41 protein-coding genes are annotated in these 57,671 nt (G+C 75.0%); 15 read left to right on the top strand and 26 right to left on the bottom strand.

Features of this window, described 5'->3' with window-relative positions; translation table 11 throughout:
* Positions 1-63: 63 nt before the first annotated feature.
* Both IH54_RS0116925 and IH54_RS0116920 read right to left on the bottom strand, forming a co-directional pair.
* Positions 64-438, bottom strand: a complete 375-nt coding sequence (locus tag IH54_RS0116925; protein ID WP_031517570.1) for an RNA polymerase-binding protein RbpA — start codon at positions 436-438, stop codon at positions 64-66.
* Between the two features lie 256 nt (positions 439-694).
* Positions 695-1,321 (bottom strand): YczE/YyaS/YitT family protein, encoded by a 627-nt coding sequence (locus IH54_RS0116920; RefSeq protein ID WP_052397549.1) that lies wholly within the window; start codon positions 1,319-1,321, stop codon positions 695-697.
* A 183-nt stretch (positions 1,322-1,504) separates the two neighbouring features.
* On the opposite strand from IH54_RS0116920, the gene IH54_RS0116915 reads away from it, so the two are divergent.
* A complete protein-coding gene (locus tag IH54_RS0116915; RefSeq protein WP_031517565.1) occupies positions 1,505-2,995 on the top strand; it encodes a PLP-dependent aminotransferase family protein in 1,491 nt (496 codons plus the stop codon).
* 270 nt (positions 2,996-3,265) lie between these two features.
* Here the strand turns inward: IH54_RS0116915 and IH54_RS0116910 are convergent, their stop codons facing one another.
* Entirely contained in the window at positions 3,266-4,858 is a 1,593-nt protein-coding gene (locus IH54_RS0116910) for a hypothetical protein (RefSeq protein ID WP_052397541.1), read from the bottom strand.
* 112 nt (positions 4,859-4,970) lie between these two features.
* Positions 4,971-5,165, bottom strand: coding sequence for a hypothetical protein (locus tag IH54_RS0116905; RefSeq protein WP_031517563.1), 195 nt, complete (start codon positions 5,163-5,165; stop codon positions 4,971-4,973).
* Positions 5,166-5,400: 235 nt separating this feature from the next.
* Here IH54_RS0116905 and IH54_RS0116900 point away from each other — a divergent pair, with 235 nt between their 5' ends.
* From IH54_RS0116900 to IH54_RS0116890, 3 genes are all read left to right on the top strand, one after another.
* The gene (locus tag IH54_RS0116900) at positions 5,401-6,042 is read left to right on the top strand and encodes a uridine kinase (RefSeq protein WP_031517562.1); all 642 of its coding nucleotides are present in this window, start codon (positions 5,401-5,403) and stop codon (positions 6,040-6,042) included.
* 62 nt (positions 6,043-6,104) lie between these two features.
* Complete coding sequence (locus tag IH54_RS0116895) at positions 6,105-7,121, top strand: GNAT family N-acetyltransferase (protein ID WP_031517561.1); 1,017 nt, start codon at positions 6,105-6,107, stop codon at positions 7,119-7,121.
* A 581-nt stretch (positions 7,122-7,702) separates the two neighbouring features.
* A complete protein-coding gene (locus tag IH54_RS0116890; protein ID WP_031517560.1) occupies positions 7,703-8,536 on the top strand; it encodes a M23 family metallopeptidase in 834 nt (277 codons plus the stop codon).
* 87 nt (positions 8,537-8,623) lie between these two features.
* On the opposite strand, the gene IH54_RS47715 is transcribed toward IH54_RS0116890, so the two are convergent.
* The 4 genes from IH54_RS47715 to IH54_RS0116870 form a co-directional block, all read right to left on the bottom strand.
* The gene (locus tag IH54_RS47715) at positions 8,624-11,581 is read right to left on the bottom strand and encodes an AAA family ATPase (RefSeq protein ID WP_043181241.1); all 2,958 of its coding nucleotides are present in this window, start codon (positions 11,579-11,581) and stop codon (positions 8,624-8,626) included.
* A gap of 440 nt (positions 11,582-12,021) precedes the next feature.
* On the bottom strand, positions 12,022-13,182 hold the full coding sequence (gene rho, locus IH54_RS0116880) for a transcription termination factor Rho (RefSeq protein WP_031517556.1): 1,161 nt from the start codon (positions 13,180-13,182) through the stop codon (positions 12,022-12,024).
* Positions 13,183-13,540: 358 nt separating this feature from the next.
* Positions 13,541-14,776 carry a D-alanyl-D-alanine carboxypeptidase family protein gene (locus IH54_RS39865; protein WP_078862276.1) on the bottom strand — a complete coding sequence of 412 codons (1,236 nt, stop codon included), beginning with the start codon at positions 14,774-14,776 and terminating at the stop codon, positions 13,541-13,543.
* 193 nt (positions 14,777-14,969) lie between these two features.
* Positions 14,970-15,980, bottom strand: a complete 1,011-nt coding sequence (locus IH54_RS0116870) for an LLM class flavin-dependent oxidoreductase (protein WP_031517553.1) — start codon at positions 15,978-15,980, stop codon at positions 14,970-14,972.
* Positions 15,981-16,193: 213 nt separating this feature from the next.
* On the opposite strand from IH54_RS0116870, the gene IH54_RS0116865 reads away from it, so the two are divergent.
* Positions 16,194-17,513 (top strand): transglycosylase family protein, encoded by a 1,320-nt coding sequence (locus tag IH54_RS0116865; protein ID WP_031517552.1) that lies wholly within the window; start codon positions 16,194-16,196, stop codon positions 17,511-17,513.
* A gap of 80 nt (positions 17,514-17,593) precedes the next feature.
* Here the strand turns inward: IH54_RS0116865 and IH54_RS0116860 are convergent, their stop codons facing one another.
* The gene (locus IH54_RS0116860; protein ID WP_031517551.1) at positions 17,594-18,598 is read right to left on the bottom strand and encodes an aldo/keto reductase family protein; all 1,005 of its coding nucleotides are present in this window, start codon (positions 18,596-18,598) and stop codon (positions 17,594-17,596) included.
* A gap of 103 nt (positions 18,599-18,701) precedes the next feature.
* Positions 18,702-19,361 carry a hypothetical protein gene (locus IH54_RS0116855; protein ID WP_031517550.1) on the bottom strand — a complete coding sequence of 220 codons (660 nt, stop codon included), beginning with the start codon at positions 19,359-19,361 and terminating at the stop codon, positions 18,702-18,704.
* A gap of 254 nt (positions 19,362-19,615) precedes the next feature.
* Here IH54_RS0116855 and IH54_RS41695 point away from each other — a divergent pair, with 254 nt between their 5' ends.
* From IH54_RS41695 to IH54_RS0116825, 6 genes are all read left to right on the top strand, one after another.
* Positions 19,616-20,341 (top strand): DUF4232 domain-containing protein, encoded by a 726-nt coding sequence (locus IH54_RS41695; RefSeq protein WP_031517548.1) that lies wholly within the window; start codon positions 19,616-19,618, stop codon positions 20,339-20,341.
* A 118-nt stretch (positions 20,342-20,459) separates the two neighbouring features.
* Positions 20,460-23,183 (top strand): CocE/NonD family hydrolase, encoded by a 2,724-nt coding sequence (locus IH54_RS0116845; RefSeq protein ID WP_031517547.1) that lies wholly within the window; start codon positions 20,460-20,462, stop codon positions 23,181-23,183.
* Positions 23,180-24,085, top strand: a complete 906-nt coding sequence (locus tag IH54_RS0116840; RefSeq protein ID WP_078862275.1) for an ABC transporter permease — start codon at positions 23,180-23,182, stop codon at positions 24,083-24,085. The genes IH54_RS0116845 and IH54_RS0116840 overlap by 4 nt, the downstream gene beginning before the upstream one ends.
* Positions 24,086-24,280: 195 nt before the next feature.
* A complete protein-coding gene (locus IH54_RS0116835; RefSeq protein ID WP_031517545.1) occupies positions 24,281-25,660 on the top strand; it encodes a S53 family peptidase in 1,380 nt (459 codons plus the stop codon).
* Positions 25,661-25,892: 232 nt separating this feature from the next.
* Positions 25,893-27,446 carry a chitinase gene (locus IH54_RS0116830; RefSeq protein ID WP_031517544.1) on the top strand — a complete coding sequence of 518 codons (1,554 nt, stop codon included), beginning with the start codon at positions 25,893-25,895 and terminating at the stop codon, positions 27,444-27,446.
* Positions 27,447-27,606: 160 nt separating this feature from the next.
* Positions 27,607-28,443 carry an undecaprenyl-diphosphate phosphatase gene (locus IH54_RS0116825; protein WP_031517543.1) on the top strand — a complete coding sequence of 279 codons (837 nt, stop codon included), beginning with the start codon at positions 27,607-27,609 and terminating at the stop codon, positions 28,441-28,443.
* A gap of 224 nt (positions 28,444-28,667) precedes the next feature.
* Here the strand turns inward: IH54_RS0116825 and IH54_RS0116820 are convergent, their stop codons facing one another.
* From IH54_RS0116820 to IH54_RS0116805, 4 genes are all read right to left on the bottom strand, one after another.
* Positions 28,668-29,771, bottom strand: a complete 1,104-nt coding sequence (locus IH54_RS0116820; RefSeq protein ID WP_031517542.1) for a Gfo/Idh/MocA family protein — start codon at positions 29,769-29,771, stop codon at positions 28,668-28,670.
* A complete protein-coding gene (locus tag IH54_RS0116815; protein ID WP_031517541.1) occupies positions 29,768-30,514 on the bottom strand; it encodes a sugar phosphate isomerase/epimerase family protein in 747 nt (248 codons plus the stop codon). The genes IH54_RS0116820 and IH54_RS0116815 overlap by 4 nt, the downstream gene beginning before the upstream one ends.
* Positions 30,515-30,620: 106 nt before the next feature.
* On the bottom strand, positions 30,621-31,541 hold the full coding sequence (locus tag IH54_RS0116810) for a sugar phosphate isomerase/epimerase family protein (RefSeq protein ID WP_031517540.1): 921 nt from the start codon (positions 31,539-31,541) through the stop codon (positions 30,621-30,623).
* 1 nt (position 31,542) lies between these two features.
* Positions 31,543-32,643, bottom strand: coding sequence for a Gfo/Idh/MocA family protein (locus IH54_RS0116805; protein WP_031517539.1), 1,101 nt, complete (start codon positions 32,641-32,643; stop codon positions 31,543-31,545).
* Between the two features lie 152 nt (positions 32,644-32,795).
* On the opposite strand from IH54_RS0116805, the gene IH54_RS0116800 reads away from it, so the two are divergent.
* Positions 32,796-33,977, top strand: a complete 1,182-nt coding sequence (locus IH54_RS0116800) for an ROK family transcriptional regulator (RefSeq protein WP_052397540.1) — start codon at positions 32,796-32,798, stop codon at positions 33,975-33,977.
* A 661-nt stretch (positions 33,978-34,638) separates the two neighbouring features.
* Here the strand turns inward: IH54_RS0116800 and IH54_RS0116795 are convergent.
* The 10 genes from IH54_RS0116795 to IH54_RS0116750 all read right to left on the bottom strand — a co-directional run bounded on the left by IH54_RS0116795 (position 34,639) and on the right by IH54_RS0116750 (position 47,601).
* Positions 34,639-36,015: a bifunctional transcriptional activator/DNA repair enzyme AdaA gene (locus IH54_RS0116795; protein WP_031517535.1), complete on the bottom strand. Its 1,377-nt coding sequence runs from the start codon at positions 36,013-36,015 to the stop codon at positions 34,639-34,641.
* 61 nt (positions 36,016-36,076) lie between these two features.
* Complete coding sequence (locus tag IH54_RS0116790; RefSeq protein ID WP_031517533.1) at positions 36,077-36,481, bottom strand: hypothetical protein; 405 nt, start codon at positions 36,479-36,481, stop codon at positions 36,077-36,079.
* 905 nt (positions 36,482-37,386) lie between these two features.
* Positions 37,387-38,187 (bottom strand): endo alpha-1,4 polygalactosaminidase, encoded by an 801-nt coding sequence (locus IH54_RS0116785; RefSeq protein WP_031517531.1) that lies wholly within the window; start codon positions 38,185-38,187, stop codon positions 37,387-37,389.
* On the bottom strand, positions 38,184-38,852 hold the full coding sequence (locus IH54_RS0116780; protein ID WP_031517529.1) for a spherulation-specific family 4 protein: 669 nt from the start codon (positions 38,850-38,852) through the stop codon (positions 38,184-38,186). Before IH54_RS0116780 ends, IH54_RS0116785 begins: the two co-directional genes overlap by 4 nt.
* The gene (locus tag IH54_RS0116775; protein ID WP_031517527.1) at positions 38,849-39,769 is read right to left on the bottom strand and encodes an NAD-dependent epimerase/dehydratase family protein; all 921 of its coding nucleotides are present in this window, start codon (positions 39,767-39,769) and stop codon (positions 38,849-38,851) included. Before IH54_RS0116775 ends, IH54_RS0116780 begins: the two co-directional genes overlap by 4 nt.
* A gap of 5 nt (positions 39,770-39,774) precedes the next feature.
* The gene (locus IH54_RS0116770; protein ID WP_031517525.1) at positions 39,775-40,488 is read right to left on the bottom strand and encodes a sugar phosphate nucleotidyltransferase; all 714 of its coding nucleotides are present in this window, start codon (positions 40,486-40,488) and stop codon (positions 39,775-39,777) included.
* Between the two features lie 48 nt (positions 40,489-40,536).
* Positions 40,537-41,538 carry an SDR family NAD(P)-dependent oxidoreductase gene (locus IH54_RS0116765; RefSeq protein WP_031517524.1) on the bottom strand — a complete coding sequence of 334 codons (1,002 nt, stop codon included), beginning with the start codon at positions 41,536-41,538 and terminating at the stop codon, positions 40,537-40,539.
* A 125-nt stretch (positions 41,539-41,663) separates the two neighbouring features.
* Positions 41,664-43,610 carry a hypothetical protein gene (locus IH54_RS47710; RefSeq protein WP_159011895.1) on the bottom strand — a complete coding sequence of 649 codons (1,947 nt, stop codon included), beginning with the start codon at positions 43,608-43,610 and terminating at the stop codon, positions 41,664-41,666.
* A complete protein-coding gene (pelF, locus tag IH54_RS0116755) occupies positions 43,607-45,142 on the bottom strand; it encodes a GT4 family glycosyltransferase PelF (RefSeq protein WP_078862274.1) in 1,536 nt (511 codons plus the stop codon). The genes IH54_RS47710 and pelF overlap by 4 nt, the downstream gene beginning before the upstream one ends.
* Positions 45,143-45,414: 272 nt before the next feature.
* Entirely contained in the window at positions 45,415-47,601 is a 2,187-nt protein-coding gene (locus IH54_RS0116750) for a hypothetical protein (protein ID WP_031517521.1), read from the bottom strand.
* Positions 47,602-48,386: 785 nt separating this feature from the next.
* On the opposite strand from IH54_RS0116750, the gene IH54_RS0116745 reads away from it, so the two are divergent.
* Both IH54_RS0116745 and IH54_RS0116740 read left to right on the top strand, forming a co-directional pair.
* Complete coding sequence (locus IH54_RS0116745; protein ID WP_031517520.1) at positions 48,387-48,644, top strand: hypothetical protein; 258 nt, start codon at positions 48,387-48,389, stop codon at positions 48,642-48,644.
* Complete coding sequence (locus IH54_RS0116740) at positions 48,641-50,821, top strand: SpoIIE family protein phosphatase (RefSeq protein WP_052397538.1); 2,181 nt, start codon at positions 48,641-48,643, stop codon at positions 50,819-50,821. The genes IH54_RS0116745 and IH54_RS0116740 overlap by 4 nt, the downstream gene beginning before the upstream one ends.
* Positions 50,822-50,854: 33 nt before the next feature.
* Here IH54_RS0116740 and IH54_RS0116735 read toward each other — a convergent pair whose 3' ends face one another.
* Positions 50,855-52,369: a hypothetical protein gene (locus IH54_RS0116735; protein WP_031517517.1), complete on the bottom strand. Its 1,515-nt coding sequence runs from the start codon at positions 52,367-52,369 to the stop codon at positions 50,855-50,857.
* Positions 52,370-52,712: 343 nt separating this feature from the next.
* Between IH54_RS0116735 and IH54_RS0116730 the strand changes: the two genes are divergently transcribed.
* Positions 52,713-54,104 carry an NADP-dependent succinic semialdehyde dehydrogenase gene (locus IH54_RS0116730; RefSeq protein ID WP_031517516.1) on the top strand — a complete coding sequence of 464 codons (1,392 nt, stop codon included), beginning with the start codon at positions 52,713-52,715 and terminating at the stop codon, positions 54,102-54,104.
* Positions 54,105-54,250: 146 nt separating this feature from the next.
* Here IH54_RS0116730 and IH54_RS0116725 read toward each other — a convergent pair whose 3' ends face one another.
* Complete coding sequence (locus IH54_RS0116725) at positions 54,251-57,589, bottom strand: glycoside hydrolase family 3 C-terminal domain-containing protein (protein WP_078862272.1); 3,339 nt, start codon at positions 57,587-57,589, stop codon at positions 54,251-54,253.
* Positions 57,590-57,671 lie beyond the last annotated feature (82 nt).

Raw genomic sequence — 57,671 nt, 5'->3', positions numbered from 1 at the left:
CGCGTCCCGCGCCGGGCGGGGAGTCCGGGGCACCCCGGGGGTCCCCCGGGGCATCGGGTCGGGTCAGGCGGTCTTGCGGTTGTCTCGCGGGTGCACCGCGATGTTCATGGCGCCGGAGCGCAGCACGGCCAGCCGCTCGGCCAGCACTTCCTCCAGCTCTTCGAGCGTGCGCCGCTCCATGAGCATGTCCCAGTGCGTGCGCGCGGGCTTGGTGGTCTTTTCTTCCGGGCCTTCGCCGTCCACCAGAAGCGCGGTCTGGCCGCAGGCGCGGCACTCCCACTCCGGCGGAATCTCGGCCTCGACCGAGAACGGCATCTCGAATCGATGGCCGTTCCGGCATGCGTACTCAACGGTCTGGCGCGGGGCCAGATCGATGCCGCGGTCGGTCTCGTAGCTGGTGGCCCCGAGTCGCGTGCCGCGGAGAGCTCGCTCACTCATGAATCGTGCCTCCCGGGCTTGGTCGCCCACAGGACAGGTGTCGCTGTCGTCGTCATCCGGTCAACGTCCGGTCGGCGGTGAAGATTCCCGAAGTGGGAGATGCGTCGCCCGTCGTGTCGCCCCTGTTTGTACCCGCCGATGCCCGTTTTGTCACATCCGGGACAAGATGTCACCCGGCATTGTCATATCTTTTGCGTGCAGTAACGGTCAAGCCGGAGGGCCAACCGCGTACACTACCCGTCCGCGCGCCCCTGGGCTAAATCGTGTCCGCCATCACGCGTTCCCGCGCGGCGGACCCGGCCGCTGCGGCGGAGGGTTCCGTACCCGGCTCCAGGCCGCCGAAAACGCGCAGGAAGAACTGCGCCAGCGGTCCTATCGCCAGCGCGTAGAGCACCGTGCCCACGCCCACGCCGCCGCCCAGGACGAAGCCGACCGCCAGCACCGTCAGCTCGATCGCGGTCCTGATCAGCCGCAGCGAGCGGCCCGTCCTGCGGTGCAGCCCGGTCATCAGGCCGTCGCGCGGGCCGGGCCCGAAGCGGGCGGCGATGTACAGGCCCGTCGCGGCCCCGTTGCCCACCACGGCGGCCGCCAGCAGCGGTATCCGCCCGCCCAGTGCCTCGACATGCGGCACCAGCGCGAGCGTCACGTCGATCGCGCCGCCGACCAGGAAGACGTTGGACACCGTGCCGAGGCCGGGCCGCTGCCGGATCGGCCACCACAGCAGCAGCACCACCGCGCCGACGACGATCGAGACGTTCCCGATGGCGATCCCGGTGTGCCGGGACAGGCCCTGGTGGAAGACATCCCAGGGGTCCAGTCCCAGATCCGCGCGGATCATCAGCCCGTCGGTCGCGCCGTACAGCAGCAGCCCGGCGTACAGCATGACGAGGCGGGCCACGGGCAGCGGGCCGCGGCCCGCCACGAGCCGCCCGAGCCGGGACGGAGGAAACAGGCGTACAGGTGACAAAGGAGCCCCCGGATGGTGGTCATACGGATACGCATGACACTCTGTGGCTCGTAAGCAGAGCTTCTCCAGGGCCAATTCGCGGAAGGTGGACTGAATTCCATGTCGCAGTGGACCGCGTCGGTGAGTGCCGCGCATCTGGCCAGGCTGCTGTCGCCCGGACCGCAGGCGGCTGCGGGCGGCCGCAGGCTGCCCGCCTACCGCGGGCTCGCCGACGGGGTGCGGCTGCTCGTCCTGGAGGGCCGCGTCCAGGTCGCCGCCCGGCTCCCGGCCGAACGCGAGCTGGCCCTGGCGCTGGGGGTGAGCCGGACCACGGTCGCGGCCGCGTACGAGGCGCTGCGCGCCGAGGGCTTCGCGCGCTCGCGGCGCGGCGCCGGCAGCTGGACCGCGATCCCCGACGGGCACGTGCTGCCCACCCGCGGCCTCGAACCCCTCCCGCCGGACGCCGCGGGCTCCGTCATCGACCTCGGCTGCGCGGCGCTCCCGGCCCCCGAGCCGTGGCTCACCCAGGCCATGGAGGGCGCCCTCGCCGAACTGCCCGCCTACGCCGCCACCCACGGCGACTTCCCCGCCGGGCTGCCCGTGCTGCGCGAGGCCATCGCCGACCGCTACACCGCGCGCGGGGTGCCGACCATGCCCGAGCAGATCATGGTCACCACCGGGGCGATGGGCGCGATCGGCGCCACCGCCCGCCGCGTCGCCGGGCACGGCGAGCGCGTCGCCGTCGAGTCGCCGAGCTACGCCAACGTCCTGGAACTCTTCCGCGAGACCGGCGCCCGGCTCGTCCCCGTCGCCCTGCGCGAAGGGCTCGGCGGCTGGGACATGGGCGCGTGGCGCCGCGTGCTGCGGGACGCCGCCCCCCGGATGGCGTACGTCATGCCCGACTTCCACAACCCCACCGGCACGCTCGTCGGCGACGACGAGCGGCGCGAGCTGGTCGAGGCCGCCCGCGCCGCCGGGACGGTCGTGGTGGCCGACGAGACGATGGCCGAGCTGACCCTCGACGGCGACGAACCCGGCGTGCGCCCGATGGCCGCCTTCGACCGCGGCGGCACCGTCATGACCGTCGGCTCCGCGAGCAAGGCGGTGTGGGCGGGTCTGCGCATCGGCTGGGTCCGCTCCACGCCCGACGTCGTCCGCCAGCTGGTCTCCGCGCGCGCCTACCTCGACCTCGGCTCGCCGGTCGTCGACCAGCTCGCCGTCGCCTGGCTGCTGCGCGGCGGCGGCTGGGACCAGGCGCTCGCCACCCGCCGGGTGCGCGCCCGCGAATGCCGCGACGACCTCGCCGCGGCGCTGCGCGAGCACACGCCGGACTGGGACTTCACCGTCCCGCGCGGCGGCATGACGATGTGGGTCCGCACGGGTGACGTGTCCGGTTCCCGGGTCGCGGTCGCCGGCGAACGCCTCGGCGTACGGGTCCCGTCGGGGCCGCGTTTCGGGGTGGACGGGGCGTTCGAGTCCTACGTCCGCATCCCCTTCACGGTGAGCGGCCCCACGGCGCAGGAGGCTGCCGCCAGGCTCGCCGCCGCTGCCACGGTCGTCCGCTCGGGGGGCGCCCCCGACGCGGACCCCACGGGGCTGTTCGTGGCCTGAGCCCGGCTGCCGCGCGGGGCGAGCGTTCTTGGGGCGCGGGGACTGCGCGACCAGCCCACCACCGGCCGGTGGTCCGAAAACAACAGCAACCGCCCCTCCGTGCCGGTGACGACCCGCGCCCCGGTGGGGCCGGCCGCGCTTCCCGCCCGGAGCTTCGCCTGGGAGGCACCCCCACGCGCCCCTGAAAACGCTCGCCCGGCGTCGCAGCCGCAGCCGGAAACGCGTGCCCGGCGGCGCCGGCCGCACGCCCCCCGGCAGGGGCGTACCGGCCTACGTCAGGTCCGCGACCGTGCGGATGACGTCCTTGCGGAGGGACGGGGCCGCGGCCTCCGGGGCCGGGGCCGGGGTGGGGGCGGGGGCGCCGCCCGGGAGGAGGGCGAGGACGGCCTCGCGATGAGCGGCGCGGCACTCCGCGTCGTACGGGTCGGGCGCCGCCGGGACCTGGAGGCGGAGGACGGGCCCGGTGCCGAGCCGCGCGTACCCCCGTCCGGGCGGGACGTCCGCCGCCGGCGTGCTCCCCGGCGCCGCACCCAGCACCGCCTCGACGTGCTCGGGTGCCAGCCGCCCGAGGACGACCCGGGCGCGGGTGTGGGCCACGACGACGGGCGCGAGCCCCTCCGTCGCGTCGAGCTGGTCGGCGACGGCCACCGCGACGTTCGCGGCGCGCCCGTGCCGCAGGGGCACGTCGAGCAGCAGCTGCGGGTCGGGGCGGCCCTCGGCGAGGGCGAGCTGGGTGAGGGCGGTGGGCCGGTCGACGAGGATCCACAGCGGGCGGCGCGCGTCGTCGTCGACCGGGCGGCCCTCCTGTCGGGCGCGGTTGACGGCGACCAGCCGCCGCTCGGTCTCGTGCGCGGCCCATTCGAGCGTGGCGGCGGCGCCGAGCACGCCGTCCTCGACGGCGAGCACGCCGGGCCGCCCGGTCAGGAACGCGTACTCGCCGGCGCCGCTGCCGTCCACGACGACGACGTCTCCGCCGGCCAGCGCCTGGAGGGCGATGCAACGCAGCAGGCCGGTGGTGCCGGTGCCGGGCTGGCCGAGGGCGAGCAGATGCGGCTCGGTGGAGCGGGCGCCGGTGCGCCACAGCACGGGGGGCGCGTCGCGCGGTTCCGCGCCGTCGCCGCCGGTGACCGGCAGCGTGCGGGCCACCGCGTCCGGGTCGGTGAAGCCGAGCACCGTCTCGCCGGGGGCGGTGACGAAGCGCTGCACGGCGATGTCGGTGGCCAGCGGCGGCAGAGCGGTGAGGACGAGGCGGTTGTCCTCCTCGTTCCAGTCGAAGCGGTATTCGCGGCCCCGCCCGGCCTTGGCGTGCAGCAGCTGCTCGACGCGGGCCCGGGCGTCGGCCTCGCCGTCCGTGAAGTACGCGGGGTAGCGCAGTTCGAGCCGGACGAGCCGGCCGTCCTCGAAGTCGTAGGAGCCGAAGGCCTTCTCCCAGCCGCCGTCGTACGTGTAGAGCGGCGCGGGGTCGGCGGGGTCGGAGAGGTACGGCACCAGGGCGTCGTACAGCGCGCGCAGCCGGGCGGTCTCGGCCTCGCCGGGGCCCGCGGGGGTGCGGGCGGCGCGGTCGCGGCCCATCCAGGCGGCGGAGGCGAGCACGGCGGCCAGGGCGAGCAGCGGCCCGTACGGCATCATCACCAGGACCACGACGCCGGCGGCGGCGAGCAGCAGCGCGGGGCCGCGGCGGTCCTTGGGGGTGCGGGCCCACCAGCCGCCGGCCCAGGCCGCCTGGCGGCGCATACCGCGGCCGATGGTGATGACCGGGTGCAGGACGTCCGAGGCGCCGTCCGCGGCGGTGCGCGCCAGGTCCCGGCCGCGGGCGAGCGCGGGACGGCTGGTCAGGATGCTGGGAAGGGGGCGCCTGGACACGGCTTGCTCCATGGGTGGCTCGGATGTGCTGGGGGTGCGCGGGGGGAGGGACCGCGAGCGACCCGGGAGCGGGCGCGCTCCCGGGTCCTGGGGGTGGCGTCGTGCCGACGGCCTAGATCTTGATCCCGCCCAGCAGGCTGGCCAGGCTCGCGCCGCCCGCCGTGATGCTCGGGGCGATGGCGGTGCTGGCGAGGTAGAAGCCGAAGAGCGCGCTGACGATGCCGTGGGACATCTTCAGACCGTCCTTGCGGAAGAACAGGAAGACGATGATGCCGAGCAGGACGACACCGGACATGGACAGGATCATGGGCTTTCTCCTGGGTGAGGGGGACGGTCACCATGAGTTCCTCCAGGGTCACAAAAAGTCATGAATCCCGCTCGGCGGCATATGGGTGATTTGTAGAGAATTTCAACCATCAGGGTGGGTTGACCCCCGCGGGATCACACGCACGGCGCTCGCAGAGCCCCGCGGCCGTCCCGCCCGATCGGGTGACGGCGGGCCCTCTCGTCCGCCCCGCGGGCGGCTCCGGCAGGATGAGCGCGTGCAGTTCACGCCGATCAGCCGGCCCCGGCTCGCCGCGGCCCTCGCCGAGAAGATCGCCGGACAGGATCCGCCCGCCGGGCCGTGGTGGAGGGTCGCCGTTGACGGCGCGCCCGCCGCCGGCACCGCGGAACTCGCCGACGACCTGGCCGCCGCGCTGCCGCCGCTCGGCCACCCGGCGCTGCGGGTGCGCGCGGCGGACTTCTGGCGGCCCGCGTCGCTGCGGCTGGAGTACGGGCACGAGGACGTCGACGCGTACTACCAGCTGTGGCTGGACACCGGTGCGCTGCGCCGCGAGGTCCTCGACCCGCTCGGCCCGGGCGGCAGCGGGCGCGCCCTGCCGTCGCTGCGCGACCCCGGCACCGACCGGGCCACCCGCGCGGAATACGTCGAGCTGCCGCCCGGCGGCGTCCTGGTGCTGGACGGGCCGCTGCTGCTCGGCCAGGGCCTGCCGCTGGACCTGACGGTGCACCTGCGGCTGTCGCCCGCCGCGCTCGCCCGCCGTACGGACGAGGCGGAGCGCTGGACGCTGCCCGCCTACGCGCGCTACTCCGACGAGGTGCTGCCGGAGGAGACCGCCGACGTCACCGTCCGCGCCGACGACCCGCGGCACCCCGCGTGGACGGGCGGGCAGTCCGGATGAGCGTCGTGACCAGGCTCCGCCTTGCCCTCGGCGGCCGGGCCCCGCTAGCGTCCTCGACCACCATGACTGTCGCCACCGCGCCGCTGACTCCCGAGCACATACCCCTGGCCGTGCAGCGTTACGACCGCTGGTTCGCCCGCGCCCGGCGCCCGCCCTCGCAGCGGTCCTGGCTGGCCGACGGACCCGTGCGCGGTGAGGACCTGGTCGGCCGGCTGCACACGGTGCCCGGCCTGGAGGCCTGCCGCGCGCTCGACGGCGACGGAAACATGATCGGCTACCTCGCTGCCCAGCCCGTCACACTCGCCGCCGACGACCCCGCGGGCCTGCGCACCCACCCGCGCTCCGCGCTCGTCCCGTACGGCGGCCACGCGCTGCCCGGCGGGCGGGAGACGGAGGTGCTGCGCTCGCTCTACGCCCGCATCGCCGAGCGGCTGGTCGCCGACCGGCGGCTGGTGCACTACGTGCAGGTGCCCGCCGGCGAGGTGGCCACCGCGCCCTGGGCCGACCTGGGCTTCGGCCGCGAGCTGGTGCACGGGCTGATGGCGGTCAAGGCCCGCGGCCGGCAGCCGCGCGGGGTCGAGGGCCTGGGCATCCGGCGCGCCGGGCCCGGCGACCTGCCGCAGATAGGGCGGATGGCCGCCGAGTCCTCCCGTCGGCAGCGCGGCACCGCGGTCTTCCAGCCGCAGCCCGAGGCCGCGCTCGCCGCGCTCCGGCTGCGCTACACCGACGCGCTCGCCGACCCGCGCTGCGGCGCCTGGATCGCCTCCCGGCGCGGCGAGGAGATCGCCATGGTCGTCCTCGTCCCCGCCGGTCCGGACCCGGTGATACCCGAGTCGTGCGTGGAGCTCGCCGAGGCGTACGTGGAGCCGTCCGCGCGCGGTGAGGGCATCAGCCGGGTGCTGCTGGCCACCGCGCTGGCCTGGGCTTACGACAACGGGCACCGCTACATGTCGGCCCGCTGGCACTCGTCCTCGCCGCTGGCGGCGGGCCACTGGCCCGCGGTCGGCTTCCGGCCGGTCGCCTACCGGCTCAGCCGGACGCTGGACGCCCGGATCGGCGGGGCGCCGGGGACGTTCTGACCCCTCATCGACGACAAAGTGCATGAACGTGAAATAAGCCCGTATATCGGACATTTCACGGTGATGCGGGTCACGCCGGGCGAATCGTGTGTCCGGTGTCACCCGCCCACTACCGTGTGCTCCGCATCCGCGCACCCGCTGTTCGCGTCGCGGGCCGAATGTCGCGGTGGGTACGGTGCCGGTCTGCGGACGGTGAGCGGCGTGGGCACGTACCGGATCGTGCGGGTGGCACGCTGTGACCGCCGGTAAGGGTGGAATCGGGCGGCATGCCGGGTTTGCTTGCCCGGCGCTCGCGGGGTCGTCTAGCTTCGCCGTTACCGCGGGCCGGACGTCCGCGACAGCCGCCGGGCGGAACGCCGAATCCTGCCGCCGCCCGGGCGCAGCACCATCCGAGCTGCAAAGGGCAGGAGCGGGGGACCCAAGGTAGGCCGCCGTCCGGGACGAGTCCCGGACGGCTCGGGGTGAAGCCGTGCCGCCGTACCGCCGCGCACCGGACCGGAGCGCGCGCACCGCGGCCGCGGCCGGGCATCTCCAGCCCGAACCCGACAGCTCACCTCGCAGGCGTAGGAGAGGAATCCCCCATGCCCGCACAGGGTCAGCACCGCAAGCCCCGCTCGCTCAACCGCCTCACCCGCGTCTGCCTCGTCGCCGGCACGGGCGCCGCCGCCGTGGCGCTCCCGCTCGTCGGCGTCGCCCAGTCCGCGTCCGCCGCCGAGCCCGCCAAGGCCCCGGCCGCGGCGACCGCCAAGGCGCAGGACTACACCGTGGTCCGCGGCGACACGCTCGCCAAGATCGCCACCACGCACCACGTCAAGGGCGGCTGGAAGGCGCTCTACGACGCCAACAAGAAGGCCATCGGCGCCAACCCGTCGCTGATACGCCCCGGCCTGCACATCACGCTGGACACCACCCCGGCCGCCGCGCCCGCCGCGAAGGCCCCCGCCAAGAAGGCAGCCCCGGTGAAGAAGGCCGCCGCGGCCGCTCCCGCCGCCGCCAAGAAGGCCGACACCGGCTGGACCAGGCCGGTCGGCGACGCCGCCATCGGCACCGGCTACAAGACCGGCGGCAGCATGTGGTCCTCCGGCCACCACACCGGCGTCGACTTCCTGGTCTGGAGCGGCACCCCGGTCCACTCCGTGGCCGCCGGCACCGTCGTCCACGCGGGCGCGGACGGCGCCTACGGCAACGACGTGATCATCAAGCACGCGGACGGCAAGTACACCCTGTACGGCCACCTGACGCGCCCGGTGGTCTCGGTCGGCCAGACCGTCACCGAGGGCCAGGAGATCGGCATCTCCGGCGCCACCGGCAACGTCACCGGCCCGCACCTGCACTTCGAGGTGCGCACCACGCCGGACTACGGCTCCGACATCGACCCGGTCGCCTACCTCGGGTCCCACGGCGTCACCGTCTGAGCCACCGCCACCGCCCGAGCGGCACGGCTCCCGGTGCCCGTCCGGTCCTCGCGACCGGGCGGGCACCGGCATGTCCGGCCGCCCCGGTCAGCCGAACAGCCCGGCCAGCTCGCCCCGGGAGGCCACCCCGAGCTTCGGGTACGCCTTGTACAGGTGGTAGCCGACGGTCCGCGGGCTCAGGAACAGCCGGGCCGCGATGTCCTTGTTCGACAGGCCCTCCGCCGCCAGCCGGACGATCTGCGACTCCTGCGGAGTGAGCCCCGCCTCCACGTCCACCGGCGCCGCCGCCCGGCCCGACTCGGGCAGCGTCCCGCCCGCCGCGCCCAGCTCGCCCCGCGCCCGCTCCGCCCACGGGGCGGCACCCAGCCGCTCGAAGACGTCCAGCGCGGTACGCAGCCTGCCCCGGGCCTCGCTCTTGCGGCGCGCCCGGCGCAGCCACTCCCCGTACAGCAGGCCCGTGCGGGCCGACTCCATCGCCCGCCGGTGCGGGTCGTGCGCGTCGAGCGCGGCGAGGTAGTACGCCTCCGCGTCCGCCTCCGGTGCGCGCAGCGCCCGGCAGCGCGCCACCAGCGCCGCCGCCCAGCTCTGCCCGGACCGCGCCGCCCACGCCTCGAACCGTGCGAAGGACGCGTCCGCGCGCTCCGGCACCCCGAGCCGCACCGCCGCCTCCACCAGGTCCGGGACGCTGCGGGTGGCCGATATGTGGTGCCGCACCGACTCCTCGCCGAGCAGCGCCAGCTGCTCCAGCGCCGCCTGCGCCCGGCCGAGGCCCAGCTCCAGCAGGCCCTGCGACCAGTACGCCCACGGGGCGCCCGGCGCCATCGCCGTGCCCGAGCCGCCCGCGAGCGCCGCGTCCACCCGGCGGCGGCACCCGTCCTGGTCGCCGCGCACTGCCGCGACGTACGCGAGCGCACTGCTGAGCTGGCTCACCCACTGCCGCTGCCCGGTGTCCGCCGCGATCCGCAGCGCCTCCCGGGCAGTCGCCGCCGCGTCGTCGAAGCGCGCGTCGAAGATCTCCGCCTCGGCCCGGAAGAACAGCACCGTCGTGAGGCGCCCGACCCCGCCGCTCTCCCGGCCTTCCGCCGCGAGCACCGTGGTCAGCTCGTGCGCCTGCACGTCCTGGCCGAGCGTCAGGCCCACCCCGCACAGCATCACCAGATGCCCGGGATCGACCCGCCCGCCGTGCGCCGCGCGTGCCGCGGCCGCCGCCGCACCGAGGTCCGGCGGCACGCGCCCGGCCGAGCGCGGGCCCAGCGCGGCGACCAGGAAGTCGGCGACGGGAAGCTCGGGCGCGTCCGGCGGCAGCCGCAGCGCGTCCAGCCGGGCCAGGGTGCCGGCGACCTCGTCGCCGCCCAGATACCACGCGGTGTGCGTGGCCTGCACCAGCATCCGCGCCGCGCGCTGCGGATCGCCTTCGGCGGCCAGCGCCGCCCCCTCGATCAGCAGCCGGTGCGCGCCGGGGAAGTCGCCCTCCAGGAAGTCCGCGAGCCCCCGCACGTGCAGCGTCCGTGCGACGGCGAGCTGTTCGGCCCCGCCGGCCGGGAGTGCGGCAGGAAGACCGTCCCGGGGGCCACCGCCGTGCGGGGGGCGCGCGGCAGCGGTGCGGGCCGCGTCGCGTTCGGGGGCGCCCGTCCGTGCCGGTCCTGGGCTGTCGCCCGGCGCGCCGCCTGGGCCGTTGTCCGGCGCACCGCCCGGCCGGGCGCCGTTGCCGCGGGCCGGAGACCGGTCCGCGGCGAGCCGGGTCGCCAGGCGGGCGGCCTCGTCGGCGAAGGCGCGGGCGCGGGGGATCTCACCGGCCTCGGAGGCGGATTCCGCGGCGAGCAGCAGACGGCGCAGGCGGGCCGCAGGGTCGGTGCTGAGACGGGCCGCGCGGTCGTACGCGGCTGCGGCCGCGGTGTGGCCGCTGCGCTCGCGGGCGCGGCCTGCGGTGCGTTCCAGGGCGGCGGCCGCCGTCTCGTCGGGGCCGGTCGCGGCGGCTGCGAGGTGCCAGGCGCGGTGGTCGGCGTCGCGCTCGGGGTCGGCGGCGGCGGCCAGCGCGCGGTGCGCGGCCAGCCGTTCGGGGAGGGGGGCCCGCTGGTGGATCGCGGCCCGCACGAGCGGATGCCGGAAGCGCAGCAGCGTGCCGTCCACCGTGACGAGCCCGGCGTCCTGCGCGGGCGGCAGGTCCGCGACGCCCGCGCCCAGCTCGTCCGCCGCGCGCAGCACCGTACCCAGCTCGCCGGTGTGGTCGGCGGCGGCCACCAGCAGCAGGGTCTGGGTGGCCCGCGGCAGATGGCTGACCCGGCCGTGGAAGGCCAGCTGCAGCCGACTGGTCAGCGGCAGCGCGCCCGGCCCGGCCACCGCGCCGTCCGCGTCCCGCAGCCCCGCCGGGAGCTCCAGCAGCGCCAGCGGGTTGCCCTGAGCCTCCGCCATCACCCGGCGGCGCAGCCCGTCCGCCATCGGCTCCTCCCGCCCGGAGCGCTCGGCGAGCAGCGCGAGCGCCGCCGCCTCGTCCAGCGGCGCGGGGCGCAGCTCGGGCAGGCCCGGCGCGGGGAAGGCACCCTCGCCGTCGCGCGCCGCGAAGACCATGGCGACGCCCTCCGCGTCCAGCCGCCGCGCCGCGAAGAGCAGCGCGTCGGCGGACGCCCGGTCCAGCCACTGGGCGTCGTCCACCACGCACAGCAGCGGGCCGGCGCCCGCGTGCTCCGACAGCAGCGACAGCACCGCGAGGCCCACGAACATCGGCTCGACCGGGCCCGGCCCGACGCCGCCGAGTCCGAACGCCGCCCGTAGCGCCCGCCGTTGCGGCTCCGGCAGCGCGCCGTCCGCGCCCATCGCCGTACGCAGCAGCAACTGCAGCCCGGCGAAGGGCAGTTCCGCCTCGAACTCGACGCCCGAGCCGCGTACCACCGTCATGTCCGCGGCCTGGCCCACCGCGTGCTCCAGCAGCGCGGTCTTGCCGATGCCCGCCTCGCCGCGCAGCACCAGCGCCCCGCTGCGCCCACCCCGTGCCCCGTCCAGCAGGCCGCGCAGTGCCGCGGCCTCCCCGTCCCGTCCGTACAGCATGATCAGACGCTAGCCGACGTCCGCGGCGGCCGGCCCGCGGCGTGTCGCCCCGCTCCGCCGGCGAGCACGTCCCTCGGCGCGCTTCCGGCTCCGGCGGAGGCCCGGGGTGCAGGGGCGGGTGGGCCGAACGCGGCACGCGGGGCGGGGTGTTTCGGCCGCGGCGGCGAAGGGCGGCCGGCGCATGCCGCCGACCCGGTGCACGGGCTTCGTCCGTTTCCTCGGGCGGCGGGGTCGCACCCGGTCTCCTGCCCCAGCAGGTCGGCGCACGCGCGGCGGCAGCCGCGTCGAAGGTCCATGCGATCGTCATGAAGCCGTGCTGCAGGAAGACTTCGACCGGCGTCGTTCCCCCGGCCGCCGGGCCGGTCGTCCCCGTGAGCCCGATCGCGACGGCGGCTGCTGCGCGTACGGTCCGGCGGATATTCCCCCGGCCGGGCGCGGCCTCAGGTCCGGCGCGGGACGGTGCCCTGCACCTGCTGCAGGAAGGACGCGTTGTCGGGCGTGTGCCGCATCCGGTCCAGCAGCACATCGAGGGCGGAGTGCGCGTCGCGCCCGTGCAGCGCCTGCCGCAGCCCGTGCACCACCGGCAACTCGCGCGGCGGCAGCAGCAGTTCCTCGCGCCGGGTGCCGGACGTGAGGACGTCGACCGCGGGGAAGACCCGCCGCTCGGCGAGCGAGCGGTCCAGGTACAGCTCCATGTTGCCGGTGCCCTTCAACTCCTCGTAGAAGAAGCTGTCGGCGCGCGAACCGGTGTCCACCAGCGCGGTGGCCAGGATCGTCAGCGACCCGGCCTCCTCGGTCTGCCGCGCCGCCCCGAAGAGCCGCTTCGGCCCTTGCAGCGCGGCCGCGTCCACCCCGCCGGAGAGCGTACGGCCGCTGTGCGCCGCGGCGTTGTTGTGCGCCCGGCACAGCCGGGTCAGCGAATCCAGCAGGATCACCACGTCCTGCCCCAGCTCCACCAGCCGCTTGGCCCGCTCCACCGCCAGCTCCGCGAGCGCGATGTGCTCCTTCGGCGGCCGGTCGAAGGTCGAGGACAGCACCTCGCCGCGTACCCCGCGCCGCATGTCGGTGACCTCCTCCGGCCGCTCGTCCAGCAGCACCACCATCAGCACGCACTCGGGGTGGTTGGCGGCGATCGCGGCCGCGACGTTCTGCAGCAGCACCGTCTTGCCCGCCTTGGGCTGCGCCACGATCAGCCCGCGCTGGCCCTTGCCGACCGGCGCGAAGAGGTCCATGAGCCGCCCGGACAGCGCGCCCGAGCCGCGCAGCAACGGGCTCTCCAGACGCAGCCGTTCGCGCGGGTGCAGCGGTGTCAGCTCGGCGAAGTGCGGCCGGGGCGCGCCCGCGGGCCGCCCGTTGACGAGCTGGACCTCGGCGAGCGCGCCGGGCTTTCCGGCGCCGGGCTCTCCGGGCAGCCCGGTCACCAGGTCGCCGCGGCGCAGCCCGGCCGCGCGGATCCGGTCGGCGGGGACGTGCAGGTCACCGGGCGCGGGGTGCAGCCCGGGGGAGCGGAGGCGGCCCTGGCCGCCCTGGATGTCGAGGACGCCCGTCACGGGGGCGGCCGTCCCGGGCCGTACGTCCGGCCGTTCGAGAGTGCGGGTCATGTACATCGTCCTTTCGCGGACGGAAGAGAAGGAGGAGAGGAAGAGCGGGAGGAGCCGGAGGGGTGCGGCGCGAGCGGGGTCGTCACGCTCCGCGGACCGCGGACGTCGAGCGGCGGCCCGTGCCGAGGCAGGTCACCAGGGCGTCGGGGGCGAACCGGTGCGGACGCGTCCTGCGCGACCGCGGAAGGGGACCACCGGACCGGACGGGCGAACCGCCGGACGGGACGGAATTCGAAACCAGCACCGGCGCCGCGAAGAGGGCGGCGCAGAGAAGTGCTGTTCGCACTGTAGCACGCCGGGTCGTCGGCGGGAGGCCGCCGAGCGGATCCCGGCGTGCGAGGGCTCCGCGTGCGGGGCGTCAGCGGCCCCGGCCGCCACCCGCCTTGCGGCGCAGCAGCAGGACGGAGCCGGCCGCGAGCACCGCCAGGCCGCCGCCGACGTACCAGGCCCGCGCGGAGGTGTTGTCGTGCGCCGGGGAGGAGTGCTCGGCGGGAGCCGGGTGCGGTGCCTGACGGGCCGGTGCCGGGGCCTGCGCGGCCACGCTCTTGAGGTGGTAGGCGGTCGGCGCGGAGTTGAGGGTGCCGATCGAGGTGGTGTGCCCGGCGGCGGCGAAGCCCCAGTCCAGCAGCTTGCCGGCCTCGGTGTAGACCGCCTGCGGCAGGCCCGACTGCGGGTTCATGACCGTCACGATGAGGGTGCGGCCGTCGCGCTCGGCGGCGGCGACCAGGGTGTTGCCCGCGTTGGTGGTGTAGCCGTTCTTCACGCCGATCAGCCCCGGGTAGGGGTGCACGCCCTGGGCGCCGGTCAGCAGCCGGTTGGTGTTCTGGATCCCGAACGACTTGACGTAGTCGCCCTGCGCGTCGTGACCGCCGGGGAATTCGGCGGACGCCGTCGAGGCGTACGACGCGAAGTCGTGGTTGGCGAGCCCCGCACGGGCGAAGACCGCCAGGTCGTACGCGGACGAGACCTGGCCCGGGTTGTCGTAGCCGTCCGGCGAGACGACATGCGTGTCGTCGGCCCCCAGCATGCGCGCCTTGGCCTGCATCTGGGACACCGTCAGCGCGACGGACCCGTTCATGTGCGCCAGGACGTGCACGGCGTCGTTGCCCGATGCGAGGAAGACCCCGCGCCACAGGTCGGCCACGGTGTACGTCTGCCCCGGCTGCACCCCCACCAGGCTGCTGCCCTCGCCGATGCCCAGCAGGTCCTCGTCGGTGACCTTGTGCGTCTCGGACGCCGGGAAGCGGGGGAGCACGGTCAGCGCGAAGAGCGTCTTGAGGGTCGAGGCGGGCGGCAGCTCGCGGTGCGCGTTCTTGGCGGCGAGCACCTGGCCGGTGCGGGCGTCGGAGACCGTCCAGGACAGCGCGGAGATGCCGTCCGGCAGGTCGGGGGCGCCGTCCTGGAGGTCGACGTGCACGCCGGGCTCGGCCAGCAGCGCCCCCCCGGCCAGCTGGTTCGGGCTGCCGCCGCCCGTCCCGCCGTCCTCGGCACCCGCGGGGGCGGCGGGGGCCGCGAACACGGCGAGGCAGCAGCCCGCGCCGAGCGCTGCGGCGACGCGGAGCGGGATACGGGGGGCTGCGCGACGGTTGCTCATACGTTCACCGTATGAACGCCAATGCCTGTGCGGCGCGATGACCAGGCCCGTACCCCACCCCGAGGGGTGGCCCCTCTACGCCACCCGGCCCACTCACCGGCTGCGCGGGGCGCCCCTGAAAGCGGGTGCTCAGCGGCGTAGGCGCAGCCCTGGAAAAGGGGCGCCCCGCGGCGCAGGCGCGAGGTCCCGACGGCTAGGCGGCGAGGATCGTGGCGAGGGCGCGGTGGGACTCAAGGAGCAGACCGCGGTCGTACGTGCTGGTCGTCACCAGGTATTCGTCGGCCGCCGAGCGGGTGAGAAGGGCGGTGAGGGCGGCGGCCACCTCGTCCGGGGGGCCGGCGACGTGACCGGTGAGGGCGGCGGTGAAGTGGTCCCGCTCCGCGGGGGTCATCGCGCGGGACTCCACCGCCTCCGGCGGGGGAAGGGGCGGGAAGGAGCCGTGCGTGCGGGAGTACGCGGTGGACCAGGCCTCGGGGAGGAGGAGGCGGCGGGCCTCCTCCGGGGTGGGCGCGACGGCGACGGTGCCGGAGAGGGTGACGTGCGGGGCGGCGGCCCAGCGCGACGGCCGGAAGCCGGCGCGGTAGCGGTCGACGGCCCGCAGCATCGCGTCCTCGCCGCGTATCGCGCCGATGACCAGCGGCAGCCCGAGCCGCGCGGCGAGGTCGGCGCCGCTTCCGGTCGCCAGCAGGAAGGGCGCGGGCCGCAGGCCCTTCGCGGGCCACGCGTGCACCCCGGGGTGCGCGGGCTGCTCTCCGGTGAACCACCCGAGCAGCTCCGCGACCTGCCCGTCGAAGTCCTCCGCCGCGTCCTTGCCGTACCCGAGCGCCCGCCGTACGCCGCCGGTGAAGCCCACGGAGCGGCCGAGCCCCATGTCGATCCGCCCCGGGAAGAGCGCTTCGAGCACCCCGAACTGCTCGGCCACGACCAGCGGCCGGTGGTTGGGCAGCATCACCCCGCCCGTGCCCACCCGGATCCGTGAGGTCGCCGCCGCGACGGCCGCGGCCAGCACGGTGGGAGCGGAGCCCGCGACGCCCGGCACGGAGTGGTGCTCGGAGACCCAGAAGCGGTGGTAGCCCAGCGCCTCCGCCTCCCGGGCCAGCGCCACCGTGTCCCGCAGCGCCTGCGGGCCGTCCCCGCCCTCCCGGGTCCGGGAGCGGTCCAGGATCGAGAAGGGGGTGTCGCGCAGTACGGAGCTCACCCTCATTCCAACGCTCACGCCGTCCGGCCATTCCCGCCCGTTCCCGGGAGCCCCGATGAGAGTCCTGGGGCGGTCCCGGGGCAGTCCTGGGGGAACGCCCCGCCCCGAATGCGCCCTTGTGGCGCGCCCGGGGCGGGCCTACTCTGTGCCCGCCCGGCAATTCGGGCGTATGGCAGCCCGGCCTCACGGTGCCGGGCCGGTCCGGAGAGGACGCGTTCCATGGCCTTACGCGGGCGTCACCGCCGTTACCGCCCGAGCCGGGTCTCGCAGGCCTCGCTGACCGTCACCGCGGGCGGTGCCGGTCTGGCGCTGCCGCTCATCGGCCTGAGCACGGCCCACGCCGAGACCACCGGGGTGTGGGACAAGGTCGCCAACTGCGAGTCGTCCGGCAACTGGCACGTCAACACCGGGAACGGCTACTACGGCGGGCTCCAGTTCACGTCCTCCACCTGGAAGTCCTTCGGCGGCAGCGCGTACGCGCCGCGCGCCGACCTGGCCACCAGGAACGAGCAGATAGCCGTGGCCGAGCGGGTGCTGCGCAGCCAGGGCCCCGGCGCCTGGCCGGTGTGCTCGCGGCGTGCCGGGCTCACCCGCGAGGCGGCCACCGCGTCGCACACCGTGCACGTCCCGGCGGCGAAGACGCGCCCCGCGACCGCGCACACCACGGCGAAGACGCCCGCGAAGACGCCCGCGAAAACGCAGCCCAGGGCCACCGCGAAGCCGGGCGAGAAGAAGCCCGCCGCGGCGCCGCAGAAGAAGGCCGCCGGGCAGGAGCACTACACGGTCGTCCGGGGCGACACCCTCTCCGGGATCGCCGCCGACCGCCACGTCAAGGGCGGCTGGCCGCGCCTTTACGCCGACAACCGCGGCGTCGTCGGCGACGACCCCGACCTGATCCTCCCCGGCCAGCGGCTCGCCCTGGACGCCCCGCCCGCGAAGGCGGAGCCCAGGCCGAAGCCGCAGGCCAAACCGGCGGCCAAGCCCGCCGCGAAACCGGCGGCCAAGCCCGCCGCGAAACCGGCCGCCGAGCCCGCGGCCAGGCCCGCCGCGAAACCGGCGGCGAAACCGGCGGCCAAGCCCGCCGCCGAGCCCGCGCGGAAGAAGGCCTCCGAACCCGCCTCCGTCAAGCACTCCACGGGCTACACCCTGCCCGTGCACGCCGCGCTCGGCACCGGCTACCAGACCTCCGGCAGCCACTGGGCCAGCGGCCACCACACCGGCCAGGACTTCCTGGTCCCGACGGGCACCGCCGTGCACGCGGTGGCCTCGGGCAAGGTCGTCACCGCCGGGTGGGGCGGCTCGTACGGCTACCAGGTGGTGATCCGGCACGCGGACGGGCACTACAGCCAGTACGGCCACCTGTCGCAGATCTCCGTCAAGGTCGGCCAGCAGGTCACCGAGGGCCAGCGCATCGCCCGTTCCGGCTCCACGGGGAACGCGACGGGCCCGCACCTGCACTTCGAGATCCGCACCGGCCCGTCGTACGGCGACGACATCAATCCCCTGAGCTTCCTCCGCGCCCACGGCGTGAAGGTCTGACCGGCGCCCGGGCCGCCGCGAGAGGCGGCCCGGGAGCGCCGTACGGGGAGCCCCGCGGGGCCCCGCGGGGCCCCGCGGGGTCAGGGCCGCGCGGTGGGAACGTTCTCGTAGACCTTGAGCGGGTCGGTCACCGCGACCGGCGCGAGGATCGACTCGATGCGCTCCATCACCTCGGCGTCCAGCCGCACGCCGGCCGCCTTCGCGTTCTCGCCCACCTGCTCGGGGCGCGAGGCGCCCACGATCGCGGCCGAGACGTTCTTGTTCTGCAGCACCCACGCGACCGCGAGCTGCGCGAGGCTGAGGCCCGCCTCCGCGGCGACCGGCTTCAGCTCCTGCACCCGCGCGAGCAGGTCGTCGCGCATGAAGCGGCCGATCATGTTGGCGCCGCCCTTGTCGTCGGTGGCGCGCGAGCCCGCCGGGGGCTGCTCGCCCGGCAGGTACTTGCCGGTGAGGACGCCCTGGGCGATCGGGGAGAAGACGACCTGGCCGATGCCCAGCTCCTCCGACGTCGGGACGACCTCGCCCTCGATGACGCGCCACAGCGCCGAATACTGCGGCTGGTTGGACACCAGCGGGATCCGCAGCTCGCGCGCCAGCGCGTGGGCGCGGCGGATCTGGTCGGCGGTCCACTCCGACACGCCGATGTAGTGCGCCTTGCCGGAGTGCACGACGTCGGCGAAGGCCTCCATCGTCTCTTCCAGCGGGGTGAAGCGGTCGTAGCGGTGCGCCTGGTAGAGGTCGACGTAGTCGGTCTGCAGGCGGCTCAGGGAGTTGTCGATGGACTCCATGATGTGCTTGCGGGACAGGCCGCGGTCGTTGCGGCCGGGGCCGGTCGGCCAGAAGACCTTGGTGAAGATCTCCAGGCCCTCGCGCCGCTCGCCCTTCAGCGCGCGGCCGAGCACCGACTCGGCGCGGGTGCCCGCGTAGACGTCGGCGGTGTCGAAGGTGGTGATGCCGACGTCGAGGGCCGCGCGCACGCAGGCGGTGGCGGCGTCCTCCTCCACCTGGGAGCCGTGGGTGAGCCAGTTGCCGTAGGCGATCTCGCTGATGATCAGGCCGCTGCGGCCGAGGTGACGGTATTCCATGGTCAACGACCTTAATCCGCGTCCCGCCGCCGGTGAAGGCGGCCGTACGGGACGTGCCGCGCGGGCCTCGCGCGCCGGCCGGGGCGTACCGGCCCGGACCGGCTCAGCGCGTGCGGCTGGGGGAGACCAGCAGGAAGGGCTCGCCCTCGCGCGTGCGGTGCTCGGTGCACTGCCAGCCGTACCGTCCGAGCAGCTCCGCGCAGCGGGCGAGCGCCCGTATCGCCGCCGTACCGTCCGGGCCGCCGCGCCAGGTGACCCGCGGCTCGCCCTCCCGCTCCCCGGCGGCCGTCACGGCGTACCCCGGGGAGCCGGGACGGGCGGGAGGGCAGCCGGCGGCCTCCAGGGCGAGTGCGACGGCGTGCACGGGGCGGTCCCGCTCCCAGGGCGCGGGCGCGCCGGTCGACCCGTCGAGGAGCAGCGACCTGATCCGCAGCAGGCCCTCCCACGCGGTCGCCACCTCCGCGGCGCGCCGCGGGCCGCCGGGCGGGCCCGCCCCCGTCCCGTCGTCGGCGGCGAAGGTGTCGGCGGCGGGCGCGGGACGCCCGGGCGGCGGGACGTCGGGCCGGGCCGCCGTCAGGTCGGCGCGCAGCCGCAGGCCCTCCGGTGTGAGGTAGTACCCGTGGTGCCCGCTGCGCCCGTGGCGGACGGCGAGCCCGTGGGCGGCGAGCGCGGCGCACACGTCGGCGCGCGCGGCCAGCCGCCCCGTCACCGGGTCGGAACCGGTCAGCGCGCGCCGCTGGGCGGCCGTCAACGTGCCCTTCATGCGCCTTTCCTCCCGTCCCGTCACATCCTTTCCCGCACCGTACCGCGGGCCACCGACAGCGCCCGCCGGAGCGGTGCCGCCCCCGCCCGTACGCCGGCCGCGCGGCCCCGGTCACATCCGCGCTGCCAGTTCGTGCGGGGGCGGTAACAGACGCGCGATCCGCGGGTGCGGGCCGGCCCCGCCGGTCAGAATTGCGGCGTCGCTTGCACAAGTACCGGTCCTCGAGGCCGGTCTCGGGGGAAAAGGAACACCGCATGGAGACGAAGACGGCCAGAACCGGCCCGGTACGCCGGGGCCTGCGCGGCACCCTCATGGGGGCGGTGGTGGCCGCCGTGCTGCTGGCAGCCACCGCGTGCCAGGGCGACGACGACGCCGCGGGCCCGTCGAGCCCGGCGTCGACCGGGACGGGCACGCCGAAGGCGACCGCGCCCACCACCGACTCCGGCACCGGGACCGCCACCACCACGCCCGCCGACGACCGGACCGGGGACACCGGCGAGACCAGCGGCGGCAACGGCACGAAGTACAAGGACTGCCAGGTCACCGAGCTGAACACCGCGGTCGAGCTGGAGGACGCGGCCGGGGACACCCCGCGGCACTTCCTGCTGACCGTCACCAACGGCACCAGGACGCCGTGCGTCCTCAACGAGTCCCCGATGGTCCGGCTCGGAGCCGGCAACGACGCCGACATCGTCCGGACGCTCGGCGACGTGAACACCGAGCCGCTGGTCGTCCCCGGCGGCGGCAAGGCCTACGCCGGCCTCTACGTCTTCGGCGCCGACGAGGGCGGCGAGGCGGAGTACGACCGGTCCGACCGCTTCACCGCCACCCTCGTCTCCGGCGACGGCACCGAACTCAACGGCACCCTCGTCTTCGACCTGCCGGGCGGCCTCGACTCCGTCTCCTACGACGACGCGGCGCGCCTGTACGGCTGGGCCCTCACCGAGGGCATGGCGATGCGCCCGGTCACGCAGATCTGACCCCCGTGCGGTGCCCGGCCCTTCCCGGCGGGCGCCGCACGTTGTGAAAAGCCGGGGAAATACGGGGAAAGCCCCGCCCGTCCACGGACCGCGGATCCGCCCGGCCTAGGATCGTGGGATGGATCTCCGATGGCCGCGGCGCAGGCGGTGGTTGGCCGGCGCGGGGGCGCTCGCGGTGCTCGTGGCGGGCGGTGCGGCGGTCGGTACGGCCGCGGCGGCCGGCGGCGGCCCCGCGGTGCACCGCTCCGACGCGATGCTCACCGGCGCCGGCGGCGTACGCCTGGACACCTCCTTTTTCACCGCGGGCGGCGGCCGCAGACCCGCGGTGCTGCTCGGCCACGGCTTCGGCGGCAGCAAGGGCGAGGTGCGCGGCCAGGCCGAGTCGCTGGCCCGGCACGGCTACGCGGTCCTGACGTGGTCGGCGCGCGGCTTCGGCGCGTCCGGCGGGCAGATCGGGCTCAACGCGCCGGACGGAGAGGTCGCCGACGTCAGCCGGCTCATCGACTGGCTCGCCGCCCGCCCCGAGGTCCGGCTCGACGCGCCCGGCGACCCGCGGGTCGGCGTCACGGGCGTGTCGTACGGCGGCGCGGTCTCGCTGCTGGCCGCCGGGTACGACCACCGCGTCGACGCGATCGCGCCCCGCGAGACGTACTGGAACCTCGCGGACGCGCTCTTCCCCGACGACGTCTACAAGAAGCTCTGGGCCGGCATCTTCTTCTCCTCCGGCGCCACCCCGCTGCCCCCCACCACCGCGGACCGGGGCAAGGGCAAGGCTCCGACCGCGGCGCAGGCCCGGGCCCTGGCGACCACGGCCGCTGCGAGCGACCCGGTGTGCGGGCGCTTCACGCCGCAGATCTGCGCGCTCTACCAGCGCGTCGCGCAGGCCGGCCGCCCCGACGCCGCCGCCACCGCGCAGCTCGCGGCGCTCAGCCCCGCCGCGGTCGCGTCCCGTGTCAAGGTGCCCGCGCTGATCGTCCAGGGTCAGACCGACTCGCTCTTCACGCTCGCGCAGTCCGACGCGGCGGCCGCCGCGCTGCGGGCCAACGGCGCGCCCGTGGCCGTCGACTGGATCGCCGGCGGGCACGACGGCGGCGACACCGAGGACGGCCGGATCGACCGCCGCGTCACCGCGTGGTTCGACCGCTACCTCAAGGGCGACAAGGGCGCCGACACCGGCCCGGCCTTCCGGGTCACCCGCACCGGCGGCCTGAACTCCACCGACGGCAGCGTGGTGCTGCGCGGCGCCACCGCCGACTCCTACCCGGGCCTGGAGGGCACCTCCGCCCGCCGGGTCACCCTGACCGGCGGCCCGCAGCGCATCCTCAGCCCCGCGGGCGGCTCCCCGCCGGCGATCTCCGCGGTGCCCGGCGCCGGATCGCTCGGCGCCCTCTCGTCGCTCGGCGCGAGCCTGTCCACGGACATGCCGGGGCAGTTCGCGAGCTTCGACTCCGCGCCGCTCGCCGCCCACACCCATCTGACCGGCTCGCCGACCGTGACCCTGCGGGCGGCCACGAAGACTCCCGACGTGGTGCTCTTCGGCAAGCTCTACGACGTCACGCCGGGCGGCAAGCAGACGCTGCCCGCCGGGCTCGCCGCGCCCGTACGCGTCACCGGATCACCGGGCGGCACCCTCGTGACGCTGCGACTGCCCGCGGTGGACCACGACTTCGCCGCCGGCCACCGGCTGCGGCTGGTGCTGGCCACGACCGACCTGGGGTACGCCTCGCCCGCGGCCGCCGCGTCGGTCACGGTGTCGCTGGCCGAGCCGCAGCTGACCGTCCCCGTCGACACCGAGCTGTCCGACGCCGCCGGGCCGCTGCCCTGGTGGACGTGGGCGCTGCCGCCGGCCGCGCTGCTGGCCGCCGCGGCGCTGCTGCTGACCGGGCGGAGCCGGGTGCGGCCGCGCCCCGCCGACCCGGCGCTCGCCGCGGTGCCGCTGCAGATCACCGGGCTGAGCAAGCGCTACGCGAAGTCCGCCGACCGCTACGCGGTGCGCGACCTGTCCTTCCGGGTCGAGCCCGGGCAGGTGCTCGGGCTGCTCGGGCCGAACGGCGCGGGCAAGACCACCACGCTGCGGATGCTGATGGGGCTGATCCACCCGGACGAGGGCGAGATCCGGGTCTTCGGCGAGGCCGTGCGGCCGGGCGCACCGGTGCTGTCGCGGCTCGGCGCCTTCGTCGAGGGCGCCGGCTTCCTGCCGCACCTGACCGGCCGTGCCAACCTGGACCTGTACTGGCAGGCCACCGGCCGTCCGCCGGGCGACGCACACCTGGCCGAGGCGCTGGAGATCGCGGGCCTCGGCGACGCCCTGGAGCGCGCGGTGCGCACGTACTCCCAGGGAATGCGGCAGCGCCTCGCCCTCGCGCAGGCCATGCTGGGCCTGCCGGACCTGCTGATCCTCGACGAGCCGACCAACGGCCTGGACCCGCCGCAGATCCGCGAGATGCGCGAGGTGATGATCCGCTACGCGGCCGGCGGGCGCACGGTCATCGTCTCCAGCCACCTGCTGGCCGAGGTCGAGCAGAGCTGCACGCACCTGGTGGTGATGGACCGCGGCCGGCTGGTGACCGCGGGGCCCGTCGCCGAGATCGTCGGCTCGGAGGACACCGTGCTGGTCGGCGTGGACGGCGAGATGCCGGCGGACGTCGTCGACAAGGTCGCGGAGCTGCCCGGGGTGGCCACCGCCGTACGCGCCGAGGACGGCCTGCTCGCGGTGCTGGACGGGCTGACGCCGGCGCAGTTCGTGGCCGAACTCGTCCGGCTGGACGTGCCGGTGGCCCGGGTCGGGCCGCACCGCCGGCTGGAGGACGCCTTCCTGACCCTGATCGGAGGCTCGGCATGAGCGCCGCCCCGCCTGCACCCGTACCCGCTCCCGCGCCGCCGCCCGCCGCCGTGCCGCGGCGGGACACCGCCGAGGGCTACCGCCCCGGACGCACGCTGCGGCTGCGCGTCGAGGCCCGGCGGCAGCTGCGGCGGCGGCGCACGATGGTGGTGTTCGGGCTGCTGGCCGCGCTGCCCTTCGTCCTGATCATCGCCTTCGCGATCGGCGGCACCCCCAAGGAGGGGCGCAACGGCCCGACGCTGATCGACACCGCGACCGCCTCCGGCGGCAACTTCGCGGCGACGTGCCTGTTCGTCTCGGCCGGCTTCGTGCTGGTGGTGCCGGTCGCGCTGTTCTGCGGCGACACCGTCGCCTCGGAGGCGGGCTGGTCGAGCCTGCGCTACCTGCTGGCCGCGCCCGTGCCGCGGACCCGGTTGCTGGGCGTGAAGTTCACCGTGGCGCTCGGCTTCAGCGCGGCGGCCGTCGTGCTGCTGCCCGCGGTGGCACTCGCGGCCGGCACGGTCGCGTACGGCTGGGGCGATCTGGAGCTGCCCACCGGCGGGGTGCTCGCGTCGGGCGACGCGCTGCCGCGGGCGGCGATCGCGGTGGCGTACATCTTCGTGAGCGAACTGGTCACCGCGGCGCTGGCGTTCTGGCTCTCGACGAGGACCGACGCGCCGCTCGGCGCGGTGGGCGGCGCGGTCGGGCTGACGATCGTCGGCAACGTGCTGGACGCGGTGACCGCGCTCGGCTCGTGGCGGGACGTGCTGCCCGCGCACTGGCAGTTCTCCTGGGCGGACGCCCTCCAGCCGGACCTGGAGTGGAGCTCCATGCTGCAGGGCATGTCCGTGTCGGTGTCGTACGCGATCGTGCTGACGGCGCTCGCCTTCCGGGGCTTCCGCACCAAGGACATCGTGTCCTGACGGTACGTCCGGCCTCCCCGTACGTCCCCTGCCCGGCCGACGTACCCTCGTGCCCCGGTCAAGGCGCGGTAAAAGGAGAGCCATCCGGGTAAAGCGAGCTGCCGGAAACCGGAAGACACTCTTGTCCTGGGCATGATCTTTCCGATGTGATCAGTCATCCGTTTCGTGCGGTCGTCCTCCACCCAGGGAGAGTCCATGCGCAGATTCCGCCCGCGCTCCGCAGCGGTCGCCGCGGCCGGGGCCACCGCCCTCACCGCTGCCGTGCTGACCGCTGCTCCGGCCGGCGGTGCCGCCGCCTCCGCGCCCGCCGCCCGCGTCCCCGCCGTCAAGGCGGTGCCCGCGGTCGCCGGCCACCGGCTGGTGCACGGGGTGAGCAGCCCGCTGACCCTCGCACAGTGCCAGGCGCAGTGGGGCATCAACTGCTACACCCCGCTGCAGTACCGGCAGGCGTACGACCTGAACCCGCTCTACCGGGCGGGCGTCACGGGCAAGGGCCGCACGATCGTCATCGTCGACTCGTTCGGCTCGCCGACGATCCAGCACGACCTGGACGTCTACAGCGCCCAGTTCGGCATCAAGAGCAGCAAGGTGCAGGTCGTCAGGTGGGGCGACGTGCCGCCGTTCGACCCGACCAACCCCGACCACACCGGCTGGGCGGGCGAGTCCACGCTCGACGTGGAGATGGCGCACGCCGTCGCGCCCGACGCGAAGATCGTGCTGGTCGAGACCGGCGTCGCGGAGACCGAGGGCGTCGTCGGCCTGCCGGAGATGATGGACGCCGAGAAGTACCTCGTCGACCACAACGTGGGCGACGTCATCACCCAGAGCTTCGGGGCGACCGAGAACACCTTCCCGGGCTTCGACAAGGGCGACTACTCCAGCATCCAGGGCCTGCGCTACGCCTTCCAGGACGCGGCCAGGCACGGCGTGACCGTGCTGGCCTCCTCCGGCGACGACGGCGCCACCGACGCGGTGGAGGACGGCTCGGCCGACTACCCCTACCAGGTCAACTCCTGGCCGTCCGCGGACCCGCTGGTCACCTCGATCGGCGGCACCCAGCTGCACCTGGACGCGGCGGGCGACCGCACCGCGCCGGACAGCGTGTACAACGACTACGGCGCGGGCGGCGGCGGCCGGTCGCACGTCTTCGCCCGGCCGTCGTACCAGAACGGCGTCAGGAAGACGGTCGGCGCGCAGCGCGGCACCCCGGACATCTCGATGGCCGCGGCGGTGGACGGCGGTGCCTGGGTCTACTCCAGCTACGACCCGACGGCCACCGGCTGGGACGTCTACGGCGGCACGAGCGAGGCGAGCCCGCTGTTCTCCGGCATCGTGGCGCTCGCCGACCAGTTCGGCGGGCACCGGGTGGGCGACATCCACCAGGCGCTGTACACGCTCGCCAAGGGCAACCCGAAGTTCAGCGGCATCGTGGACGTCGCGGACGGCACGGACAACACCTACGGCGGCGTCCCCGGCTACACGGCGGTCAAGGGCTACGACATGGCCACCGGTGTCGGCTCGGTCGACGCCCTGCGGTTCGTGCCCGCGCTGGCGCTCACCAGCCGGGGCCGCTGACCGGCAGCCCGCACGATCCGGCAAGGTCACCGCCGCGTCCGGCCCCGGACGCGGCGGTTTCCGCTGCCCGGGAGCCGCCGGAAAGGCCGCGAACGCCGGAAATCTGCTGACGGGTGGTTCAACTCCATTATCTGTTAGGACTCTTGACAGTCGAGTGGTCTGGACCAACAGTATTGGTCCAGACCAGCAGGCCGCCGTCTGCTGATCCCCCCACCTGGAAGGAGCGCGGTCCATGACCGGACCCGTCCGCAGAGGGCGAGCACGCGCACTGCTCACCGGACTCGCCACCGCAGCCGCCACCGCAGGGCTGGCCCTGACCGGCGGCGGCGCCGCCCACGCGGCCACCCCGCTGCCCCAGCACCTCTCGGCGCCGTACTTCGAGGCATGGAACGGCGACAGCCTCTCCGGCCTGGCCGCCGCGTCGGGCAACAAGTACCTCACGATGGCCTTCATCCAGACCTCGTCGGTCGGCTCCTGCACGCCGTACTGGAACGGCGACAGCTCGATGCCCATCAGCCAGGCCGACTTCGGCGCCGACATCGACACCATCCAGGCCGGCGGCGGCGACGTCATCCCGTCCTTCGGCGGCTACACGGCCGACAACACCGGTACCGAGATCGCCGACAGCTGCACCGACGTCGCCTCGATCGCGGCCGCCTACGAGAAGGTCGTCAGCACCTACGACATCAGCCGGCTCGACATGGACATCGAGGACAACTCGCTGACCAAGGCCGCCGGCATCGACCGCCGCAACAAGGCGCTCAAGATGACGCAGGACTGGGCCGCCGCCAACGGGCGCACGCTGCAGATCTCCTACACCCTGCCCACCACCACCCACGGCCTGACCACCGGCACCGCCGGCGACGGCTCGGGCCTGTCGGTCATCCAGAACGCCATCTCGAACGGCGTGAAGGTCGACGTCGTCAACCTCATGACGTTCGACTACTACGACAACGCCACCCACGAGATGGCGAACGACACCCAGACGGCCACCCAGGGCCTGCACGACCAGCTGGCCAAGCTCTACACGTCGAAGACCGACGCGCAGATCTGGAACATGGTCGGCATCATCGAGATGCCCGGCATCGACGACTTCGGCCCCGCCGAGACGTTCACCACCGCCGACGCCACCCAGGTCTACAACTGGGCGGTCGGCAAGGGCGTCAACACGCTGTCCTTCTGGGCCCTGCAGCGCGACAACGGCGGCTGCCCCGGCCAGGGCGGCTCGGACACCTGCTCCGGCATCGCGCAGAGCACCTGGCAGTTCAGCCACACCTTCGCGGCGTTCAACAGCGGCGGCACCACCACGCCGCCGACCAACGACTTCTCGGTGTCGCTGTCCCCGGCCTCCGCGACCGTCGCGGCGGGCGGCTCCACCGCCTCCAGCGTGCACACCGCCGTCACCGCGGGCGCCGCGCAGTCGGTGAACCTGAGCGTGAGCGGCGCGCCGGCCGGCGTCACCGCCTCGGTCAGCCCCGGCTCGGTCACCGCGGGCGGCAACGCGACGCTGAACGTGTCCACGACCGCCGCCGCCGTCTCCGGCACCTACACCCTCACCGTCACGGGCACCACGTCCGGCGCCGCGCACAACGCGACGTTCACGCTGACCGTCACCGGCGGTACGACCGCCTGCACGGCGGCCCCGTGGAGCAGCTCGGCGATCTACGTCGGCGGCAACACCGTCTCCCACAACGGCCACACCTGGAAGGCCAAGTGGTGGACGACCGGCGAGGAGCCCGGCACCACCGGCGAGTGGGGCGTGTGGCAGGACCTCGGCGCCTGCTGACACAGCACTGACCTGTTCCGCACCACGGCGGCCGGACCTCCCCGGATTCGGGGTCCGGCCGCCGATCCTCTAGAGTCGCCACCGGACGTCTACGCTTGTGTAGTCGTCTCCAGCGGGCCGGCTGATCACCGGCGGACCAGGGGACAGGACCACCACCCACATGAGTGCCATCGGCGTCGGCCAGGCCGTCATTCTCGGAGTTGTGGAGGGAGTGACCGAGTTCCTGCCGGTCTCCTCCACCGGGCATCTGAAGATGGCCGAGGGTCTGATGAACATCAAGGTCGACGACAAGTCCGTCGTCGCCTTCACCGCGGTGATCCAGGTCGGCGCCATCGCCGCGGTGTTCGTGTACTTCTTCAAGGACATCATGCGCTTCGTCTCCGCGTGGCTGCGCGGGCTGACGAACAGGAACGAGCGGGACAACCACGACTACAAGTTCACCTGGTGGGTGATCTACTCCACGATCCCGATCGTGATCGTCGGGCTGGCGGCCAAGTCGCTCATCGACGGTCCGCTGGGGTCCCTGTGGGTCGTCGCCCTGTCGCTGATCGTCGGCAGCGTGGTGATGTGGGCCGCGGAGCAGATGGCCCGCTTCAAGCGCGGCGAGGACGAGGTCACCATAAAGGACGCGATGTACGTTGGTACGTCGCAGATCCTGGCGCTGCTCTTCCCCGGCTTCTCCCGCTCCGGCGCGACCATCTCCACCGCGCTGATCCGCGACCTCGACCGGATGGCGGCCACCCGGCTGTCGTTCTTCCTCGGCCTGCCCGCGCTCACCGGCGCCGGGCTGTACGAGCTCAAGGACGCCACCGGCGGCGGGGTGAGCGCGAGCGCGCTCGCGGTCGGCACACTGGTGTCGTTCGTCGTCGCCTACGCCTCCATCGCCTGGCTGCTGCGGTTCGTGGCGCGGCACTCCTTCAACTCGTTCGTGATCTACCGGATCGTGATCGGCTTCGTGCTCATCGGGCTGCTGGCGACGGGGACCCTCGACAGCTGACGGCGCCGGCGCCGCCGTCGACAGTGGTCACCAGGTGACGGACCTGACGAGCTGCCCGTAGCACCTCCGTGCGGTGCGAACGCCTGCCGCAGCCACAGGGGCCGGCCGGCCCGCCGCCGTACGTCCGGCGGGCCAGGGAGGCTCCCGGGGGCGCGCACACGGAGAACCCGGCCGACCCCTCCCCCCACGGAAGGGCCGGCCGGGCGCGGCGGTGGCGTGCTGCGTCAGGACAGCGTGGCCGCCACCGGGTCCCAGTCGTCCGGCAGGACGGGTACCGCCGGGGCCGACGACTCCAGGGGGAGGACGGAGTGCTGCTCGGCAGAGGCGGTGATCGTGGCCATCAGCTCCAGCACGTGCTGGGCCAGTTCGCCCGAGGCGCGGTGCTGCCCGCCAGCGCGCAGGGCGCGGGCCATGTCCAGCACGCCCATGCCGCGGCCCGCCGTGGACCCCGCCACCGGCAGCTCGCTCCACTCCTGCGTGCCGAACGCCTGCAGCCGCAGCGGGCCCTCGAAGGTGTTGGGGTCCGGCAGCGACAGGGTGCCCTCGGTACCGGTGATCTCGATCATCCGGCGCGGCACCGACGAGTCGAAGCTGAAGGTGGCCGCCGCGCTCGGGCCGCTCGCGAAGTCCAGCAGCGCGTGCACATGCGTCGGCACCTCCACCGCGAAGCGGGTGCCCGCCTTCGGGCCCGAGCCGATCACCCGCTCCGCGCGCGCCTGCCGGGCCGTCGCCGACACCCGGCTGACCTGCCCGAACATCGCCACCAGCGCCGTCAGGTAGTACGGGCCGATGTCGAACAGCGGCCCGGCGCCGTACTGGAAGAGGAACTCCGGGCTCGGGTGCCAGCTCTCCGGGCCCGGGCCCTGGGTGACGGCCGTGACGCTCACCGGCTCGCCGATCACCCCCGCCTTCACCGCGCGCGCCGCCGACTGGAGGCCGGCGCCGAGGAAGGTGTCGGGCGCGCTGCCCACCCGCAGCCCGGCGGCCTGCGCCTCGGCGAGGATCTTCGCCCCGTCGGCCGGCGCCAGCGCGAGCGGCTTCTCGCCGTAGACGTGCTTGCCCGCGCGCAGCGCCGCGCTCGCGACCTCGGCGTGCGCGGCCGGGATCGTGAGGTTGACGACGATCTCGACCTCGGGGATCGCCAGCACCGAGGCGACGTCCCCGGCGAAGGGCACCGAGTAGGTCTGCGCCGCCGCCCGGGCCCGCTCGACGTCGAGGTCGGCGATGCCCAGCACGCGGACGTCGGGGAAGCCGGACAGCGCCGTCAGGTACTGGGTGCTGATGACGCCGGCGCCTATCAGCGCCACCCCGACCGGACCGCGGCTCATGACCGCCCCTCCAGCTCCGTGAGGTACACGTGGCTGGCGGCGACGGCCTCGAAGACGTCGCCCGCGCACGAGTCCAGCTCCACGATCCGGACCGCGTCCGGCGCGGCCGCGAGGATCGGCGGCACGTCGATCGTGCCCTCGCCGACCGCGGTGTGCGGCTGCTCCTTGACGCCCGGGCCGTCCTTGACGTGCAGCGAGAAGACCCGGTCGCCGAGGGTGCGCAGCAGCGCGGGCACGTCCGCGCCGCCCACGGCCGCCCAGTAGGTGTCGACCTCCAGGAAGACCTCGGGCGCCAGCAGCCCGGCCAGCACCTCCAGCGCGGTGCGGCCCTCGAAGCGCGGCTCGATCTCCCACCAGTGGTTGTGGTAGCCGATGAGCGCGCCGTGCTCGGCGGCTGCGGCGGCGAAGCCGTTGAGCCGGTCGGCGACCTGCTGGAGGCCGTCGAGGCTGGTGAAGAGCTCCTGGTCGATCCCGCCGGGGATGATCGCCCGGTCGGTGCCGGTGGTCCGCACGGCGTCGAAGACCTCGCCGGGGTCCTTGCTGAACAGCGCATACGCGTGGGTGCTCGGCACGGTGAGGCCGAGGTCGTCGGCGAGCTTGCGGAAACCGGCCGGGTCGGCCGTCGGGTCGTAGGGCTCCACCGAGCGGTAGCCGATCTCGGCGAGCCGGGTCAGCGTGCCGTCGCGGTCGGCGGCCATCTGGTCCCGGAGGGTGTAGAGCTGGATGCTCAGCGGCTCTGGCATGGAAACGGATCCTCCTGGAAGTGCGGCACTGGTGGCAGTGCGGCAAGGCAAGGCGGTACGGCGTGGTGCGGGGCGGTGCGGTGCGGGGTCGTGCGCGGTGGTGCGGTCAGCCCACGATGAGGGGGCGCAGTGTGCGATGGGCGATCTCCAGGCCCTGGGTGACGCGGGTGGTGTCCCCGCTCCACACCGGGTCCTCGTGCTCGACGGACAGCACGCCGGTGAAACCCCCCTCGTAGAGCGTGTCCACGATCCGCCGCCAGTCCACGTCGCCCAGGCCCGGAACGCGGTAGCGCCACCAGCCGCTGTCCCACCCGTCGGCGCGCTCGACCGTCCGGCCGAAGAAGCCGTGGCGGTCCCTGGCCCGCGGGTCCAGCTGGGCGTCCTTGGCCTGGGCGTGCGGGATGCGGTCGATGTACGGCTTGAGCGCCGCCACCGGGTCGATGCCCAGCCACATCAGGTGCGACGGGTCGTAGTTGAGGTAGAGGCCCAGGCCGAACATCCACTCCCACAGCTCGGGGGAGTAGGCGAGGTTGCCCGGGTAGCCGTCCGGGTGCCAGCCCTCCATCACGCAGTTCTCGATGATGATCTTCACGCCGCGCTCGCCCGCGTACTCCACCAGCGGCGGCAGCTCGCGCTCGGCCAGCGCGATGTTCTCCTTCACCGACAGGCCGGGGTGGCGGCCGATGAAGGTGCCGACGTAAGGGACGCCGAGCAGCGCGGCCGTGTCCACGTTCGCCCGCACGTGGGCGGCGATCTCGGCCCTGCGGGTCACGTCCGGGTGCAGGTTGTTCTCGTAGTAGGCGAGCGCCGACAGCTCCAGGGCGTGCCGCTCGAACAGCGCGCGCACCTCGTCGGCCTGCCGCTTGCCGAAACCGGTCACGTCGATGTGGCTCGCCTCGAACTCCCGGGAGCCGGTGGACGGCCAGGTGGCCACCTCCAGCGCCTGGTAGTCGTGCGCGGCCGCCCACGCCGCGATCTCGTCCAGCGGCAGCTGCGGGAGGCAGGCGGTCAGAAAGCCCAGCTTCATCTCAGGAGACCTCTTTCCAGGACCGGTCGGCCGCCGACGCGAGCACGGCCTCGGTGAGGCGCACCATGCGGGCGGCGTCGTCGAAGGTGGGGAAGGGCCCACCGGTGCCGTCGGCGCGGACGGCGGCGTGCACGTCGCGGACGAAGGCCGCGAAGCAGTCGAGATAGCCCATCGGATGGCCGCCGGGCACCACCGACAGCCGGGCCGCGTCCGGCGCGAGCACCGCCGGGTCGCGCTGCACAGCGGCGTTCTCCCCGCGGCTCCCGACGAAGAGCGTCTCCGGATTCTCCTGGTCGAAAGCGAGCGACGTGGCGCTGCCGTCCACCTCGAACCACAGCCGGTTCTTGCGGCCGGGGGAGATCTGCGAGACCGTCAGCGCGCCCGTCGCGCCCCGGTCGGTGCGGAAGAGCAGCTGCACCGCGTCCTCCGTAGCGGGCACCCCGCCCGCCCTGGGCAGCGTCTGGCGGGTCGCCGTCAGCTCCGCGATGCGGTGGCCGGTCACCCACTCGACCAGGTCGCACCAGTGCGAGCCTATGTCGGCGAACGCCCGGGACGGGCCGCCCGCCACCGCGTCCACCCGCCAGTTGGTGTCCGCCGGCTGCGACAGCCAGTCCTGCAGGTAGTGCCCGTGCAGCAGGCGTACGTCGCCGGCCCGGCCGTCCCGCACCCGGGCCCGCGCCTCGGCCGCCATCGGGTGGTAGCGGTAGACGAACGGCACCGCGGCGACCCGGCCCGACCCGGCGGCCAGCGCGGCCAGTTCGCCGGCCGTCGCCGCCGATGTCGTGAGCGGCTTCTCGCACACCACGTGCTTGCCCGCGCGCAGCGCGAGCGCGGCCAGCTCGGCGTGCGCGTCGTTGGGCGTGCAGATGTGCACCACGTCCACGTCGTCGCTGGTGACCAGCTCGGCCGAGCTGTCGAAGGCGCGCTCCACGCCCAGCGTGGCGGCGGCCTCCTTGGCGCGCGCCGGGGTCGAGGCGCTCACACCGACCACCGGCGCGCCCGTACGGCGCACGGCGTCCAGATGCACGCGCCCGATCATCCCCACGCCGGCGATCGCCGTACGCAACGACGAACCGGGCGCGGATGCTGCGTTCCCGCCCACAAAAGCCCTCCCATTCCGCTTGTTCAAAACGCTAGCCACCTGGGTTTCGGTTGACAATGGCAGGATTTCCGCTAACTTCTGTCATAAATAGCGCAGGACGCCGCTCGCCCGGGACCCGCCCCGGGGGCGAGCCCGACGAAAGGCAGCGCCTGGTGACCGCAGCAAGCGACCGGCAACTGGCCGCGCTCAGCGAACTCGCCGGCCTGGTGGCCGCCGGGACCACCCGGCGCAGCCAGCTCGCCACCGCGACCGGACTGTCCCGGGCCGCCGTCGCCCAGCGCGTCGACCTGCTGATCGCCAAGGGCGTCCTGGTGGAGACCGGCACGGTCGCCACGGACCGCGGCCGCCCGCCCCTCACCCTGCAGCTCGCCTCCGCCGGCGCCGTGGTGTGCGCCGTCGACCTCGGCGCCACGCACAGCACCGTCGCCGTCGCCGAGCTGGGCGGCACGGTGCTCGTCGAGGCCACCGACGAGCTGGACATCAACGACGGGCCCGAAGCCGTGCTCAGCGGGCTGCACCGGCAGCTCGGCCGGCTCCTCGCCGCCGCCGGCCACCCCGCCTCGCACGTCCGCGCGATCAGCATCGGCGTGCCCGGGCCCGTCGAGGCCAGCACGGGCACGGTCATCCGGCCGCCGATCATGCGCGGCTGGGACGGCTACCGGGTGCCCGGCTTCTTCGCCGACCGCTACCACGCGCCCGTCCTCGTCGACAACGACGTCAACATGATGGCCCTCGGCGAGTACGGCCACCGGCCCGCCGCCGACCACCTGCTCTACGTCAAGGTCGGCACCGGCATCGGCTGCGGCATCGTCTCCGGCGGCGTCGTGCACCGCGGTGCGACCGGCGCGGCGGGCGACATCGGCCACATCCGGGTGCCCGGGCAGGACGACGTCCTCTGCCACTGCGGCAACACCGGCTGCGTCGAGGCGGTCGCCTCCGGCGCGGCCGTCGCCGCGACGCTGCGCGAGGCGGGCCTGCCCGCCGAGCACGCCGCCGACGTAGTCCGCCTCGTCGCCGAGGGCGACCCGCTGGCCCGGCGTCAGGTCCGGCTCGCCGCGCAGCGGCTCGGGGACGTCATCGCCTCGCTGGTCAGCTTCTACAACCCTGACACGATCGTGCTCGGCGGGAGCATCGCGAGCCTCCACGACGACCTGCTCGCGGACATCCGCGCGGCCGTCTACCGCCGCGCGCTCCCGCTCGCGACCCGCACGGTCGCGATCGAGACGACCCTCCTCGGGCGGAGGGCGGGCATCGAGGGCGCGCGCCGCCTCGCCGTCGCCCACCTCCTCTCGCCCGAGGGGATGGGCCACTTGCTCGCGGGGGCGCTTGCCTGAGCTTGCGCCGGGGGGTGCGTGTTGCGGTGGGGTGGGCGATCTTGCCGCCGGTGGGGCTGGGCGCGCCCGCGCGGCGCCGGCCGCACACCGGATGCAGCCTCGCGGCCCTGTTGTTGCCCGGCGGGGCATCGCGCCCGTGCTCGGTGGGTGGGGTCGGGGGCCACTCCGGGGGTACCTCCTCGGAATGCGCGTTCGCCGTCATCCGTAATGGTTGAGGGGCTGGGAAGCGCATTCCTGCGGGGGCACCCCCGGATCGTCCCCCTCCTGCGTTTCGTCGGCGGCTGCCTGCCCGTGGGGGCGGGGGTGGGTGGGGCGGATCGTCCCCCTCCCTCTGCGTTGCGTGGGCGGCTGCCTGCCGGTGGGGGCTGCTGCGGCATGAGGAGGGCGCGCGTTTTACAGGGGGCGCGGGACGTTGCGGGGGAGGGCCAGCGGTTTCGGGGACGCGGGGACGTGGTGGGGGAGGGCCAGCGGTTTCAGGGGCGCGGGGAACTGCGCGAGGAACCACTATGGCGGGGAGATCGCGAACGTCACCGCAAGAGGCAGTCCGGGGCGAAAGGGGCGCGGGGAACTGCGCGCTCAGGACCCACCGGTGGACGGTCGCGGACGCCACCGCGAGTGGCAGCCCGGAGCGCAGAAGGGCACGGGGGTACCCGGCGGGGCGTCAGGGGAGCGGCCGCCGCAGGTGGTAGGCGTAGGTGCGCCAGGGGCGCCAGGAGGGGGAGTCCGGGGTGGGAGGCAGGGGGACGTCCGGGTCGCCGAGGGCGCGCATGCGGATGAGGGCGGCGCACTCGTGCGGCATGCCCGGCAGGGCGAGGAGGGAGCGCTCGGCCTCGTCGCGGTCGGCGCCGGGGTCGAGCCGCAGCGCGCCGGAGGCCAGCCCCGCGGCCAGGGCGCGCAGCAACGGCCGTACCTCCGCGGGGACTTCCGCGAGTTCCGCGTCGGCGAGGTCCGCGGGTCGCGGGAAGAGGCGGGTGAGTGCGCCGCGCGGGTGCGCGAGCCGCTCCCCGTACGCGGCGACGACGCCGGCCGCGGCCTCGCCTTCGCCCAGCACCGCCCGCAGGGCGAACTCCTCCGGGTCCGCGCTGCCCGGCGCCCGCACCCCCGGCCGCGCAGCGACCCGCTCGGCCAGCTCCGGGTCCGCGCCCAGCCGTTCGGCCACGGCGTAGGGGTCGGCGTCGAGGTCGAAGAGCCGCCGCATCCGCTGCGTCGCCGTCGTGAGGTCGCGCAGGTCGTCGAGGTGCAGCCGGCAGTCCAGCCAGCCGCCCCGGCCCGGCCGCTCGCCGACCTCCGCGACGCCCGCACCGTGCGGCAGCCGGAGCGTACGGCGGTACGTCCGCGCGCCCGGCGCGCCGGTGACCTCCTCCACGGCGGGGACCGCCCGCGCGGCGAGGAAGCCGAAGACGTAACCCGTGTCGTACGGTCCGCGGTACGCCAGCCGCAGCGGCACGCCCGTCGCGGCGGCGCGGGCCTCCCGGGCGGGCGCGGGGCGGGCGGCCCGCAGCTCGGTCGGCGTGGCCGCGTAGATCTCCCGGATCGTCTCGTTGAACTGCCGCACGCTCGCGAATCCCGCGGCGAAGGCGATGTCCGCGGCCTGCATCGACGTGGTCTGCAACAGCACCCGCGCGGTGTGCCCGCGCTGGGCGCGGGCCAGTGCGATGGGGCCGGCGCCCAGCTCCGCGTTGAGCTGCCGCTGCACCTGTCGGGCGCTGTAGCCCAGCCGGCTGGCGAGGCCCGCGACGCCCTCCCGGTCGACGACGCCGTCGCCGATGAGCCGCACCGCGCGGCCGACGACGTCCGCGCGCGCGTTCCAGTCCGCGGAGCCCGGCACCGCGTCGGGGCGGCAGCGGCGGCAGGCCCGGAAGCCGGCACCCTGCGCGGCGGCCGCGGTGGGGTAGAAAGTGACGTTCACCCGCTTGGGCGTGATCGCCGGGCAGCTCGGGCGGCAGTAGATGCCGGTGCTCGACACGCCGAAGAAGAAGACGCCGTCGAAGCGGGCATCCCGGCTGCGCACCGCCTCGTATCTGCTGTCCTCGGTCATCATGCGTTCCAGTATCGCCGCCCGGCGACCCTCGGGCTAGCGGATTTCGGACGCAGCGGTCCTATGCGGGGCGGACCGCTCGCGGGCCCACGCAGCGGGCGCCCACCGCCTCGACGCGGGCCCGCAGCCCGCGGTCGGCGGTGACCACCAGGCACGGGCGGCCCGCGGCCTCCGCCGCGAGCCGGGCGATCAGGTCGTCCCCGCTGCCCGGGGCCTCCACGACCTCCACGCCCGGTACGGACGCCACCCCGCGCGCCTGCCCCTCCGTGACCAGCACGACCTCGACCGGCGCCCCCACCGCCCACTCCGGCGCCCCGCTCCCCGCCCCGAGCCCGCCCGCCGCTACGGCGACCAGCCGGTCCCGCAACCTCTCCGCCGCCCCCCGCCGGTCACGCCACCACCCGTCCGGCACCGACCCCACGACATTCGCCCCGTCCACCACCACGACCGCACCCTCGTCACCCATCCCCGCAGTCTGCCCTGCCGGCCACCCGTTTCCCCACGCCGGAGGACGCGCCTGCCCCGCCGGGCGCGCCTCGCAGCCCCTTGCGGTGGCATTCGCGATCTTCCCGCCGCCGTGACTGGTCGCGCAGTTCTCCCGCGCCCCTGAAAACGCGCACCCTCCCCCTGCAGCAGCAACCCCCACCGGCAGGCAGCCGCCGACGAAACGCAGGAGGGGGACGATCCGGGGGGCCCCGCAGGAATGCGCACCCACTCCCTCACCAACTCATGAAGAGGTCAGACGCGCATCCCGAGGAGGTACCCCCGGAGTGGCCCCCGCCCCAGCCGAACCAGGGGCGCCCGCCGGGCAACCCGGGGGTGCGTGGGGGTACCTCCCAGGCGAAGCTCTGGGGGAGAACGGCGCGACCAGCCCCCACCGGCGGTGAGGCCGCGCAGCAAACCCCACGCCGCACCCCGGAGCGAAAGGGGCGCGGGGAACTGCGCGAGCAACCCCCACCGGCGCGCGGATCCGGCGGCGGCGGCAACCGCCTCACGGGGCCGGTGGGAGCGCCTGCCGGTGTGCGGGTTCGGTGGCGGCGGCAACCCTCACGGGGCCGGTGGGAGCGCCTGCCGGTGTGCGGGTTCGGTGGCGGCGGCAACCGCCTCACGGGGCCGGTGGGGAACGCCCGCCGGCGTGCGGGTTCGGCGGCGACGCCAAGCGCCCCATGGGGCTGGTGGGAGCGGCTACCGGCGCGCGGGTCCGGCGGCGACGCCAACCGCCCCACCGGTCCGGTGGGGAACGCCCGCCGGCGTGCGGGTCCGGCGGCAACCGCCCCACCGGTCCGGTGGAACCCCCGCCGGCGTGCGGGTCCGGCGGCGACGCCCACCGCCCCACGGGGCCGGTGGGAACCCCCCGCCCCGGTAAGGGGCTCAGCACGGATCCCGCCAAGCGTCCAGCGACAAGCGCTTCCGCATGGAGCTGAAGCCGAGCTTCCGCGCCGCGGGGCAGAACTGGTCGGTGCGCAGGTCGTACTCCACGTGGAAGACGGGCTTGCCCGCGGCGATGAACGGCGCCAGCCGCCCGCACTCGTCGTACCGGGCGCACTGCTCGTCGACGGAGAAGTCGAAGTCGGCGAGCAGGGCGGGGACCTGGTCGAGGTCGTTCTTGAGGGCCACCGAGAGGCCGCGGTCGTGGGCGAGGGCGGCGATCATACGGTTGTAGGCGAGCTGGTCGGCGGCGGTGAGGGGGAAGCCGGTGGTGTTCGTCCAGCCGTCGAGGAGGTCGGGCTCGACGGCGTCGAAGCCCTTCGCGCGGCACATGTCGAAGCGTGCCGCCATGAGCGGACGGAGCCGGTCGAGCGCGCGGACGTCGAGCCAGCGCTCGCCGTCCCAGCCGTCGCCGCGGCCGAGCAGGGCCGCGGGGAAGTCCCCGGCGTCGGGCCGGAAGGACTCCCACGCGCCCGCGTTGACGTAGCAGATGACGTGGCGCCCGGCGGCGTGCAGCCGGGCCACGGCGGCGGCGTCGTTCTCGAAGCCGTCGATGTCGTAGACGGGTACGTCGACGCCCGTGTCGAGCGTGCCGCTGAGCTGCCACTGCCAGGCCACCCCGGGCCGCGGCTGCCACCGACCCGCCGCGGCGCGGTCGCCGTCGTGCCCGTCCGGCCCGCCGCCCGTGGTGCACCCGGCGAGGAGCACCGCGGCGGCGAGCCACCACCGCAGCCGGCGGTTCATGCCGCTTCCGGGGCGGGGGAGTGCTGCCAGGGGTTGGGCGGGGTGCCGGGCACCGCGCAGTGGACGGCGGCGCCGCGGCGGGCGGCGGTGCGGGCCACGGCGCGGGCGGCGGCGTCGCCGGGGACGCCGTGGACGAGGTGGCAGAAGCGGGCCGGCGGGTGCGCCGCGGTCCAGCGGGGGACGGTCGCGGCGGCGTAGTCCGTCCAGCTGCCCTCGTACGTGACGAGCAGGTCGGCGACGTCCGCGTAGCCGGGGTCGGGGTGCACCCCGGGGTTGAGGACGACCGTGCGGGCGCCGCCGAGCCGGGCGGCACGGGCGAGCCGCCGGTAGTAGGGCAGGCGGTCGCGCCCGGCGGCGGCGCGGTCGAGGAAGACCTCGCCGACGCCGTACCACTCCCGGTGGCGCCGCACGTCGCGCGCCGCGTCCTGTACGGGCCGGGTGGCGTAGTCGGTGTCGACGTAGCCGAACAGCCGCACCCCGGCGGCCCGCAGCCGCCGGGCGGCCGCGGTGAAGGCGGCGTCCGGCGCGGCGCGGCCGGGCCCGTCGGCGACGTTGAGCACCACCCCGTAGAGGCGCCCCGCCGCCCGCTCCAGCTCGCGCCAGGCACCCGGGTCGACGGCGGGGTGGACGTAGAGCGGCACCAGCAGCGTGCCGGGCGGCGTCACGGACGGGCTCCCGCCGGGGCGGCGGCCCGGGAGAGTGCCGTGAGGGAGTCGTGGAGGGTGCGTGCGGGGCGCCAGCCCAGCGCGGTGGCGGCCAGCGACACGTCCGCCCGCACCCACGAGACCGCCGCGGAGCGCTCGGAGCCCGCGCCGGATTCGTCGACGCGACCGGTGAAGCCGCACCGCACGGCCAGCTCCGCGACCAGGTCGCGCACCAGTGTCGCGACGCCCGAGCCGACGTTCAGCACCGGGGGGAGCGGGCCGGGCGCGGTGACGGCCAGGGCAACTGCCTCCGCCACGTCCGCCACGTCCACGAAGTCACGGTACGCGCCCAGGTCGCCGGTCCGCACGACGCCGTCCGGCGGCGCGGTGCGGAAGGCCGCGGCGAGCCGTCCGGGCAGGCCGGACGCGGGAGCGCCGGCCCCGACCGGGTTGAACACCCGCAGGGCCACGGCGTCCAGGCCCGACCCGGTCACCGCGAGGGTGCCGGCCAGCTTCGTCGCCCCGTACACGCCGGCGGGGCGCGCCGGGGAGGTCTCCGCGAGCGGCTCGCCGGGCAGGGCGGGCCCGTACTCGCCCGCGGAGCCCAGGTGGACCAGGCGCGCCTGCGGCACGGCCGCCGCCACGGCCTCGGCGAGCGCCGCGGCGCCCCGCGCGTTGACGGCGGCCAGCGCGCTGGCCGGACCCGCGGCCAGGCCCGCGCAGTTGACCACCGCGTCCGGGCGCAGCCCGGCGAGCGCGGCGGCGAGCAGGTCGACCGGCACGGAGCCGAGGTCCACGCCGAGGTCGGGCGCGGCCTCTTCGCCGGGGGCCTCGCGGCGGCTGCCGCGCAGCACCGTCACGTCCGGTTCCGCCACGAGGCGGGCGGCGACCGGCCCGCCGAGGAAGCCGCGGGCGCCGAGCACCAGGATCCTGCGCACCGCCCTCACGCCCCCTTCAGCAGCAGCGGGCGCAGGCTGCTGAATTCGGCGTTGGCCCGGTCGTAGTCGTCGGGGCGGCCGATGTCGAGCCAGTAGCCCTCGAAGTCGTGGGCGCGCGGCGGCCGTTCGGCGGCCAGCAGGTCGAGCACGACCTCGTCGAAGCCGAGCGGCAGGCCCGGGGTGTAGCGGGTGAGTGTGCTCCGCGAGACTCCGTAGACGCCCATCGACACCCGGTAGTTCATGCTCGGCTTCTCCGTGAAGCCGACCACGTGCCCCTCGTCGGTGGTGAGCACGCCGAAGTCGATGGTGACGCTGCGCGGGTAGGTGGCGATCGTCAGCGGTGCCCCGGAGGCGGAGTGGCCGCGCAGCAGGTGCCCGAAGTCGAGGTCGGTGAGGATGTCGCCGTTCATCACCAGGAAGTGCTCGGGCAGGCCGTCGCGCATCGGCAGCAGCGGGCCCATGGTGCCGAGCGGGCTGTCCTCGGTGGCGTAGTCGACGTCGAGGCCCCACTGCGACCCGTCGCCGACGTAGGCGCGGATGATGTTGCCGAGGTGTCCGATGGCGATGGTGCAGCTAAGGAACCCGGCGCCGGCCAGCTGCCGGAGCACGATCTCCAGGATCGCGTGGCTGTCGCCGATCGGCACCAGCGGTTTGGGCAGCGCGGTGGTGTACGGGCGCAGCCGTACGCCCTTGCCGCCGGCGAGGATGACAGCGTGCATTGCGATTCCCCCCAGGGGTGGTCGTTCACAGTGAGAGATGACTGGTCGTCAGACGTGGTAGGCGGCGGTGCGGTAGCGCGCGAGGTGCGCCGGGTCGCGGAAGAAGTCGACGGTGCGGGCGAGGCCCTCGTCGAGGCGGTGCGCGGGCGCCCAGCCGGTCGCCACGCGCAGCCGGGTCGCGTCGCACACCAGCCGCATCACCTCGGAGCCGGCCGGGCGCAGTCGCTGCGGGTCCTCCAGTGCGGCGAGTTCGGCGTCCATCAACGTGCCGATGAGCGTGACGAGTTCGCCGACCGAGATCTCACCGCCCGTACCGGCGTTGAAGGTCCGGCCGACGACACGCTCGGCCGGTGCGGTGCCGACCGCGAGGAAGGCGGCGGCGGTGTCCTTGACGTACAGGAAGTCCCGCGTGGGTCGCAGGTCGCCGAGCGTCACCGTCCGCTCCCCGGCGGCCACCTGGCCGATCACGGTCGGGATCACCGCCCGCATCGACTGCCTCGGCCCGTAGGTGTTGAAGGGGCGCAGCGTCACCACCGGGGTGCCGAAGCTGGCGTGGTAGCTGTCCGCGAGCCGGTCGGCGGCGGCCTTGGACGCGGCGTACGGGGACTGGGTGCGGATCGGGTGGTCCTCGGTGATCGGCACGGTCTGCGCGGTGCCGTACGTCTCGCTCGTCGAGGTGTGCACCAGCCGCGGGATGCCCGACTCCCGTACCGCTTCGAGCACGTTGAGGGTGCCGGTGACGTTGGTGTCGACGTAACTGCGGGGCGCGCGGTAGGAGTACGGGATCGCGATCAGCGCGGCGAGGTGGTAGACGGTGTCGCAGCCCGCGACCAGCTCGCGGACCGACCCCGGGTCGCGGACGTCGCCCATCACCACCTCGACGCTGTCGCGCGCGTCGGCCGGCAGGTCGTCCAGCCAGCCGTGCGACGAGAAGGAGTTGTACTGCACCATCGCCCGCACGGGGCGGCCGGCGGCGACCAGCGCCTCGACCAGGTGCGAGCCGATGAAGCCCTCTGCGCCGGTGACGGCGACGGGAGTTGCGGTGGACACGGTGGATCTCCTCGGTGGTGTGCGGGGGTTGGCGTTCGCCGCGGGCGGATCGTCGGTGCCCGCGGTGCGGTGGTCGTGCGGTCCGGGGGCGGCACGGCGGTCGTGCGTTCGTGCGGTTCCTGCTGTCAGCGGTGGGTGGTCACGCGCGCGGTGACCGTGGTGGCGGCGGCGAGCAGGACGGCCGCGGCGCCTGCGCTCGACAGGCCGAACGCGGTGCCTGGAGTGCCGATGTGCGCGGCCGACAGCGCCAATGCGGTCGCGGCGGCCGCCGACAGGGCGGCGGCGGACGTCCACGGCCGCCCGCAGGACTGGAGCAGCAGGGCCAGCCACAGCGCGCAGCCCAGCGCCAGCAGGACCCCCAGGTGCGGCGCGTCCCACGCGGCCGACCCCGGCAGCACCGCGGACTCGACGCCCGCGAGCAGCGCGAGCGCGCCCGCGTAACCGCCCAGGCAGCGCGCCAGCACCCGCCACGACCTGGCGAGCAGCCGCTCGGCCACCCCGGTCGCCCGCAGCGCGTCCAGGCAGCGGCTGCGGAAGCGGAAGAGCAGCCACTCGGCCACCCCCATGCTCACGGTGAGCGCCCCCACCAGCTCCCCGGTGAGCGCCGCCCCCACCACGAGCACCCCGGCGGCCAGCCCCCCGACCCCGAGCGGCACGGACCGCCCCAGCGGGACGGGCGCGGCCTCCCCCTGCCGGGCCGGGCGGAACAGGCGGGCGACGCGTCCGCCGCCCGCGAGGGCGGACCGGCCGTCCGCGGCTGCCGGCCCGTCCGCGCGGAGCCACCGCGCGAGCCCGCTCGGGCGCGCCGCGCTGCGGCGCGGCCGCCGGGGGAGGCGCGCGGCGGGCGTACGGTGCCGGTCGGCGGCGCCCCCTTGGCAGTCGGCGCGGCCACCGCTCCCTGCACGACGGGGCGTACCGCCCCCCGGCCGGAGTGCGCGGCGCAGGCGCCGGAGGCGGTGGCCGCCGCGGACGGCGGTGTCCGCGGCCCCGTCGCGGCCGGTGTCCGCCGCGGGCCGGACCGGCTCGCCGCCGGGCTGCCGTGCGGGCCCAGGGGCGCCGTGCGGGGCCGCGCCCTGGCGCCACGGGAGCCACCTCGCCCGTGCCTTCGTGCTGTCTGCGGCCCGGGGTCGGGATTCGCCGCTGGGTGCAGGTGTGCTGCGCGGGGCCGCGCCCGGCCGCCGCGGGAGCCGCATCGCCCGCGCTCCCGCGGCGCCCCGGCGCCGGGGCTCGCTCCCGTCCCCGGCGCGCAGTCCTGCCCGTACGGCCGCCGCCACCGCCGCCGCGACCGTCGCGGAGAGCAGGGCGGCCGGTACGGCGGAGGGGAGGTCGGCGGTGCCGAGGGCGGCGGCCGGGACGAGCGGTGCGAGGACCTGGAGCAGGAGGCGCTCGCGGCCCAGGACCAGCAGGGCGGTGGCTGCCGCCGTGTACAGCGCCTGGCCGAGCGCGAAGAGCGGCGCGGCCGGGCGGGCGGTGCCGGTCAGGACGAGGGCGGCCGCCGCGGCGGGCAGGACCCCGAGCGCCCCGCCCGCGAGCAGGCAGCGGGCGGCGTCGCGCGGGCGGCGGGCGAGCAGCAGCAGCCCGGCGCGGTGCGCGAGGGCCTGGTTCCAGCCCCAGCCGACCAGCGCCGCCGCGGCCCAGCCCGCGACCGCCGCGGTCACCCCGAAGGGGCCCGCGGGCCCGCCCGCCCAGCGGGCACCGAGCAGGTAGGCGACGCCGGGCAGCGCGAAGGTCAGACCGCGCAGCACGCAGCGCAGCAGACCGGTGCGCCACGGGTCGGGCGCGGGCTCCGGCTCGGGGTGGGCGCGCGGCACCCGCGCGAAGAGCGCCTCGGCGAGGGAGAAGAGGTCGCGGTGCCGGTAGCGCCCGGTGATCTGCTCGTCCGTCAGCCCCTCGGACTCCAGCAGCGCGGCGATCTCCTCGGCGTGCGCGGCGCCCGCGCAGCCGTCGCCGAGGCGTGCGGCGAGTTCCGCGACCTCGGCGTCCGGGTCGAGCGCCGCCCACCCGGGCCCGCTGCGCAGCCGCGCCACCCCGTCCTGGACCCCGCCCGCGCCCAGCCGCACGGCCCCGCTCACGCGGTGCCCTCCGCCGCGGCAGCGGCGGCCGGGCGCCACAGGCGCGGCAGCCAGGTCACACCGGCGCAGGCGCGGGCCGACCGCGGCTCGGCGGCGGACAGGTCCGCGTAGATGGCCCGGAAGGACTCCACGGTCCGGCGCAGGGTGAAGCGGTCGATGACCCGGGTCCGCGCCGCCTCGCCGAGCGCGGCGCGCCGGGCCGGGTCGCGCAGCAGGGCCAGGGCGGCGAGCGCCATCGCGGCGGGGTCGCGCGGCGGTACGACCAGGCCGGTGTCGCCGACCGCCTCACGCACCCCGCCGACGTCCGTCGAGACGGTGCAGCGCCCGCAGGACATCGCCTCGATGAGGGTGAAGGGGAAGCCCTCGCTGATGCTGGAGAGCATCACCACCTGCCCGGCGGCGTAGGCGGTGCGGATGTCCTCGACACGGCCCTCGAAGCTCACCGCGGCGCCCGCGCCCAGCTCCCGCGCGAGGTCCTCGCAGCGCGCCCGGTAGTCCTCGCCGCCGCGCGGCGTGCCGCCGAAGACGCGCAGCCGCGCCTCGGGTATCTCCTCGCGGACCAGTGCGAACGCGCGGATCAGCGTCTCCAGGTCCTTGATCGGGTCGATCCGGCCGGCCCAGCTGAGCGTCGGCACCTGCGGCTCGGGCCCGGCGACCGGGAAGGCCGCGGGGTCGACGCCGTTGTAGACCGTGCGGATGCGGTCCGGGGCCGCGCCCCCGTGCTCCTCCCAGCGCCGGTTGTACCGGTTGCCGGGGGTGACGAGCGCGCTGTGCCGGTAGGCCTCGCGGGCGAGCAGCCGGTAGAAGTGCAGCAGCAGCGACTTGACCGGCCAGCGGTAGGGCCCGGTGCGGTGCCCGAGGTAGCGCTCGCGCTGGTAGACGCCGTGCTCGGTGAGCAGCAGGGGCACTCCGTCGCGGTGGTGGGCGAGCAGGCCGGGCAGCGTCGCGAGCCCGCCGCTGACCGCGTGCGCCACCCCGGTCGGCGGGGCGGCGGCGAGCGGGCGCAGCGCGTGCTCCAGCAGGTCGGTGCCGGTCAGGGCGTCGTACTGGCTGGGCCGGGCGGCCGCGGCGTCCGTACCGGGCCGCCGCCACAGCCGGGCCAGGGTGCGTACCGCCGCCTCGGAGCGCAGCCCCGCCGACAGCGTGCCCGCCGCTGCCCACCCGCCGAGTTCGTACAGCGCGGGCCCGAACAGCTCGTCGTCGCCGCTGCCCTCGGCGAGCAGCGCGGTCAGCAGCCGCTCCCACGCGGCGAGCAGCGCGCGCCGGTCGCGCCCGCGCGGCTCGCGCCCGGCGGGGGCGTCGCCCCACACCGCGAGCTCGTCCACCGCCGTGACGTTGGGGGGCAGTTCCCAGGCGGTCTGCTCGCCACCTGTGGCGGTGACGGCGGTGACGCGGAAGTCGACGTCGGGCATCGCGCGGACCAGTTGGTCGCACCAGACGCTCACTCCGCCCGGGCTGTGCGGGTACGTTCCCTCGGTCAGCAGCGTCACGTGCGCGAGACGCGCCGCGGGCGGGCCGGAAGTTGCGTGCATGACGTGGTGTCCCCCTGGACGGGTCGGTACGGGCCGTGTCGGTACGGGCCGGGGCGCAAGGCCGGTGCGGTGCGGGGGCGCCGGGCCGCGGGCGGCACCGGCAGCCGGTACGGGCGCCGGTGCGCGGGCCGAGCGGCATAGGGGCGTCGGGACGTGGCGTTGCCGGGGCGTGCGAGCTTCGGGACGTGCGAGCTTCGGGACCTGTGGGCGTCAGGCCGTACGGGCGGGCGGGTGCGCCCGGGACGCGGATCCGTGCGCACCCGCCCTGTCCTTCAGCCGCGGGCGCTGTCCCCCGGGCCCGCGGGCACCGCGTCCGCGACGCCGCGCGGCACCGGCAGCCGCCCGGCCGGGGCGGCGAGCCGGGGGGCGGGGGTGTGCGGCGCGGCGGCCGGAGCGGCGGCGGGCACGTCGCCCGCGGGCAGCGCCAGCGTCACCGCGGCCTGGAGTAGCCCCGGCCGGGCCCAGCCGGACGTACCGCCCGCGTACGCGGTGCCGAAGGCGGTGGAGCCCAGCAGCTGGGACTGCCGGGTGCCGGCCGGCATCGTCGCGTCGGCCTCCACCCCGGAGGGCGCGCTCACGGTGACGGTGCCGCCGATCCGGTAGGCGGTCACCTTGCCGCCCTTCCACGCCGCGCTCCACGCGGCCCTGCGCTGCAGCTCGGTGGCGATGTCCGCGGTGCGCAGGTTCACCGCCGGGGTGTTCGCGGCGAACAGGCCCGCGTAGTCGCCGAGGACGCGCTCCAGCACCGGGTAGGCGATGCGGCCCTCGGCGAGGTTGGACTGGTGGATGAAGTGCGGGCGCGGGTTGTTGCCCAGCACGTGCCCCAGGTCGATGCGCGCCTCCAGCGGCACGATGTACGAGGCGTAGCCGGTCGCGGGGTCCAGCGGGGCAGGCAGGCAGGTGGAGTTGCCGGACGTGGCGCACGCGCCGCTGCCGCCCTGGGCGGCGCCGGTGTAGATCCAGTTGTACTCGTCGGTCTCCTCCTGCGCCGTGCCGGCGTTGTAGAAGACGTTCATCGGGAAGCGCGGCACCGTGACTGCGGGGCCCACCGTCCGCTGGCCGGGCTCGCGGGAGTTGTCGCTCGCGAGGTACTTCACGCCGAGTGAGGTGAGCGCCGGGGCGAGGTTCGGGTTGTCGGCGGGCTGCTGCGGCAGCACCTTCAGGCCGGAGTGCTCGCCCGTCACCAGCTCGGTGTCGTCCATGGACAGCCCGTGGGAGGAGGCCCACGTGCGGTTGTCCTGGACGGCGGCGGTGATGTCGGCCCTGCTCACCCACCGGGTGGCGCCGCCCGCGGCCGTCGCGCAGCGCCAGGGCACCACGGTCACGTCCTGGACGCAACCCAGGAAGGGGTGCAGATAGGTGTGGTTGACCCAGCGGTAGGAGTTCCTGTCGGCCAGCAGCCGGGTCGCGAGCGGGTCGGTGCCCGTGCCGTGGTCGGACTTCCAGTCCTCGCTGCCGCCACCGTTGAAGACGAAGTCGAAGGTGAAGCCGTGCGCCGCCGACCACTGCTTCGCGTAGGCGGCGTCGTCCGCGGTCATCCGGATCGGGTCGTCGTCCGCGCCGGTGCCGATCGGGCAGTCGACGTCGCCCGGTGTGCAGTTGAGCGCGGCGTCCCACCGGTCGTCGGCCAGGAAGACGTCGTCGACCTGCACCTCGAAGTAGTTGCGGTCGGCGCCGAGGTGAACGCCCTGCGTCATCCACTCCACGATGCCCCGCGCCAGCAGCCGGAACTGCTGCTGGTACTGGTTGTAGACGAACGGGAGCACCAGTTCGCTGCGCCCCTCGTGGGTGTACTGCCCGACCAGCACTCCGCGCCGGGCGCTGCCGGGGGCGGGCGCGTCCACCAGCGTCGTGAAGGACGCGCCCGCGGCCTGCTCGGCCAGCGGCGCGGCCAGGTAGCCGTAACTCTCCGCCTGGTAGGGGTCGTTGTCCTCGAAGGGCACCGCCCCCCCGAGGTAGCCGAAGTCGCCGGCCGCGCCCTGCGCGGTCACCTGCCCCTGGACGCCGTCGAGTTGCCCGATGAAGCCGCCGTTCTGCGCGTAGTCCAGCCCGACAGCGGGCGACGCGTACGTGTAGGCGTCCACCTGCCGGATGCCGTACGCCGACTCGTACGCGGCCAGCGCCGCCATCTCCGCCGAGCCGGCGCCGAACGGGTTCTCGTTCGGCAGCACCACGGCCTGGAACTTCGCCCGCGGCCGCCCCGCGACGGTGTCGCTCAGGAAGCCCGCGGTGATCACCGGCCGCCCCGGCGCCGCGAGGTCCACCGTGGTGTACGGGGTCCCCGCGCTGTCCAGCTCCGCCGTGACCGCCGCGGTGGCCGGCCCCCCGTCGTCCACCACCAGCACCCGCAGGTCCACCCGCGGGGTGACGGCCGCGGCCCGCGCGGCCGAGGGTGCGACGGCCAGGCCGACCAGTGCCGCGGCGGTCGCGACCGCCGCGGCACGCACACTTCTGCCCATGAATTTCTCCCCCGGCAGCCGCCGATTCCCCTCGGCGTACTCCCACTCGCAACGGCACTTTTCCGGCCGTGTTTCCGGGACCCATGGTGGATCACCGCGCGGAGGAATTGTGACCGTCCTGCGGAGATGATCGGCAGGGGCGGGGTGGGCATCCGGGCGCGTTCGCGGGCACGGCACCGCTCACCTGCGGTGTTATGAGATGTCATGCTCGCGATACATGCGGATTATCGACCTGAATGATGAATGGTCGAGCGTATTTTCGAAGGTCACCCGAATGGGTACCATGTTCGATTTCATGTACGACACGCCGGGGGTGCGGCGGGGCATTCCCGGATTTCCGGCCCGGCTTTCCGGAGTGCCGCCGCGCAGGTCAGTCGATCGGCGGCGGACCCGGCTTCGGGGTCGGCTCGGGTGTCGGCGGTACGGGCGCCGGAGGTGTCGGCGACGGGGGCGTCGGTACGGGTCCCGGGACCGGGGTCGGCTCGGGTGTCGGCGTCGGGTCCGGGCCCGGCACCGGTTCCTCGGGCGGCACCGGCACCGGCGGATAGGTGTCGGGAAACGGTGTGGTCATCGCAAGCTCAGCTCCGTGGATCGCGTTCCGGTCGCCCTTCGCGTACCCGGCCCCCGCGCGCCCATGCCGCCCGTGCCCTGGGGCACGTATCCCGCGCGCCCCCTCGTGCGCCCCGCGCGCGCTCTCGTGGGGGTGAACCGCGCCCCCGGCTGCAACTTCGCTCCCGCCGTGGCGGTCCTCCCGGCGAACGGACCCCGGTGAGAGGAGCGGAAAGTTGCGGGAGGACTGGGAGTGCCTGCGGGAGCCTGGCCTGGTGCACGTGGTGATCACGGCGGGTGACGCGGCGAGCGCGTACCGCGTCTTCGACGCGCTGGTCGACTGCTTCCCCGCGGTCGAGCCCCCTGCCAGCCTGGGCGCCCCGCCGGGTCTGGTGTCCCTCGCCTTCCTGGCGCCGACTCGAACCCGGCATTCAGGGCATAATGGACAGCTGAGGTCCAGCATCGCAGATACCGAGCTCCCGGAGAGTGAGTGAGCGCGAGCAAACCGCCGGCCCGCAGTGGGTACGACCCCCGGGTCGGACCCGTTGCCGAGGCGGACCGCCCCCCCGACTCGGAGATCGGCCTGGGGGAGCGGCTGGCCCTGAACGGCATGGGCAGCTTCGACTGGGACCTGGACCGCGGGGTCTTCGAGCTGGACGAGGTCGGCCTGGAGGTCTTCGACCTGCGGCCCGGCGAGTTCGACGGGCGCCCCGAGTCGCTCGTCCTGCGCATCGCGCCCGAGGAGGGCGCCCGGGTGGACTACGCGCTGCGCCGCGCGCTGCAGTCCGGCCTGCGCAGTTACGGCGGCTACTTCCAGATCACCCGGCGGGACGGCGCCAAGCAGTGGACGCACACCCAGGGCACGATCCTGCGGAACGGCCGCGGCAACGCCTACCGCATCGTCGGCATCGTCCGGGACGCCACCGACGAGCTGGCGCAGACCCCCGACGTGCAGGCGACCGAGATGCCCGCGAGCCGGGCGCCGGACGGCATGCGGCAGAGCCTCGCCCCGGTCGTGCGGCTGACCACCGAGGCGCTGTCGCGCGCGGTGACGGTCCAGGACGTGACCGCCGTCGTCACCGGCGCGGGCGGCCTGGAGCGGTTCGGCGCCGACGCGATGCTGCTGGCCCTCGTCGAGGGCGGCAACCTGCGGGTCCTGGGGTCCACCAGCGGGCCGCACCCGTGGGCCGGCGAACTGGCCGTGCGGCGTTCGGACGGGTCGCTGCCGCTGGACGACGTGGTGATGACCATGCGCTCGCGCTTCGCGACGTCCCTGGACAAGCTGGCCGAGCGCTTCCCGGCCGGGAAGGCGTACTTCGCCGCCTCCGGCATGGCCTCCGCGGCGTTCCTGCCGCTCATCGCGCAGGGCCGCTCCATCGGCGCCCTGGGGCTGTTCTACCGGGAGGAGCGGGAGTTCGGCCACGACGACCGCGAGCTGTACGCGTCGCTCGCCGCGATCGTGGCGCAGTCCCTGCAGCGCGCGATGCTCTTCGACCGCGAGCGGGAGTTCGCCACCGGGCTGCAGTCCTCGATGCTGCCGCGCGACATCCCGCGCTTCGACGGCGTCGGCATCGCGGTCCGCTACCACGCGGCGTCCCGCGGCCGGGAGGTCGGCGGCGACTGGTACGACGTGGTGGCGCTGCCGCAGAACCGCGTCGGCCTGGTCGTCGGCGACGTCCAGGGCCACGACACGCACGCCGCCGCCGTCATGGGCCAGCTGCGGATCGCGCTGCGCGCGTACGCCGCCGAGGGCCACGCCCCCGCGACGGTGCTGGCCCGCGCCTCCCGCTTCCTCGCCGAGCTGGACACCGAGCGCTTCGCGACCTGCAGCTACGCCGAGCTGGACCTCACCACCGGCGCCGTGCGCGCGGTGCGCGCCGGGCACCTCGGCCCGCTGATACGTCACACCGACGGCCGCACGGGCTGGCCCAACGTGCGCGGCGGCCTGCCGCTGGGCGTGGCCACCACCATGGACATGCACGAATTCCCCGAGACCAGGCTCGACCTGGTCCCCGGCGAGACGCTGGTGTTCTGCACCGACGGGCTGGTCGAGGAGCGCGGCCAGGAGATCACGGTCGGCATGGACGTGCTGGCCGAGGCCGTACGGGACGGGCCGCAGGACGCCGACGACCTCGCCGACCACCTCGCCGGCAACCTGTGGGAGCGCTGGGGGTCGCAGGACGACGTGGCGCTGCTCGTGGTCCGCCGCGACCCCGACCCCGGTACGGGCCTGGCCCCGCGGATGCACTCCTACGTCCACCAGGCCGACCCGGAGGGGCTGGCCGAGGCGCGCGGGGCGCTGCGCCAGACGCTCGCCGGGTGGCGGATGACGGACCTGGCCGACGACGTCGAGCTGGCGGCCGGCGAGCTGCTGGTGAACGTCCTGCTGCACACCGAGGGCGGCGCGGTGCTGACGCTGGAGGTGCTGCCGGAGCCGGTCCGCCGGATCCGGCTGACGGTGCAGGACCGCTCCAGCACCTGGCCGCGCCGCCGCTCGCCGGGCGAGGCGGCGACGTCCGGTCGCGGGCTGCTGATGATCGACGCGCTGTCCGTCCGCTGGGGCGTCGAGCCGCGCGGCGACGGCAAGGCGGTGTGGTGCGAGTTCGGCCCCGCGGAGAGCGGCACCGAGGACCGGGACACCGGGGACGGCCACCGCCCGGACGGCGGCTGACACCGTCCGGGCGGCGGGTGGAGCGTGACCGGCTCAGCTCACGGTGAGCGCGGTGTCGTCGATGACGAAGGACGTCTGGAGCTTGCTGCCCTCGGTCCCGGTGAACTTCACCGTGACCGTCTGGCCCGCGTAGCCGCTCAGGTCGAAGGAGTGCTGCGTGAAGCCGGACGCCGCTTGCACGTTGGTGTACGTCGCGAGCGTGCTCAGCACCGTGCCCGAGGAGTTGAGGACCTGCGCCTTGAGCGTGTCGTACGCGGTGCTGCCGGTCTCGTCGGTGTCGATGTGCAGGTAGAAGCTGAACTGCGCGGAGCAGCCGGCCGGGATGGCGGCCGACTGGGAGAGCGTGTCGGTGGTCGCGGTGCCGTAGCCGTCGAGCCAGGCCTTGTACGAGCCGCTGTGCGCCGCCTCGCCGCTGTCGTTGTTGATCACGCCGCTGGTGGCCGTCCACGACGAACTGCCCGACTCGAAACCGGGGTTGGCCAGCAGCTGACGGGAGGTGCAGGTGCCGCCGCTGGTCGGGGGAGTCGTCGGCGGGGTCGTCGGCGGGGTGGTCGTGGTGCTTCCGGAACCGGACAGCCACGCCGTGGCGTTGAGCGCGAGCGCCGCGTCGGTCCCCGCCGGGTCGTTCCAGCCGTCGTAGAGGGTGTTGCCGGACTGGCCGGTGCCGTCGTCGACGGGGGAGCTGTCGCCCCAGATCGCCACCCGGCCGCTGCCGAAGGTGCTGGTGGCGAAGAAGGCGCCGGTGCTGCCGGAGTAGCCGGTCCGGTAGAGCAGGCCCTTGACCGCGGGGTTGTCGGACGTGCTGAGCGTGAAGGTGGTGCCGTCGCGCAGGATGCTGCCGGTCACCGTGCCGAACGGGCCGTGCAGCACCGGGTCGGAGGCGCTGCTGACCGCCCGCGGGTTGTCGGTGCTGATGTCGAGCTTGTCGACGGTGAAGCCGAACGGGTCGGTGTTGTCGACGCCGTTGTTCGCCAGCAGGTCGCTGATCACGCACGGCGAGTCGCAGCCGTCGTTGTTGCGGTCGCTGTTGTTGTGGTCGGAGATCAGGAACAGCCCGCCGCCGTTCTTGACGAAGTTCATGACCGCGGTCTTCTCCGCGGCGGTGAGCTTCACGTTGGGCTCGGGCAGCACGAAGGTGTCGAAGTTGCCCAGGTCCTGCGCGTTGGAGGTGTCGCCGTAGGTGATGGTGCGGCCGGACGGCAGGGTCGCGAGGCTGTAGCCGCCGGCCTTCTGCAGGGCCACGCCCCACGAGGAGAGCGCGCCGGTCCAGTCGGTCTCCTTGCTGGGCGCGCCGTTCTGGCCGAGCGGGTCGGGCTGGCTGGTGCTGATGATCCAGTCGGCGTTGCCGGCCGTCTCGGCCTTGGTGTTGTCGAACAGCACCCGGTGCGTGCTCGCCGCGGCGGGCAGAACCGTGCCCGCCGCGGCGTTCGGTGCGGCCTGCGCGCTGCCGGTCGCGACGCCGGCCGCGGCCAGGGCGGCGGCGCCCAGGAGCGCGGTCGCGGCGAGCGCGGCCCTACGGCGCGAGTGCGGGTTACGTGTGCCGGGCATCCGTCAACCTCCAGGTGGGGGGCGGTGGGTGGGGAGTGCGGGAGAAATTCTGCGCGCGTAGATGCGGTGGCTGATGTGGCGCGCGTTACCAGGGAATGAACGCTGCCGGTCGGGTCCCCGCCGCCGCCGGGAGACGGCGTGCGGTTCACCCGGACGGGCGACCGGCGGGCCGCCCGGTTGCGCCGGGCGGGTGCCGTCGGCCGCCGCCCGGGAGTGGCGGGCGGCGGCGGCGGGAAGGATGGCGGCACCGCCGCATGGACCGCTCCCGCGCGGGTACCCGCGCCTGGCGGGCGCAGGTTCGGCGCGCCCGCCCGGTCAGGCCCGCGGCAGGAGGAGGAGCAGCATGCCGATCGCCACCGTGAACCCCGCCACCGGGGAGACGGTCCGTACCTTCGACGCGCTCGACGCGGACGGGGTCGAGCAGCGGATCGCCGCCGCGTACGACACCTTCCGGGAGTGGCGGACGACAAGCTTCGCCCACCGGGCCGCCCTGCTGGGCGCGGCGGCGGACCTGCTCGACAAGGAGCAGGACGAGATCGCGCACACCATGACGCTGGAGATGGGCAAGACGCTGGCCGCCGCCCGCGCCGAGGCGGCCAAGTGCGCCAAGGCGATGCGCTGGTACGCCGGGCACGCCGAGGCGCTGCTCGCCGACGAGCACCCGGACCCCGCGGACGTCGCCGACAGCGGCGGGAGCCGCGCGTACGTCCGCTACCGGCCGCTCGGCGTCGTCCTCGCGGTGATGCCGTGGAATTTCCCGCTCTGGCAGGTGGTCAGGTTCGCCGCGCCCGCGCTCATGGCGGGCAACACCGGGCTGCTCAAGCACGCTTCCAACGTCCCGCAGACGGCCCTGTACCTCGGCGACCTCTTCCATCGCGCGGGCTTCCCGGCCGGCTGCTTCCAGACGCTGCTGGTCGGCTCGGGCGCGATCGAGGCGGTCCTGCGCGACCCGCGGGTGGCCGCCGCGACCCTCACCGGCAGCGAGGGCGCCGGGCGCGCGGTCGCCTCGGTGGCGGGCGACGAGGTCAAGAAGACGGTGCTGGAGCTGGGCGGCAGCGACCCCTTCGTGGTCATGCCGTCCGCCGACGTGGACCGCGCCGTCGAGGTCGCGGTCACCGCCCGGGTGCAGAACAACGGCCAGTCCTGCATCGCCGCCAAGCGCTTCATCGTGCACGCCGACGTCCACGACCGCTTCGCCGAGCGTTTCACCCGCGCCATGAGCGCGCTGCGGGTCGGCGACCCGACGAGCCTGTCCACCGACGTCGGCCCGCTGGCCACCGAGCAGGGCCGCACCGACCTGGAGGAGCTGGTCGGCGACGCGCTCGACCGGGGCGCCGAGGCGCTGTGCGGGGCCCGCCGCCCCGAGGCGCAGCCGGACGGCTGGTTCTACGAGCCGACCGTGCTGGCCGGGGTGACGGACCTGATGCGCATCCACCGCGAGGAGGCCTTCGGACCCGTCGCGACGCTCTACCGGGTGCCCGACCTGGACGCTGCCGTGGCGCTGGCCAACGACACGCCGTTCGGGCTCAGTTCCAACGTCTGGACGCGCGACGAGGGCGAACAGCGCCGCTTCGCGCGGGAAGTGGAGGCCGGCGGGGTCTTCTTCAACGGCATGACGGCCTCGCACCCGGCCTTCCCGTTCGGTGGCGTCAAGCGCTCCGGCTACGGGCGCGAGCTGTCCGGGCACGGCATCCGCGAGTTCTGCAACGTCACGACCGTGTGGTTCGGCCGCTGAGCCCACCCGGCTCCGCCTTGTCATGTACATCTACCTCCCCACGGGGAATCGGTTTCACCCATGGGGAGGCGGAGTCGTGCGGCACGTACGCCGGATCTTCACAACCGGCCGGGGCCCGGCGACGGGCCCCGGCCGGTCTCAGCGGCTCAGGTGACCGTCCAGACGAAGGTCGCGGTGTCCGCCGCGCCCCTGCCGTCCGAGGCCGTCACGCTCACCGTGCTGGTGCCCTTCGTGGCCGGCGTCCCGGAGATCACGCCGTCCCTCCCGATCGACAGCCCGGCCGGCAGGCCCGCCGCGCTGAAGGTCAGCGCCGCGCCCGTGGAGGAGGCCGCCGTGACCGGCAGCCGTACCGCGGTGCCCGCCGGGCCGCTCATGCCCGCCGGGCTGGCCACGGTCACCGACGCCTCGGCGGTGGCCGCCGCGTCGACCGTCTTCGCGCTCATCGCGGTCGCCACGTTCAGCGTGCCCGTCAGCGGCAGGTTCCGCGACGAGTCGCCGACCATGATCTGGTAACCGCCCGCCGCCGTCGTCCAGGACGACGACGAGGTGTTCCAGTACGCCAGGTCGTGCGCGCTCACCGTGAACGTCACCTTCGCGCTCGCCCCCGGCTGCAGGTCCACCCGCTGGAAGCCCTTGAGCTGCTTGGCGGGCTCGCCCGTCGAGGCCGGGTCGCCGACGTAGAGCTGGGCGATCTCGGCGCCCGCCCGGCTGCCGGTGTTGGTGACGGTCGCGCCGACCGTCGCGTTGCCGCTGCCGTCCAGCGCGCCCACCTGGAGCCCCGAGAAGGCGAACGAGGTGTAGGACAGGCCGAAGCCGAACGGGAAGAGCGGCGCGATGTTCTGCGCGTCGTACCACCGGTAGCCGACCTTCAGCCCCTCGCTGTACTGCACGTTGCCCTGCCCCGGCCACTGCGCCGCGGTGTGCGCCGGCACGTCGTTCAGTGAGGCGGGGAAGGTCACCGGCAGCTTGCCGGACGGGTTGACGTCGCCGAAGAGCAGCGCCGCCAGCGAGTTGCCGACCTCCTGGCCCGCGTACCACTCCTCGACGACGCCCCTGACCTGGCCCAGCCACGGCATGGTGACCGCGGAGCCGGTGTTGAGGACCACGATCGTGTTCGGGTTGGCCGCGGCGACCTGCTGCACCAGCGCGTTCTGGTTGTTCGGCAGGTCGATGTTCGCCTGGTCGGCGCCCTCGTTCTCGCCGTAGCCCACGCACACGACCGCCACGCTCGCCGCTCGCGCCGCGCTCACGGCCGCGGTGACGTCCGTGCCGTCGTTGTACGTCACCGACGCGCCCGTGCCGGCCCGCTTCCTGATCGCGTCGATCGGTGCGACCGTGCCCGAGCTGGTCGAGGTGGCGCTGCCGCCGCCGACGCTGCGCACGCCCGCCCCGCCGTCCGGGCCGATCACCGCGATCGAGCCGGCGTTGGCGCCCGACAGCGGCAGCACGTTGCCGTCGTTCTTCAGCAGCACCGAACCCTGCTCGGCGACCTGCCGCGCGGTGGTCTGGTGCGCCGCACTCGTCACGACCGAGTCGCGGTTGCCGGTCTTGTGCTTCTCGAAGACGCCGAAGGCGAACATCTGCGTCAGCACCCGGGTGACCATGGTGTCCAGCGTCGCCTGGCCGACCTGCCCGTTGGCCAGCGCCTGCGCCAGGAAGTCGGCGTAGAAGTAGCCGCCCGGCATCTCCACCGTCATGCCGTTGTTGGCCGCGTCGACGGTCGAGTGCGCGCCGCCCCAGTCGCTGGTGACGAAGCCGTTGAAGCCCGCCTCCTGGTAGAGGCCCTTCTTCAGCAGGTCGGCGTTCTGGCACGCGTACACGCCGTTGACGGTCGAGTAGGCGCACATCACCGACGCCGACGCGCCCTTGCTCACCGCCGCCTGGAAGGCCGGCAGGTAGATCTCGTGCAGCGTGCGCTGGTCGACGACCGCGTTGTCGGCCGGCCCGTTGCGGTTGGTCTCCTGGTTGTAGACCGCGACGTGCTTGGCCTGCGCCATCACGCCCTGGCTCTGCATGCCCTGGATGCTCGCGGTCGCCATCTGGGCGCTCAGGTACGGGTCCTCGCTGTACGTCTCGAAGGCCCGGCCCCAGCGCGGGTCGCGCACGATGTTCATCGTCGGGCCGAGCGCCACGTCCACGCCCTTGCCCGCGAACTCGTTGCCGGCCACCGTGCCGTACTGCTTCTGCAGCGCGGTGTCCCAGGTCGCCGCTGACGACACCGCGGACGGCAGCTGCGTCACCCCGCCGAAGCCGTCGCCCACCCCGCTCGGCCCGTCGTGGTAGCCCATCGCCGGGATGCACAGCGAGGCGATCGCGTCGGTGTTCCCGATGTACGGGTACGCCTGGCCGTTGCCGTGCAGCATCGTCAGCTTCTGCGCCTGCGTCATGTGCGACAGCACCTGCGCCACCCGGTCGGCGACCGGCGCGGTCGAACCCACCCACGGGCAGACGCCGTTGCCGCCGTCACCGCCTGTGCCGCCGCCCGGAGGCTCGGTCTCCCCGCCGCCGGGCGAGAGGACCTGCACCTCCCACAGCGAGTAGCCCCACTGCGTGGCGCGCTGCGTGCCGTAGACCCGCACGTAGCGGGTGTGCGCGGTGAAGTCGTGCGTCTCCACGCCGCCCTTGCCCGCCGTGGTGGAGTAGGCGGTGCTCCAGTTGGTGCCGTCGGCGGACGTCTGGATCTGGTACGCCGTGCCGTACGCGGCCTCCCAGTTGAGCGTCACCCCGCACACGTCCTGCGCCGAGCCGAGGTCGACCTGGATCCACTGCGGGTCGGCCGCCGCCGAGGACCAGCGGGTGCCGGTGTTGCCGTCGAAGGCCGCCGACGCCGGGAAGGTGCCGCCGTCCTGCGTGGAGGAGGCGGTGGCCGGCTTGCCGGTGGCCGCGCCGGAGTTGCCGCACGCGCCCGGGGTGGTGCCGCCCCCGCCGGTGGTGCCGCCGGTGCCGCCCGAGGTGCCGCCGTAGACCTGGAACTCCCACAGCGAGTAGCCGTACTGCGTGGCGCGCTGGGTCCCGTACACCCGGACGTAGCGGCCGGCGCCGGTCACCGTCAGCGACTGGTTGCCGCCCGTCGCGGTGGTGGTGGAGTAGATGTTCGTCCAGTTCGCGCCGTCGGCCGAGGTCTGGATCTGGAAGGCCTTGGCGTAGGCCGTCTCCCAGTGCAGGTCGACCCGGCCGACCGCCTGGCTGGAGCCGAGGTCGACCTGGATCCACTGCGGGTCGGCGAAGCCGCTGGACCAGCGGGTGCCGTCGTCGCCGTCGACCGCCGCGGAGGCCGGGGTGCCGGCGTTCTCAGCGGAGGACGCGGTCGCGGGCTTGCCCTGCGAGAGCAGGACCGGGTCGGCGGCGTGCGCGATCCGCGGCGCCGCCACCAGCGCCAGTGCCATGACCAGGACGAACCCGACGAGGGCGGCCAGCCGGGCCTGCGCCGCGGGCGGCCGCCGCCGGGCGGAAGGTGGGGGAGTGCTGTACGGGGTGTGCAGCATGGAAGAGCCTCTCTCGCGCGGCGTGGGGGCTGTCTCTTATACACATCTCCGAGCCCACGAGACAGGCAGAAATCTCGTATGC

The organism is Streptomyces sp. NRRL F-5123, from assembly GCF_000721495.1.
Taxonomy (GTDB): domain Bacteria; phylum Actinomycetota; class Actinomycetes; order Streptomycetales; family Streptomycetaceae; genus Actinacidiphila.
Note: the sequence above shows the minus strand (reverse complement) of the source record. Positions and strands in the feature narration are given on the sequence as shown.

What these genes read in the sequence shown, in the direction of transcription:
- IH54_RS0116925 (WP_031517570.1), bottom strand. Translation starts at nt 438, where the DNA reads ATGAGTGAGCGAGCTCTCCGCGGCACGCGACTCGGGGCCACCAGCTAC.
- IH54_RS0116920 (WP_052397549.1), bottom strand. Translation starts at nt 1,321, where the DNA reads ATGCTGTACGCCGGGCTGCTGCTGTACGGCGCGACCGACGGGCTGATG.
- IH54_RS0116915 (WP_031517565.1), top strand. Translation starts at nt 1,505, where the DNA reads ATGTCGCAGTGGACCGCGTCGGTGAGTGCCGCGCATCTGGCCAGGCTG.
- IH54_RS0116905 (WP_031517563.1), bottom strand. Translation starts at nt 5,165, where the DNA reads ATGATCCTGTCCATGTCCGGTGTCGTCCTGCTCGGCATCATCGTCTTC.
- IH54_RS0116895 (WP_031517561.1), top strand. Translation starts at nt 6,105, where the DNA reads ATGACTGTCGCCACCGCGCCGCTGACTCCCGAGCACATACCCCTGGCC.
- IH54_RS0116890 (WP_031517560.1), top strand. Translation starts at nt 7,703, where the DNA reads ATGCCCGCACAGGGTCAGCACCGCAAGCCCCGCTCGCTCAACCGCCTC.
- IH54_RS47715 (WP_043181241.1), bottom strand. Translation starts at nt 11,581, where the DNA reads ATGCTGTACGGACGGGACGGGGAGGCCGCGGCACTGCGCGGCCTGCTG.
- rho (WP_031517556.1), bottom strand. Translation starts at nt 13,182, where the DNA reads ATGACCCGCACTCTCGAACGGCCGGACGTACGGCCCGGGACGGCCGCC.
- IH54_RS39865 (WP_078862276.1), bottom strand. Translation starts at nt 14,776, where the DNA reads ATGAGCAACCGTCGCGCAGCCCCCCGTATCCCGCTCCGCGTCGCCGCA.
- IH54_RS0116870 (WP_031517553.1), bottom strand. Translation starts at nt 15,980, where the DNA reads ATGAGGGTGAGCTCCGTACTGCGCGACACCCCCTTCTCGATCCTGGAC.
- IH54_RS0116865 (WP_031517552.1), top strand. Translation starts at nt 16,194, where the DNA reads ATGGCCTTACGCGGGCGTCACCGCCGTTACCGCCCGAGCCGGGTCTCG.
- IH54_RS0116860 (WP_031517551.1), bottom strand. Translation starts at nt 18,598, where the DNA reads ATGGAATACCGTCACCTCGGCCGCAGCGGCCTGATCATCAGCGAGATC.
- IH54_RS0116855 (WP_031517550.1), bottom strand. Translation starts at nt 19,361, where the DNA reads ATGAAGGGCACGTTGACGGCCGCCCAGCGGCGCGCGCTGACCGGTTCC.
- IH54_RS41695 (WP_031517548.1), top strand. Translation starts at nt 19,616, where the DNA reads ATGGAGACGAAGACGGCCAGAACCGGCCCGGTACGCCGGGGCCTGCGC.
- IH54_RS0116845 (WP_031517547.1), top strand. Translation starts at nt 20,460, where the DNA reads ATGGATCTCCGATGGCCGCGGCGCAGGCGGTGGTTGGCCGGCGCGGGG.
- IH54_RS0116840 (WP_078862275.1), top strand. Translation starts at nt 23,180, where the DNA reads ATGAGCGCCGCCCCGCCTGCACCCGTACCCGCTCCCGCGCCGCCGCCC.
- IH54_RS0116835 (WP_031517545.1), top strand. Translation starts at nt 24,281, where the DNA reads ATGCGCAGATTCCGCCCGCGCTCCGCAGCGGTCGCCGCGGCCGGGGCC.
- IH54_RS0116830 (WP_031517544.1), top strand. Translation starts at nt 25,893, where the DNA reads ATGACCGGACCCGTCCGCAGAGGGCGAGCACGCGCACTGCTCACCGGA.
- IH54_RS0116825 (WP_031517543.1), top strand. Translation starts at nt 27,607, where the DNA reads ATGAGTGCCATCGGCGTCGGCCAGGCCGTCATTCTCGGAGTTGTGGAG.
- IH54_RS0116820 (WP_031517542.1), bottom strand. Translation starts at nt 29,771, where the DNA reads ATGAGCCGCGGTCCGGTCGGGGTGGCGCTGATAGGCGCCGGCGTCATC.
- IH54_RS0116815 (WP_031517541.1), bottom strand. Translation starts at nt 30,514, where the DNA reads ATGCCAGAGCCGCTGAGCATCCAGCTCTACACCCTCCGGGACCAGATG.
- IH54_RS0116810 (WP_031517540.1), bottom strand. Translation starts at nt 31,541, where the DNA reads ATGAAGCTGGGCTTTCTGACCGCCTGCCTCCCGCAGCTGCCGCTGGAC.
- IH54_RS0116795 (WP_031517535.1), bottom strand. Translation starts at nt 36,015, where the DNA reads ATGACCGAGGACAGCAGATACGAGGCGGTGCGCAGCCGGGATGCCCGC.
- IH54_RS0116790 (WP_031517533.1), bottom strand. Translation starts at nt 36,481, where the DNA reads ATGGGTGACGAGGGTGCGGTCGTGGTGGTGGACGGGGCGAATGTCGTG.
- IH54_RS0116785 (WP_031517531.1), bottom strand. Translation starts at nt 38,187, where the DNA reads ATGAACCGCCGGCTGCGGTGGTGGCTCGCCGCCGCGGTGCTCCTCGCC.
- IH54_RS0116770 (WP_031517525.1), bottom strand. Translation starts at nt 40,488, where the DNA reads ATGCACGCTGTCATCCTCGCCGGCGGCAAGGGCGTACGGCTGCGCCCG.
- pelF (WP_078862274.1), bottom strand. Translation starts at nt 45,142, where the DNA reads ATGCACGCAACTTCCGGCCCGCCCGCGGCGCGTCTCGCGCACGTGACG.
- IH54_RS0116750 (WP_031517521.1), bottom strand. Translation starts at nt 47,601, where the DNA reads ATGGGCAGAAGTGTGCGTGCCGCGGCGGTCGCGACCGCCGCGGCACTG.
- IH54_RS0116735 (WP_031517517.1), bottom strand. Translation starts at nt 52,369, where the DNA reads ATGCCCGGCACACGTAACCCGCACTCGCGCCGTAGGGCCGCGCTCGCC.
- IH54_RS0116730 (WP_031517516.1), top strand. Translation starts at nt 52,713, where the DNA reads ATGCCGATCGCCACCGTGAACCCCGCCACCGGGGAGACGGTCCGTACC.
- IH54_RS0116725 (WP_078862272.1), bottom strand. Translation starts at nt 57,589, where the DNA reads ATGCTGCACACCCCGTACAGCACTCCCCCACCTTCCGCCCGGCGGCGG.